A 57,671-nucleotide genomic window follows, 5' to 3' on the forward strand; every position below is an offset into this window, starting at 1 on the left:
CTTGCCCAGGTTGCGGCCCACTTCGAAGAACACGCCGGGCACGTCGTAGCGCTTGAGGATGGCCACGACTTCATCGGTATATGCCTTGTGCGGGCCATCGTCGAAGGTCAGCACCACCGTCTTCGGCGGCAGGTCGCGGCCGAAGATCTCGCGGTCGCTGTCCTTCATCGACATCGGGTACGGCTCGATCACGCCGTAGTCGCGCAGGATCGCTTCGCGGCTGTAGTCCTTGTGCAGGTGCGCGATGTAGTCGTCCCACTTCTCGCGCTTCAGTTCGATGGCACGGGTGCGCTCGAAGCGGCTGAAGATGCGGGTCAGTTCCTGGTTGTAGTTGCGCTCGATCTCGTCCAGCGCCTCCAGGTCTTCGCCGATGCGCTGGTGCAGCTTCACCGCCGGCAACGAGGAATCGGCGCCGATGCGTTCGTGCAGGTCACGCAGCACCTCGCGGAACGCCAGGCGATCGGCATCGAACAGTTCCGGCGCCGACTCGATGTAATCCAGCACCGTGCCCAGGGTAGCGAAGCGCTGCGGGCTGCTACCGCGCAGCAGCGTATCGAACTGCGCGGCAATGGCGCTGCGCTGTTCCAGGCCATCGTGGAACAGCTGCTGGCCGATGCGGGTGGAGGTGGTGCGATCGGCCGCGGACTGCTGTTCCTCATCGGCCAGCAGCACGATGATCCGGCGATAGCCGTCGAGCTGCTTCTGCAATGCGCCCAGCAGCGGTGCTGCGGCCGGGTCGGCGGCAGCGGCAGCCTGTGCGCTCGGCTGGGTGACCGCCGCCGGTGCTTGCGCGTCCTTGTCGCCGCAGCCGGCCACGAGCAGGGTCAGCAGCAGGCTGGGCAGGAACAGACGAAACGACGGCGCACGCGGCATGGCGGACTCGAACAATGGGGAATGGTGTGCCGGCGATTCTAACGCCGCATGCGAAAAGCCCGCCTTGCGGCGGGCCTTTGCTGGGTCGATCGACCCTGGGGAGCAGTCGACCAAGGTCGACGTCTACCTCTTACTTTTTCTTGGCCGGGGCGGTCGCTGCCGTGGCCGGCACCGGATCGCTGCCGTGACGCTTGGTCATCCACCACTGCTGCAGCAGGCCCAGGCCACCGTTGACCACCCAGTACAGGACCAGGCCGGACGGCATGAAGGCCATCATGACGCCGAACACCAGCGGCATGAACTGCATCATCTTCTGCTGCATCGGGTCCATGCCCGGTGCCGGCGTCAGCTTCTGGGTGAACCACATCACCGCCACGTTGATCACCGGCAGGATGAAGTACGGATCGCGTGCGGTCAGGTCCTGGATCCAGCCGAACCAGGGCGCCTGGCGCAGTTCGACCGATTCCACCAGCACCCAGTACAGAGCGAAGAAGATCGGCATCTGGATGAGGATCGGCAGACAGCCGCCCATCGGATTGATCTTTTCCTTCTTGTACAGCTCCATCATCGCGGTCTGGAACTTCTGGCGGTCATCGCCATAGCGTTCCTTCAGCTGTGCGATGCGCGGCTGGAAGCGACGCATCTTGGCGCCACTCTTGTACTGCGTCGCCGACAGCGGGTACAGCACGATCTTCAGCAGCACCACCAGGCCAACGATGGCCCAGCCCCAGTTGCCCACCAGCTTGTGCACCTGGTTGAGCACCCAGAACAGGCCCTGGCCGATCACCGCCATCATCGAGAAGCGGCTGTAGTCGACCACACGGTCCAGACCCGGCACGTCTTCCTTGGCGATCAGGTTGACCAGCTTCGGGCCGACCCACAGGCGGGCCTCGGTGCTGGTGGACTGGCCCGGGGCCACGGTGAAGGCCGGGCCGCGCGCTTCGATCAGGTCACGACCAGCCACCTGCGACAGCACGTAGTGTGCGGTCTGGTCCTTCTGCGGGATCCAGGCGGTGAAGAAGTGGTGCTGCAGCATCGCCAGCCAGCCGCCGGTGATGTTCTGGTTCAGCGCGCCATCGTCCAGGTAATCCTTGAACGCACGACGCTGGTACTTCTTGTCGTTGTCGTACCAGGTGGCACCGTTGAAGCTGAACGAGTCCGGGTTGGTCATGCTCCGCGACAGGATGGTCGGGGTGCGGTCCAGGGTGCGGTAGACGTAGCCGTTCCACGGCGCGGCGCCAGCGTTGCTGACTTCGTCCTTGAAGCGGATCGCATACTCGTTGCGGCCCACGATCAGGGTGCGCTTGATGGTCACGCCGTTGTCGGCGGTCCACACGAAGGGGACCTGCAGTTCGTTCTGGCCATTGGCCAGCACGAAGTCGCGGGTATCACCGACCAGCTTGAAGCCGTCGACGCCCGGCACCGGGGTGTTCTTGTCTTCGCTCGCCCAGCCGCTGATCGCGCTGTACGGATGTGCGGGATCTTCGGTCAGCAGGCGTACCGGCGGGCTGCCTTCGTCCTTGCTCTGCGGGAACTGCAGCAGTTCGGCATCGAGCACGCGGCCACCATCGAGCACCAGGCGCAGCACGTCGGTGGTGATGGTCACGCGCTGTGCGGACGGGGTGGCGCTGGCCTGGGCCTGTACAGCGGCCTGGCCCGGGGCACCGGGAACCTGCGCGCTGGGGATGCTGCCCGGGGTTGCACCCGGAACGCTCTGTGCGGCGGCCGGGGCCGAGCTGGTCGTCGGCGCCGGGGTCGGGGCGGACTTCTCACGGCTCCACTCCATCCACAGCAGCACGGCCACCATCAGCCAGGCAAAGATCAGGAAAACACGGGTCTGGTTCATCAGCAGGCAGGCTCAGCGGGGCCGGGACGCGGTGCCGGCTCGGTGACGGAGGAAATGGCAATGCCATCAGGCGGCGGCATTGTGCCGTCCACGCCCGGCGCGGGCAATGCGCGCAGGCGCCGCAACAGGCGCAGGAAGGCCTGGCGGATATCTTCGTTGCTGGCGTGACGCGCAGCAGTACGAGCCACGACGACGAAGTCGCCTGGCTGTATCTCGGTTCGTGTCTGACGCAAGGCGTCGCGCAGGACGCGCTTGATCCGGTTACGCCCAACGGCGTGAGGATCGACCTTGCGGGAAACCGCCAGACCCAGCCTGGCCGGCCGGTCAGCCGGTAGCCAGTGCAGGGTCATCAGCGGATCGGACACACGGCGGGCGCCGTTGAAGACCGTTGAATATTCGGCACGCGTGCGAACCCGCGCAGAGCGAGGGAATCGCTTGCGCGGGTCTGCAGTATTCACTGTCGAATGGATTGCGTCTGCCGCTGGATGCGGCATGGCAATCAGGCGCTCAGGACTTTGCGGCCCTTGGCGCGGCGACGCGACAGGATCTTGCGGCCGTCAGCGGTCTTCATACGGGCACGGAAGCCGTGGTCGCGCTTACGCTTGAGGTTGCTGGGCTGGAAGGTGCGCTTGGTGGCCATGTGGGCCTCTCGTATGAATGGGACGGAAAGAACCGGAAATTTTAGAGAGGTATCCCCCCTCCCGTCAACCCCTGTCTGCTACGCCAATTCACTGGGCTGTGCAATAGCTGTGGATCTTTTTGTGAATAAGTAGGGGACAAGCATTCCGAAGGCGGGCGCTCGGTGGTAGGCTGAGCCATCCATTTCCCCCCTTTCAGGCCTGTGTTTGGGCGCCTTTTCGCGCCTATGCATCGGCCACCGGACAATTATTGCTGATGGATGCCTGGTCACGTAGTCTCGAGCGACTCGAGGCGGAGTTCCCGCCCGAGGATGTTCACACCTGGTTGAAGCCGCTGCAGGCCGATCTGCGCGCTGACAGCCTGGTGCTGTATGCACCGAATGCCTTCATTGTCGATCAGGTGCGCGAACTGTACCTGCCGCGGATCCGCGAGCTGGTCACCCACTTTGCCGGTTTCGGCGACGTTTTTCTTGAAATCGGCTCGCGCCCGCGTCCCGTGGACGCGCAGATTGCGCCGGTTTCCAGCCATTCGGCGCAGGCGCCGGTGCAGCCGCAGGTCCCGTTCGCCGGCAACCTGGACAACCACTACACCTTCGCCAACTTCGTCGAAGGCCGCAGCAACCAGCTGGGTCTGGCTGCAGCATTCCAGGCGGCGCAGAAGCCGGGCGACCGCGCGCACAATCCGCTGCTGCTGTACGGGGGCACCGGCCTGGGCAAGACCCACCTGATGTTCGCTGCCGGCAACGCGATGCGTCAGGCCAATCCGGGCGCGAAGGTGCTGTACCTGCGTTCGGAGCAGTTCTTCAGCGCGATGATCCGGGCCTTGCAGGAAAAGACCATGGATCAGTTCAAGCGCCAGTTCCAGCAGGTCGACGCGCTGCTGATCGATGACATCCAGTTCTTCGCAGGCAAGGACCGCACCCAGGAAGAGTTCTTCCACACCTTCAACGCGTTGTTCGATGGCAAGCAGCAGATCATCCTGACCTGCGACCGCTATCCGCGTGAAGTCGAAGGCCTGGAAGCGCGCCTGAAGTCGCGGCTTGCCTGGGGCCTGTCGGTCGCGATCGAGCCGCCGGACTTCGAGACCCGCGCCGCGATCGTGCTGGCCAAGGCCCGCGAGCGTGGTGCCGAGATTCCCGATGACGTTGCGTTCCTGATTGCCAAGAAGATGCGCTCCAATGTGCGCGACCTCGAGGGCGCGCTGAATACCCTGACCGCGCGCGCCAATTTCACCGGCCGTGCAATCACCACCGAATTCGCCCAGGAAACCCTGCGCGACCTGCTGCGCGCCCAGCAGCAGGCGATCAGCATTCCAAACATCCAGAAAACCGTTGCCGACTACTACGGGCTGCAGATCAAGGATCTGCTGTCCAAGCGTCGGACCCGGTCGCTGGCCCGTCCGCGCCAGGTTGCCATGGCGCTGACCAAGGAACTGACCGAACACAGCCTGCCTGAGATCGGCGACGCCTTTGCCGGTCGCGATCACACCACGGTGCTGCATGCCTGCCGGCAGATCCGCACCCTGATGGAAGCCGACGGCAAGCTCCGCGAGGACTGGGACAAGCTGATCCGGAAGCTGAGCGAATGATGCACGTACGCCGATGAGGCGTCACCGCATAAAACGGTGCAGAATCCGGTAGCAAGCGCGGGACAGGGTGTGGATAAAAATGCCGTTGGATTTCGCGGAAGATTTATCCACAGCTTTCCCCACCCCTTGGGGGCTGGTAATGCAGAGGGTTTCGAGGCCTGAAACCCTTTTGTTTACAAAGACTTAGCTGTGTTTTCCAGCGATTCTGGCTCTACCAGCACCACCAAGCTTTTGATTTATTCCACATTTTTTTAAAGCATAGGGGCACGGAACCACATGCGTTTCACACTGCAGCGCGAAGCCTTTCTCAAGCCGTTGGCACAGGTCGTCAACGTGGTCGAACGCCGCCAGACCCTTCCGGTTCTGGCCAATTTCCTGGTGCAGGTGCAGAACGGCCAGCTGTCGCTGACCGGTACCGACCTGGAAGTGGAGATGGTGTCGCGGATCGCGGTTGAAGATGCCCAGGACGGCGAAACCACCATTCCCGCCCGCAAGCTGTTCGAGATCATCCGCGCCCTGCCTGATGGCAGCCGGATCACCGTCTCGCAGACCGGTGACAAGATCACCGTGCAGGCAGGACGCAGCCGCTTCACCCTGGCCACCCTGCCCTCCAACGACTTCCCGTCGGTGGACGAAGTGGAAGCCACCGAGCGTGTTGCGATCGGCGAAGCCACCCTGAAGGAGCTGATCGAGCGCACTGCGTTCGCGATGGCCCAGCAGGATGTGCGCTATTACCTCAACGGCCTGCTGTTCGACCTGCGCGGCGATGCCCTGCGCACCGTCGCTACCGATGGTCATCGCCTGGCCCTGTGCGAAACCGATCTGGCCAAGCCCAGCGGTTCCAAGCGCCAGATCATCGTGCCGCGCAAGGGCGTGACCGAACTGCAGCGCCTGCTGGAAAGCGGCGATCGCGAGATCGAGCTGGAAGTCGGCCGCAGCCACGTTCGCGTCAAGCGCGACGATGTCACCTTCACCTCGAAGCTGATCGATGGTCGCTTCCCGGATTACGAGGCAGTGATTCCGATCGGCGCCGACCGCGAAGTGAAGGTCGACCGCGAAGCACTGCGTGCCTCGCTGCAGCGTGCCGCGATCCTGTCCAACGAGAAGTACCGCGGCATCCGCGTCGAAGTCTCGCCGGGCAACCTGAAGATCAGCGCGCACAACCCGGAGCAGGAAGAGGCCCAGGAAGAAATCGAAGCCGACACCACGGTCAGCGACCTGGCCATCGGCTTCAACGTGAACTACCTGCTGGATGCCCTCTCTGCGCTGCGCGACGAAGAAGTGATCATCCAGCTCCGCGACTCCAACTCCTCGGCGCTGGTGCGCGAATCGAGTAGTGAGAAGTCGCGTCATGTGGTGATGCCGCTGCGTCTCTGACAGCTGCGCCGTTCCACGTGGAACACATGGACGCCCGGGAATCCCCGGGCGTTTTTTTTTGTTCCACGTGGAGCATCGGTGCCGAATGCTTCTTGCACCTTCGGGCTTGCGGCTGACGAGACGTTGCAGACGTCCCCGCTCCTGCATGGGATCGTCGCTGTCGGAAGCCAGCCGAGGAGTTCCAGCCTTGCAGGAATGCTGAGACGGCTCGAATGCAAGTAGAGCGCGGTCTTGGATCGAGCGACTTCGCCTGCGTGCTGACTTCTCTGTCCACAGGCCTCATTCGCGGAAATTCGGGGCGTCCCTAGCTTCTAAATCTGGGTATAAATCAAAAGCTTGGTGGTGATGGTAGGACCAGATTTCATGTAGAAGTAGGCTATGTTTTTGATTTAAAACAACTTTATAGGGCTGAAACCCCTTGTATATAGGCCATCAAGCCTGGGGGGGAACCTGTGGACAGTTTTGACGCGAGATAAAAGTGCCTTTTTTATCCACAACTCGCCCACACCTTGTGTATAAGTCATACAGTCCCGCTGTGGATGGCGTGGAACGGATGCATCGAATTTCTTGAAATCTGTGGAACCTGGCAGGGCCGCTGTCAGCAGATTTCAAAGAATTTTCGGAGTACTGACGGTCACCGCGGCGCACCGTCAGGCCTGGTGCGCGTGCAACGGCCGTCGGATTGTTGAAATCTGGGCTCCTTGAGACTTGGCGGGCTGCTGGATTTGAACGATTTCGGCCGCTGTCCGGTCGCCTGTCGCTGGCAGTCACGCCCTCGATCACGTGAAACATGTGTTCTCCGGCACCGCCAGGGCTCACCGATCGCGGGCCGCGTCCAGCCAAGACGGCTGGCTTGACCAATGCAGTAAGCTGGGGGATTCCCCACCCCTCTACCGCCATGTGCGGATGGTCCGTCGCATCCCATGCAGATTCGTCGTCTTGCCCTCCACCAGTTGCGTCGTTTCGATGCGGTGGAGCTGTCGCCCCAGCCAGGGGTGAATCTGCTGACCGGTGACAACGGCGCTGGCAAGACCAGCGTCCTTGAAGCGTTGCATCTGATGGCCTATGGGCGGAGTTTCCGCGGGCGGGTCCGCGATGGATTGGTGCGTCAGGGACATGAAGCCCTGGAAGTCTTCGTGGAATGGGACGAACAACGCGGTGATCTGCCCGCGCAGCGGCGAAAAGCAGGGTTGCGGCATAGTGGGCAGGAGTGGAAGGGCCGTCTGGACGGCGAAGACGTCGCCCAGCTCGGAAACCTGTGCGCCGCCCTGGCGGTGGTCACCTTTGAACCAGGCAGCCATGCCTTGGTGAGTGGTGGTGGTGAACCGCGCCGGCGTTTCCTTGATTGGGGCCTGTTCCACGTGGAACCAGACTTCCTTTCCCTGTGGCGGCGCTACTCGCGGGCCTTGAAGCAGCGCAATGCGCTGCTCAAGCAAGGCGGGCCGTCGCGGATGCTCGATGCCTGGGATCACGAGCTGGCCGAGGCCGGAGAGCCGCTGACCAGTCGTCGGCAGCACTACCTAGAGCGGCTGCAGTCCCGCACGATCGCGTTGGCCGAGGCATTGGCTCCTCAGCTGGGCATTGTGGCCCTGAATCTAAGCCCGGGCTGGCGCCGAAGCGAGATTCCGCTGGCAGATGCACTGCTGCTGGCACGCGAACGCGACCGTCAGGCGGGTTATACCTCGCTGGGCCCGCACCGCGCAGACTGGAGCGTGGCGTTTCACAGCATTCCAGGTCGCGATGCGCTCTCGCGCGGCCAGGCCAAGCTCACCGCCCTCGCCTGTCTGCTGGCTCAGGCAGAGGATTACGCCGAGCAGCGTGGCGAGTGGCCCGTCATTGCGCTGGACGATCTGGCCTCGGAGCTGGATCGCACCCACCAGGCCCGGGTACTGCACCGCCTGTTGGCAGCGCCGGCACAGATCTTCATCACCGCAACGGAAACGCCTGCGGCACTGGAGACTCTGAGCAACGTCACCCGGTTCCACGTGGAACATGCACAGATCGTGGCTGTGCCATAGTGGGCACGGCAAGGCCGCTCAGCCCCGGCTGGTATAATTCAGGCTGCTATCCCTTCATTCTCGGCACATCGCTCAAAGCGGTGTCCGACCTGCGGAGCCTACGGCAAGCGCAATGACCGACGAACAGAACACCCCGGCAAACAACGGCAACTACGACGCCAACAGCATTACGGCCCTGGAAGGCCTGGAGGCTGTCCGCAAGCGCCCAGGCATGTACATCGGCGATGTCCATGACGGCACCGGCCTGCATCACATGGTGTTCGAGGTCGTCGACAACTCGATCGACGAAGCCCTCGCCGGCCATGCCGATCACGTGTCGGTGACGATCCATGCCGATGGCTCGGTAGGCGTGTCCGACAACGGTCGTGGCATCCCGACGGGCAAGCACGAGCAGATGAGCAAAAAGCTCGACCGCGACGTGTCTGCAGCCGAAGTCGTGATGACGGTCCTGCACGCAGGCGGTAAGTTCGACGACAACAGCTACAAGGTTTCCGGCGGCCTGCATGGCGTGGGCGTCAGCGTGGTCAACGCGCTGTCGCAGAAACTGGTCCTGGATATCTACCAGGGCGGTTTCCACTACCAGCAGGAATATGCCGACGGCGCGGCACTGCACCCGCTGAAGCAGGTCGGGCCCAGCACCAAGCGCGGCACCACCCTGCGCTTCTGGCCCTCGGTAAAGGCTTTCCACGACAACGTGGAATTCCACTACGACATCCTGGCCCGTCGCCTGCGCGAACTGTCCTTCCTCAATTCCGGCGTCAAGATCGTGCTGGTTGACGAGCGTGGTGATGGCCGCCGCGACGACTTCCACTACGAGGGCGGCATCCGCAGCTTCGTGGAGCATCTGGCGCAGCTGAAGACGCCGCTGCATCCGAACGTGATCTCGGTAAGCGGCGAATCCAACGGCATCACCGTGGAAGTGGCGTTGCAGTGGACCGACTCCTACCAGGAGACGATGTACTGCTTCACCAACAACATTCCGCAGAAGGATGGCGGTACCCACCTGGCCGGCTTCCGTGGCGCGTTGACCCGCGTGCTCAACAACTACATCGAGCAGAACGGCATCGCCAAGCAGGCCAAGATCAACCTGACCGGCGATGACATGCGCGAAGGCATGATCGCGGTGCTGTCGGTCAAGGTGCCGGATCCGAGCTTCTCCAGCCAGACCAAGGAAAAGCTGGTCAGTTCAGATGTGCGCCCGGCCGTGGAAAGCGCATTCGGCCAGCGCCTGGAAGAGTTCCTGCAGGAAAACCCGAACGAAGCCAAGGCCATCGCCGGCAAGATCGTCGACGCTGCCCGTGCCCGCGAAGCGGCGCGCAAGGCGCGCGACCTGACCCGCCGCAAGGGTGCACTGGATATCGCCGGCCTGCCGGGCAAGCTGGCCGACTGCCAGGAAAAGGATCCGGCGCTGTCCGAACTGTTCATCGTCGAGGGTGACTCGGCAGGTGGTTCGGCCAAGCAGGGCCGCAACCGCAAGAACCAGGCGGTGCTGCCGCTGCGCGGCAAGATCCTCAACGTGGAACGTGCACGCTTCGACCGCATGCTGGCGTCCGACCAGGTGGGTACGCTGATCACTGCGCTGGGCACTGGCATCGGTCGCGACGAGTACAACCCGGACAAGCTGCGTTACCACAAGATCATCATCATGACCGACGCCGACGTCGACGGCGCGCACATCCGCACCCTGCTGCTGACGTTCTTCTACCGTCAGATGCCGGAGCTGATCGAGCGCGGTTATGTCTATATCGGCCTGCCGCCGCTGTACAAGATCAAGCAGGGCAAGCAGGAGCTGTACCTGAAGGACGATCCGGCGCTGGACAGCTATCTGGCCAGCAGCGCGGTGGAGAACGCTGGGCTGGTGCCGGCCGCCGGCGAGCCGCCGATCGATGGAGTGGCGTTGGAAAAGCTGCTGCTCGCCTACGCTGCCGCACAGGACACGATCAACCGCAATACCCACCGCTACGATCGCAACCTGCTCGAAGCACTGGTCGACTTCATGCCGCTGGAGCTGGAAAACCTGCGCAATGCAGGTCCTGGCGAAGGCCTGGAAGCGCTGGCCAAGCACCTCAACCAGGGCAACCTCGGCAGTGCCCGCTTCACCTTGGAACTGCAGGAACCCAACGAGCAGCGTCCGGCTGCAGTGCTGGTCACGCGCAGCCATATGGGCGAACAGCACATCCAGGTCCTGCCGCTGTCCGCGCTGGAGAGCGGCGAACTGCGTGGCATCCACCAGGCAGCGCAGCTGCTGCACGGTCTGGTCCGCGAAGGCGCGGTCATCAGCCGTGGCGCCAAGTCGATCGAGATCGACTCGTTCGCGCAGGCCCGCAACTGGCTGCTGGACGAAGCCAAGCGCGGCCGTCAGATCCAGCGATTCAAGGGTCTGGGTGAAATGAATCCGGAACAGCTGTGGGATACCACTGTGAATCCCGATACCCGTCGCCTGCTGCAGGTGCGTATCGAAGATGCAGTCGCCGCTGACCAGATCTTCAGCACCCTGATGGGTGATGTGGTCGAACCGCGTCGTGACTTCATCGAAGACAACGCGTTGAAGGTCGCCAACCTGGATATCTGACACAATCGGATCGTGGCCGGCGCACGGGGAGGTGCGCCGGCTTTTGTCCCTTGATCGCAGGTAATCGATGTCCGCTTCCGCCCCGGTTTCCGCTCCGCCGCCGGTCCCGCCGGCAACTGCTACCGCCCGCGCCTCCTCGCCGTTGGCGGGTTTCTTCATCGACCTGGGCATTGCGACAGTCGCCTTGTTCGGTCTGAGTGTCATCTGCGGAGCGGTGTGGGGGCTCTACCGCAGCCTGCAGATCAGCGCGGCCAATGCACAAGGTGCTACCGCCGGCGTTACCGCCTCTGTTGGCCAACCCGGTGCGTTGGGGCAGATCCTGATGGCACTGATAGCCACGGGGGGCGCAGCTCTGCTGCTCTACTTCTGGCGACGCCCTGCCAATGCCACCGAACGCCAACTGTCGCGCCAGGCACTGCAGCGACCTTCCACCTGGGGCTGGACCCTGTTGGTCGCCGCACTGATCGTGTTGGGCAGCAATGGCATCGCCTTCTTGGCCAAGCAGATGGGCATCGAGCCGGTACCCACCAACCTGGAATTGATGCAGAACGCAATCGCGCGTTTCCCTGTGTTCCTGGCGCTGTTTGCGATCGTGCTGGCGCCGGCCTACGAAGAACTACTATTCCGTCGCGTCCTGTTCGGGCGCCTCTGGCAGGCTGGGCGGCCCTGGCTTGGCATCGTTCTCAGCAGCCTGGCGTTTGCTCTGGTCCATGAAGTGCCCGGAGTCAGCAAGAACTCCCTGCTCGGCACTGCACAGCTGTGGCTGGTCTATGGCGGCATGGGTGCTGCATTCTGCTGGCTGTACCGCCGCACTGGCACCTTGTGGGCGGCGATCACCGCACATGCACTGAACAATGCCGTGGCGCTTGCAGCCCTGGTGTTTTTCGGGGCAACGTAAGGCTCTGTCCGCTTGACGAAAGATTAAGCAGACCCGTTACACACTGGGCTTCTGAACACGGGGGTGGGTCCATGAAACAACTGCTGTTGGCCATCGTCATCACCACTCTGGTCAGCGCCTGCGCGACCACCACCTCGCCCACCGGCCGTCGGCAGATGGTGGGCGGCGTGTCGCAGGCACAGCTGGACCAGCTGGGTGCGCAGGCATTCGCTGAGACCAAGCAGAAAGAGAAGATCAGCAGCGACGGCCGCCAGAACGGCTACGTGCAATGCGTGGTCAATGCGCTCGTCGCACAGCTGCCGCCTCAGTACCGTGGCGTACGGTGGGAGACGGCGGTGTTCGTCGACAAGGAACCCAACGCCTTTGCTCTGCCCGGCGGCAAGGTCGGGGTCAACACCGGCATCTTCAGTGTCGCCAAGAACCAGGATCAGCTGGCGGCGGTGATCGGCCATGAAATAGGCCACGTGATCGCCCGCCACCACGAAGAGCGCATCACCCGGCAGATGGGCGCGCAGACCGGATTGGCGGTGCTCGGGGCGCTGGCCGGCGCGTATGGCGGCGAAGGCGCGGCCAGCACGGTCAACCAGCTCGGCGGGATGGGGGCGCAGACCGCGTTCCTGTTGCCCGGCTCACGCACGCAGGAGAGCGAGGCTGACGTGATCGGTCAGCGGTTGATGGCCGAGGCCGGATTCAACCCCGCCCAAGCCGTCGATCTGTGGCAGAACATGATGGCCGCCAGTGGAGGTCGCAGCCCGCAATGGCTGTCTACCCATCCTGATCCAGCCAATCGGATCAGGGAGTTGCAACGCGATGTGCCGGCGCTCGGCCCCGTCTACCAGCAGGCCCAGGCGGCTGGACGCCGGCCAAAGTGTGGCTGAGTGCGCAAATTCATGCTGTATTGCAGCACATAAAACGATTTCTCACGCCATCTGTTTCTGATACGTTTGGCGGCTCAGATTTTTCTGACAGTCCGACTTTGCCGCTACCGGCGGTTCGATCGAGGTGAACGATGATTTTCCGTAACCACAAAGCTGTGCTTTCCGTCCTCATCGCCACTGCCCTGACCGGCGCCGTGGTCACTGACGCGTTCGCGCAGTCCTCGCGTTCGTCCGAGCGTGGCAACCGCGGCGGCAAGCAGGCCAAGGCCGAAGTGCTGTTCCCGAACGCGACCCGCCAGGAACCGGCAGCGAAGTCGTCGGCCAAGCTGGGCAGCAAGCTGCAGAAGATGATTGACAGCTACAACAAGGAAAAGTTCCCGGAGACCCGCACGCTGGCCGACGAGATCCTGGCCGCCGAGGGCGCCAACGAGTACGACAAGTCGCTGGCCGCGCAGCTCGCCTCCCAGGCCGCTTACCAGACCGACGACACCGCAGCCGCCATCGCCTACCTGAAGCAGGTGCTGCAGTTCAACGGCCTGGACAACAACGGCCACTTCCAGTCCATGCTGATGCTGGGCCAGCTGCAGATCCAGGAAGACAAGACCGCTGAAGGTCTGGCGACCCTGGACAAGTACTTCGCCGAGAGCAAGTCGACCAAGCCGGAAGAGCTGATCATCAAGGGCCAGGCGCTGTACCAGCTGGAGCGCTACCAGGAAGCGATCCCGGTGCTGAAGCAGGCCATCGCCGGCGCTGCCGAGCCGAAGGACAACTGGAACCAGCTGCTGATGGCCGCCCTGTCCGAAGCCGGCCAGACCGGTGAGGCCGTGCAGGCCGCCGAAGCACTGGCGGCCAAGAACCCGAATGACAAGAAAGCGCAACTGAACCTGGCCAACATGTACATGCAGGCCGACCAGATGCCGAAGGCCGCCGCGGTGATGGACAAGCTGCGCAGCAGCGGTCAGCTCACCGAAGAGCGCGAGTACAAGCAGCTGTACTCGATCTATGCCAACACCGAGAACAAGGAAAAGGACGTCATCGCGGTCATCAACGAGGGGTTGCAGAAGGGCATCCTGAAGCCGGATTACCAGGTCTACCTGGCACTGGCCCAGTCCTACTACTACTCCGACCAGGTGCCGCAGGCGATCGACGCGTGGCAGAAGGCCGCCCCGCTCTCCAAGGACGGTGAGACCTACCTGAATCTGGCACGTGTTTTGCACAGTGAAGGTCGTGTCCCGGAGGCCAAGAAGGCCGCCCAGCAGGCGCTGGAGAAGGGCGTGAAGAACCAGGCTGATGCCAAGAAAATCATCAACCTGAAGTAAGTAGGAATAACGCCTGAACGCCTGCCCAGTTGATGCGCAAGCGCTCAGGATTGGTATAAGCTTGGAGGTTCCTGCGGTGTCATGCACCGCTGATCAGGGATCCCGCCCCCGGGATTCCGGCCCCACTATTGAGCTCTTGGCGCATGACGGAACAACTAGTCGTTCACCGGTACGAACAACCCGATGACTCGGGGCTGAGCTGGCCTCGCATCGTCGGTATCGCGTTTGTAATCGCCCTGCATCTGGCGGCCTTCATGATGCTCCTGATTCCCGCCGTGGCTCCCAAGGCCGTGACGGAGAAGGAGCGCAACGTCATGGTGACCATCGTCGACGCACCGCCGCCGCCGCCGCCACCGCCGCCGCCGCCGCCGCCGCAGGACACTCCGCCGCCGCCGGTGAAGAATCTGTCGCCGCCGAAGCCGTCGCCCGTCCCGCCGCCGCCGCAGGCGCCGGTCGTCGACGTGCCGGAACCGCGCGCGAACGATATCGTCACCCCGCCGTCGCCGCCGTCGCCGCCGGCACCGCCGACCTCGATCGAGGCCAGCGTGGACATCTCGTCGAAGGCCATGAATCCGCCGCGCTATCCGCCGGCCGCCTTCCGCGCTGGTATCCAGGGCGAAGTGATCCTGATCATTGATGTCGATGCCCAGGGCAACGTCACCAATGTCACGGTGGAAAAGTCCAGCCGTAACCGCGATCTGGACCGTGCTGCGATGGAAGCTGCCCGCAAGTGGCGTTTCAACGCCGCCGAAGCTGGCGGTAAGAAGGCTGCTGGCCGCGTCCGCGTCCCGGTCAACTTTGCGCTGAACTGATGCGCCCGGGTGGCCGCTTGGCCACCCTCGCCTCCAGTTCGATTGTTTAGCTTAGCTACACCCTTTATCACCACACACAACAAAGGTAAGCGTCATGCTGCAGGAAATTTTCATCGCCGCTGCTGCCGGGGGCAATCCGTCCAACGCCCTGTCGCAGATGGGCTTCGAGCATCTGATCCACGAAATGACCACCAAGCCGGGTGATTTCGCGGTTTCCTGGGTCGTGCTGCTGACCCTGGTCGTCATGTCCGCCATGTCCTGGTACTGGACCGTCATCAACATCTTCCGTGCTACCCGCCTGAAGAGCGCCGCTGATCGCGTCGTCAGCCTGTTCTGGGATACCCCGAACGCGCAGGACGCCATCCGTGCAATGGAAGAGCAGCCGGCTTCGGAGCCGTTCTCGAAGATCGCTCTGGACGCTGCCCAGGCTGCTGCGCACCACCAGCGTGCTGAAGGCGGCGCTGTCGGCGGCGTGGGTGAGAACCTGAGCCGTTCGGAGTTCGTCGACCGCGCTCTGCGCCAGGCCGTGACCCGCGAAAGCAACAAGCTGCAGTCGGGCATGACCCTGCTGGCTACCGTCGGTGCAACCGCTCCGTTCGTCGGTCTGCTGGGTACCGTGTGGGGCATCTACGGCGCGCTGATCAAGATCGGTGCCACCGGCTCCGCTTCGATCGACGCCGTTGCCGGCCCGGTGGGTGAAGCACTGATCATGACCGCCATCGGTCTGTTCGTCGCGATCCCGGCCGTGTTCGCCTTCAACTTCTTCAGCAAGATCAACAGCGCGACCATCAGCAAGTTCGATACCTTCGCGCACGACCTGCACGACTTCTTCGCCACCGGTTCGCGCGTCCGCTAATTGCGACGCGCTGTACCCGCGAGAACGTAGTCACCAAGATCTAGACGGAGCCCGTTATGGCTTTCAGTAGTGGTAACAGCGGCGGCCCCATGGCCGACATCAACGTTACGCCCCTCGTGGACGTGATGCTGGTGCTGCTGATCATCTTCATCATCACGGCGCCGCTGATGTCCCACAAGGTCAAGGTGGATCTGCCGGAGGCCAACCTGGTCCAGAAGCCGGACGACACCAACGACCGCAAGGGTCCCATCACCCTGGCAGTCAAGGAAGACGGTTCGATCTACTGGAACGACGAAGAGATCAACAAGCAGACTCTCGAGTCGCGCTTGGCGACCGCCGCCCAGCAGACCCCGCAGCCGCCGTTGAACCTGCGTGGTGACCGCACCACCAAGATGCGTGTCATCAACGAGATGACCAAGATCGCGCAGGAACAGGGCATGCTGGACGTCGGCTTCGTGGCGACCAAAGAGAAGGGGCAATAAGCCATGGCATTCAGTAGTGGTGGTGGCAAAGGCCCCATGGCAGACATCAACGTCACGCCCCTCGTGGACGTGATGCTGGTGCTGCTGATCATCTTCATCGTCACCGCGCCGATCATGACGTACCCGATCGCCGTGGACCTGCCGCAGCGCGTGCTCAACCCACCGCCGCAGCTGGTCGAACCGCCGCCGCCGATCGAGTTGAAGATCGACGCCAGCAACCAGGTCTCGTGGAACAACAGCCCGATCAACGCAAGCGAACTGCAGCAGCGGATGGAGCAGGAGGTCCAGCGTGACCCGACCAACCAGCCGGAACTGCGGATCGATGCCAGCCCGGATTCCGAGTACGACGTGATGGCCAAGGTTCTGGCCGCCGCGAAGAATGCTCAGATGAAGAAGATCGGCTTCGTGCAGCAGTAAATCGCTACACCGCAATACATCAGTCATGACGCGACTGCAGACGCCCCTGGAAACAGGGGCGTCTTTTTTTGTGCGCGGTGGTCTGCCGGCCCTACGTCGCCGCTGTTGGTAGGTGTCGACCTTGGTCGACACGTAGATCCACGCCATGCGTGGATGCGTCTTGCCGGGAACGCGTCCGGGAACAAATGCCGCTGACCGGTGCGTGTCCCCGCTATGATCGGCGGATGCTCGCCCTCTTCGATTCCGTGCGCCATTGGCTTGATGGCATCGCCCACCTGGGAACGATCCTGGCAGTGGCCTACCTGCTGTACCTGCTCGCCCTGACCGGCTGGATCATGCTGCAGAAGCGCGAGCCGGTGGCCACGCTGAGCTGGATCCTGTCGCTGGCGCTGCTGCCCTACCTCGGCCTCTTCATCTACTACCTGCTGGGGCCGCAGAAGGTGAAGCGGCAGCGGCTGCGGCGCGGTCGCGCGCGCTCGGGCATGGAGCACTACAGCGATGTCTGCCCGCCCGATGCCGACTGCACCGAGCTGGCCAAGATCGCGCAGGCGACGACGGGTCTGGCGCCAAGCACCGCCACCGAAGTGACCTGGCTGGTCGACGGCGCGGCCACCTACGCCGCGCTGCTTGAGGCGGTGGCGCAGGCGCGTGACCACGTGCACCTGGAGTACTACATCTTCAATCCCGACCACGCCGGCACCGCGTTGCGGGACGCCTTGGTGGAACGGGCCAGCACCGGAGTACAGGTACGGCTGCTGCTGGACGCGGTGGGCTCCTCCACTGTGCACCGGCGCTTCCTGCAGCCGCTGCTGGATGCCGGCGCGGAAGTGGTCTGGTTCCATCCGCGGCAGCTGCTGAAGCCGTTCAAGCGACCTTGGTTGAACCTGCGTACGCACCGCAAGCTGGTGATCGTCGATGGCCGGCTGGCGTTCACTGGCGGCATCAACATCACCGACGACGAAGACGAAAGCCGCAACCCGAATGCCTACCGCGATCTGCACATGCGTCTGCGCGGGCACGTGGTGCGCAGCCTGCAGCTGGTGTTTGCCGAGGACTGGCTGTACGCCAGTGGCCAGGACCACTCGCGGTTCGATATCGCCCGGCTGTGGCCGAGCGACATGGCCCTGCGCGGCGACGGCGCGATCAACGCCCAGGTGCTGGTCTCCGGCCCGGATTCGGGATGGGAGACGATCCACAGACTGCATGTGGCCGCCATCCAGGAAGCACGTGAGCGGGTCTGGCTGGTGACGCCTTACTTCGTACCTGGCGAGGCGGCGCGGATGGCGCTGACGTCGGCGGCGCTAGGTGGGCTGGACGTGCGCTTGCTGGTGCCGAAGATGAGCGACTCCTGGTTCGTCACCCAGGCCGCGCGCTCGTACTTCGACGAACTGCTGCATGCGGGAGTGAAGATCTACGAGTACGGTCCGCGCATGCTGCATACCAAGGCGTTCATCGCCGACGACGATGTCTGCATCGTCGGCAGCGCCAACTTCGACCACCGCAGCTTCCGCCTGAACTTCGAGCTGTCGATGATGGTCAGCGATCGTGGCCGGGTAGCGGAACTGTCCCTGTTGCTGCAGTCCGAGTTCGAGCGTGCCACCCGCGTGCACGACCAGGCAGGACGCTCGCTGTGGCTGCATCGGTTGCCCGAGGCCTTCGCGCGATTGGCCTCGCCGCTGCTGTGAGGCAGCGCTACACTGCGGCGGTGGCCCGGGGAGACTGACAATGTACTGGCTGTACCTGCTGCTGGCGCTGGGCTGCTTCGCCTTTGCCCTGAAAACACCAAACATGGGGCTGATGTCACTGGCCCTGCTGGGCGCCCTCGCCTTCCTGCTGGCGTGGGTGCGCGGTCGCTACGTGGCACGCTTTGGCGACCTTCAGCGTGATCCGGCGACACTGGTGGACAGCGATGAACTGCGGCGTCTGCGCGAACAGGCCAAGGTGACTTCGACCGATGGCAGCGATCCTCCCTCCCACTCCCCGTAGTCCCGTTCCATGACCCAGCTCAGCGTCAACGTCAACAAGATCGCCGTCCTGCGCAACTCGCGTGGCGGTGCCGAACCGGACGTGGTGCGTGCCGCCCAGGCCTGCCTGGACGCGGGCGCGCATGGCATCACCGTGCACCCGCGGCCGGACCGCCGCCACATCACCGCCGAGGACGTGCTGGCACTGTCGGCGCTGACCCGCGCGCGGGGTGTCGAATTCAACATCGAAGGCAACCCGTTCGCGCCGCCGCGTGAGGGCTACCCCGGGCTGCTGCCGCTGTGCGCGCAGACGCGCCCGGCGCAGGCCACGCTGGTTCCCGATGGCGATGGCCAGATCACCTCCGATCATGGTTTCGACTTCGAGCGCGACGCGCAGCGACTGCGCCCGCTGGTGGCCGAGCTGAAGGCGATGGGCTGCCGGGTGAGCCTGTTCGTGGATGCCGGCAACCCGCTGCTGGAACAGGCGGCCGAGGTCGGCGCCGACCGCATCGAGCTGTACACCGGTCCCTATGCCGAGGCCCATGCTGCCGGCGACGCCCGGGCCATGCTGGAACTGTTCGCCACCGCCGCGCGCCGTGCACAGGCCGTCGGCCTGGGTGTGAATGCCGGACACGACCTGTCGCAGGACAACCTGCGTGACTTCCTGGCCGATGTGCCCGACGTGCTGGAGGTCTCGATCGGCCACGCCCTGATCGGCGAAGCCCTGTACGACGGCCTGGATGCCACGGTGAAGGGCTATCTGGCACTGCTGTAGCAGTGCGTGGCGCTGGCCGCGACATCCCCGATCGCCTGACGTGCATGGGACTTCCCCTGCAGATTGAAGCCGGAGGACGTGCGGCAGGTCCCCGTATTCCGGCCTGGCATGTGCCCCTGTAACCGATCTTCCCATCGCAGCTGCTGAGACACCCGTGGCCCATGCTGGCCTGCCGCGGCGATGGCGCGCGCCCGCTCCCAAGCCACGCAACCTTGTGGACAAGTCTGGGGTCAACGTGCGGTCCCATGCGCCTCCGCGCCTACAGCTACGTGAATCCTGGCCGCTTGCGCCGCCTGTGGTTAGCAATAATACTAATATCCCGTAACGGCCGGAGGGCAACATGCAGCATCCCCCTCGCAACGCCCAGGCCGCCATCAAGGGCCGGGGTTCCACGTCCCATCTTGCGGGGCGTTTTGAAAGCACTGTCAGCGAAGCGGTGGACGACGGCTGGGCGATGGACGAGAGCGAAGAATTCCTCGCCCCGCGGCTGCGCACCGAAGTACGCGCCGAGACCGCTCGCAGCATCATCAGCCGCAACAACTCCCCGGACGTCGGCTTCAGCCAGTCGGTGAATCCGTATCGCGGCTGCGAGCACGGCTGCTCGTACTGCTTCGCACGCCCCTCGCATGCCTATCTGAACCTGTCGCCTGGGCTCGACTTCGAGACCAAGCTGTTCGCCAAGACCAACGCACCGCAGCTGCTGCGCAAGGAACTGTCGAAGCCGGGCTACGTGCCGCAACCGATCGCGCTGGGCATCAACACCGACGCGTACCAGCCGATCGAACGCAAGTTCAAGCTGACCCGTCAGCTGATCGAGGTGATGCTGGAGACGAAGCATCCGTTCTCGCTGATCACCAAGAACGCGCTGGTCGAGCGCGACATCGATCTGCTCGCACCGCTGGCAGCGGAGAACCTGGTCAGCGTGCATTTCTCGGTGACATCGTTGGATCCGCACCTGTCGGCAAAACTGGAGCCGCGTGCCTCGGCACCCCATGCGCGCCTGCGTGCGATGAAGCGCCTGCACGAGGCCGGTATCCCGGTCGGTGTGATGGTGGCGCCGGTGATTCCGTGGATCAACGACAGCGAACTGGAAGCCGTGCTGGAGGCTGCGCATGATGCCGGCGCCAGTACCGCCGGTTACGTGCTGCTGCGCTTGCCGCTGGAAGTGGCACCGTTGTTCCGCGATTGGCTCGATACCCATCATCCGGATCGTGCCGCGCACGTGATGAGCACCATCCAGCAGCTGCGCGGCGGCAAGGACTACGACAGCCAGTTCGGCACGCGTATGCGCGGCCAGGGCGTGTATGCGGAGCTGTTGAGCAACCGCTTCAAGCTGGCGCGCAAGCGCCTGGGCTTCAACGCGCAGAACAGCCACTGGCCGAAGCTGGATTGCAGCCGGTTCGAGAAGCCGTTGCCGCCGAAGGTGGATACGCCGCAGGGCAGTCTGTTCTAGGCAGCGGCGATCACAGCGCGGTGCAACTGGTCAGCCGCCACCAAACAACTTCTGCGCACTCTGGAACAGGATCCAGCTGGTCGCGATGAACTTGTCGCCACCCTGTGGCCGATTACCACGATGGGTATGAGTAAACGCCGTCGGCGCGATCAACAGACTGCCGGTGCGCGGCGCGATCCTCCGCCCCTGGAACAGGAACTCGGTTTCGCCTTCGTCGAAGTCGTCGTTGAGGTACAGCGTCCACAGCACATGCCGGTGCAGGGTCTCGGCCTGCGCGTCCTTCGGGTACAGCTCGCAGTGCCAGTACGGGTAACCGCCCTCGCCCGCTGCGTACCACTGCAGGTTGATCGCGCCCGGGCGCAGGCAGGTGCGCGCCAGATCCGCGAGCTGCTCCGGCGCCATGTCGGGAAAATCCTCGGCCGACAGGCGTCGCGGCTGGCCGTTGCTGTCCTGGATCTGCAACATCAGCGGCGCGATCAATGCCTGTGGATAACGGCGTAGATAAGTCTGCAGACCGGCAAAAACTGCCTGCTGCAGCTGCTGGTCCACATCCTGCCATCCGTCCAGGCCGCTGATCCGCAGATCCTTGCTGTGCTTGAGTTCCGGGAACACGCCGCTGCCCACTGCACCGGGTTTCAGGCCCTGGCTTGCACGCATGCGGGCGACGATCGCAGCGCACACGTCGCTGGGGACGGCGTTGTGGATGACCTCGATGAAATCGACAGGGCCCGGCTCGTGCATGCGTGCATTCCTTCGACGGCAAGGGCTTGATGGTGCCGTTTGCAGCCGCTGCTGTCACCCTGCGGTCATGTCATCAATCTGCCATGACCGCTGTAGGGATGGCCGCTGTCAGACGCTCTTCGCGTCATGCTCCTGGTGATAACGCACGGCCTCGGCGACCTCTTCGCGCGAACCGAGGAACACCGGCACACGCTGGTGCAGCTGGTCGGGTTGCAGGTCGGTGATGCGCTCGCGACCGGTCCACGCCGCACCGCCCGCCTGTTCCACCAGCAGCCCCATCGGGTTGGCTTCGTACATCAGGCGCAGCTTGCCGGCCTTGCCCGGTTCCTTCTTGTCCCACGGGTAGATGAAGATGCCGCCGCGGGTCAGGATGCGATGCACGTCGGCGACCATGCTGGCGATCCAGCGCATGTTGAAGTTCTTGCCGCGCGGGCCGTCCTTGCCGGCCAGCAGATCTTCCACATAGGCCTGCATCGGCGCTTCCCAGTGCCGCTTGTTGGACATGTTGATGGCGAACTCCTGGGTGGCCGCCGGAATCTGCATGTTCTCGGTGGTCAGCAGGAACTCGCCGGTTTCGCGGTCGAGGGTGAAGGCGTGGGTACCGTGGCCGACGGTCAGCACCAGCTGCGTGCTGGGCCCGTAGATGCAGTAGCCGGCGGCGATCTGCTTGCTGCCCGGCTGCAGGAAGGCGTCATCGCCAGGCAGTTCGACGTTGGTCGGGCAACGCAGCACCGAGAAGATGGTGCCGACGGAGACGTTGACGTCGATGTTGGAGCTGCCATCGAGGGGATCGAACAGCAGCAGGAAATCGCCGCGCGGGTAGATGTCAGGCACCGGTTGGCTGTGGTCCATTTCCTCCGATGCGCAGGCAGCCAGGTGACCGCCCCAGGCGTTGGCTTCCAGCAGGATCTCGTTGCTGATGACATCCAGCTTCTTCTGCGCTTCGCCCTGCACGTTGCCGGTGCCGGCCTCGCCGAGCACGCCACCGAGGGCGCCCTTGCTGACGGCGATGGAGATGCTGGTGCAGGCGCGGGCGACGACCGCGATCAGCTGGCGCAGGTCGGCGTTGATGCGGCCGGCGTGCTGCTGCTGGATCAGGAAGCGGGTCAACGAGGTACGGGACATGGGCGGGCAGGTCTCGGCAACGGGGAAACGCCTATTGTCGCTGGTCTGACTTGCGCGTGGGTGAGCGGGGAAGGCGTAATCGTTTCCAGATGCGTTGCGCTGTGTGGCGCCTCCTCTTCATGGAGGCGCAGCGAGAGGGGCACCGTGGCCAGGACACGCCGTAAACCCATCCCTAGGGGCTCGATCGGCGCATCCATGCGCCTCACGGTCCTGGCAACGGTGCCCCTCTCACTGCGCTTCAGGGTTGGCTGCGCGCGCGGAGGGTGTGGCAAGCCAGGAGCAAAAACAAAGGCGCCTTGCGGCGCCTTTGTTTTCAAAACCACTGGAGTGTTGCTTCAGCCCTTGGCGACGGTGGCCACGGCCTTGGCGACGTATTCCAAGTTGTTCTGGTTCAGCGCGGCCACGCAGATGCGGCCGGTGCCGACGGCGTAGATGCCGAACTCGTCGCGCAGGCGCTCGACCTGTTCGCGGCTCAGGCCGGAGTACGAGAACATGCCCGCCTGTTCGTTGATGAAGCCGAACTGCGGGGCGCCGGCGGCGGCCAGCTTCTCGACCAGGCCCTGGCGCAGGGCGTGGATGCGCTCGCGCATCTCGGTCAGTTCCTGCTCCCACATCGCGCGCAGTTCCGGGTTGGTCAGCACACCGGCAACCAGTGCAGCACCGTGGGTGGACGGGCTGGAGTAGATCGTGCGGATCACGCGCTTGACCTGCGACTGCACGGCCTTGGCGTCAGCGGCGGTCGGCGCCACCATCGACAGCGCACCCACGCGCTCGCCATACAGCGAGAACGACTTGGAGTACGAGTTGGCGACGATGAAGCTGTCGATGCCGGCCTCGGCGATGATGCGCACCGCGGCGCCGTCCTGCTCGATGCCCTTGTCGAAGCCTTGGTAGGCCATGTCGATGAAGGGGAACAGCTGGCGGTCCTTCAGCAGCTGCGCGACCTGCTTCCACTGGCTGACGGTGAGGTCGGCACCGGTGGGGTTGTGGCAGCAGGCGTGCAGCAGCACCACGGTGCCCGCTTCCAGCTTGCCCAGGTCGGCCAGCAGGCCGTCAAAGTTGACGCCATGGGTGGTCGGGTCGAAGTAGGTGTAATCCACCACCTCGAAACCCGCGGCGCTGAACACCGCGCGGTGGTTTTCCCAGCTCGGGTTGCTCAGCGCGACGGTGGCGTGCGGCAGCAGCTTCTTCAGCACGTCGGCGCCGACGCGCAGCGCACCGCTGCCACCGACGGTCTGTGCGGTGGTGACGCGGCCGGCGGCCAGCAGCGGCGAATCCTTGCCGAACACCAGCTCACGGGTAGCCTGGGTGTACGCCGGCAGGCCATCGATCGGCAGGTAGCCGCGCGGTTTGGCTTCGTTGGCGAGCTGCTGCTCGATCTGCTTGACGGCGCGCAGCAGCGGAATGCGGCCGCTCTCGTCGTAGTAGATGCCCACACCCAGGTTGACCTTGGTCGGGCGGCTGTCGGCGTTGTACGCCTCGGTCAGGCCCAGGATCGGGTCGCCTGGGACCAGTTCCACGTTTGCAAAGAAGGACACGGCGGTACTCGTTCGGTAGACGGAAAGGGGGAGGAATTGCGCCACGCGGCTTGCGGCTTTTCGGCCGGAAACAGCCCATCGTAACAAAGCCTGCCGGGGCTGGCCGCCGCCATCGTCATCCGCCTGCCCGTACCATGGCGTGCGTTGCCGCTCGATCCATCAACCTGAATCATGAATTCCGCCGCACGACGTCATTGCCTGCCGCTGTCCGCCCTGCTGCTGTCGCCTTTTTCGGTGGCGGCCGCGCCCTCGCCCACCTCACTGCCGGCGGTGCAGGTGCAGGCCGCGCGGGTGCCGGGCGTGGATCCCTTCGCCCTGCCCGCCAGCCTGGATACGGTGTGGATCGATGCCGACCGTAGCGGCCCCAACGCGCAGCTGTCCGAGGCGCTGGGCGGGGTGCCGGGCCTGCTGGCCAGGGACCGGCAGAACTTCGCACAGGACACCCAGCTGTCGATCCGTGGCTTCGGCGCCCGTTCGACCTTCGGCGTGCGCGGGGTGCGGGTGCTGATTGATGGGGTGCCGGCGACCATGCCCGATGGCCAGGGCCAGCTGTCGCACGCCAGCCTGCTCGGTGCCGAGCGCATCGAGGTGCTGCGTGGGCCGTTCTCGGCCCTGTACGGCAACTCGTCCGGGGGCGTGCTGCAGGTGTGGAGCGCGCAGGGCCAGGCCGGTGACCCCTGGCGGCTGCGGGTGAATGCCGGTGCCGACAACACGCTCAGCGTCGGCGCGCAGCTGCGCGGGGCGGGCAAGGGCATCGACTACAACGTGGCCGCCAACCATTTCAGCACCGATGGTTGGCGTGACCACAGCCGTGCGCGCCGCGAATCGTTGAACGCGCGCCTCGGCACCGAGCTCGCTGGCGGCCGCCTGGAACTGCTGCTCAACGCGCTGCACGCGCCGAACGCGCAGGACCCGCTGGGCCTGACCCGCGCGCAGGTGGCGGCCGACCCGCGTCAGGCGACGGCGGTGGCCCACCAGTACAACACCCGCAAATCGGTGCGCCAGCAGCAGGCCGGCCTGCGTTGGACGCGGGAAGCCGGCGCGCAGCGCTGGCAGCTGATGGGCTATGCCGGGCAGCGCGCGGTGAGCCAGTACCTGCCGATTCCGCCGGGACCGCAGGCCAACCCATTGCACGCCGGTGGCGTGATCGACCTGGATGGCGGCTACGGCGGCCTGGACGCGCGCTGGGGCTGGAACGGCGATCTGTGGGGGCGCCCGCTGGATCTGGTGGTGGGCGTGAATGCCGATCGCCAGCGCCAGCACCGCACTGGCTACGAGAACTTCATCGGCAGCACCGTGGGCGTACGCGGTCGCCTGCGTCGCGACCAGATCGACATCGTGCAGAACGTGGACCAGTTCGCGCAGGCGTGGTGGCAATGGAGCCCGCGCTGGTCGCTGCTGGCCGGAGTCCGCCACAGCACAGTGCGCTTCGAATCGGATGATCGCTACATCGTCGGGTGCAACCCGGACGACAGCGGCCGCCGCCGCTACCAGGCCACCACGCCGGTGGCGGGTGTCAGCTTCGAGGCAAGCCCGCAGTGGCGCCTGCACGCGGCCGTGGGCCGTGGTTTTGAAACCCCGACGTTCAACGAACTGGGCTACCGCGCCGACGGCCAGGCCGGGCTGGCGCTGGATCTGGCGGCCGCCCGCAGCCGCAGCCTGGAAGTGGGCAGCAAGTGGCATGCGCAGGATGGAAGGCAGCTCGATGTGAGCGTGTTCCGTGCAGATACCGACGATGAGCTGGCCGTTTCCAGCAACACCAACGGTCGCAGCACCTACCGCAACATCGGCCACACCCGCCGCCAGGGTGTGGAGCTGCAGTACCGGCAGCCGCTGGCCGAGCAGCTGGAGCTGCAGCTGGCCTGGACCTGGCTGCAGGCGCAGGTGCGCTCGCCCTACCTGGCCTGTGCGGCCAGCAACTGCGCCGTGCCCGACACCGTGGTTGCCGCCGGCAGCCGCCTGCCCGGCGTGCCCCGGCAGCAGGCGCATGCCCGCCTGCAATGGTCGCCGGGGGACTGGCAGTGGGCGCTGGAAGCTGCGGCCAGCAGCGACGTGGTGGTGAACGACATCGCCACCGAGCGCGCGCCGGGATACGCGCTGCTGAACCTGGAAGCCGGCCGCAGCTGGACGCTGCAGTCCGGTGACCTGCGCGCATTCGCGCGTATCGACAACGTGCTGGACCAGCGCTATATCGGCTCGGTGATCGTCAATGACGGCAACGGCCGGTTCTTTGAGCCCGGGCCGGACCGCCGCGCCAGCGTCGGCCTGCAGTGGTCATGGCGCTGAAGCGGTAGTGCCGGCTACTGGCCGGCATCGCTCCGTGCAGGACTTCAGGAGGTTGCCGACCAGCGGCCGGCACTTCCCGTCAATCGGTGGCCTTGGCCGGCGTGGCGATCAATCCGGGGCCTTGGCTGGCACGAACGGTGAGGTCGGGTCGCTGGCCGGGAAGGTCTCTTCCAGCGCCTCGTCCTGGTTGTCGCTGGCGTGCTGCTTGCGCTCGCGCCGCTTCAGCGGGCTTTCTTGGCCACCGCGGTTGCGATCGCCACAGTCCTTGCGGTCCTGTGCGGCCTGCTCAGGCCGGCGGACGACGGGCAATGCACCCTCGTCGGGTGTCGACATGCCGGCGCCGCGGTCCTCGGCATCGGCCAGATCGTGCTTGCCGCGCTGCTCGCCCGGCTCGGGGGTGTGGTTCTCACGCAGGGGGTCACGGGTGGTGGTCATGGGGCGTTCCTCCGGTAGGCCTCCACTACAGCGCGGACGAGGTAAAGCCGCTGCGAACCTGGCGTCATGAACATCTTTGTCACGACTGGATAACGGCACCGCGCGTATTCCTGCCCACCCGCCCTGCTGCAGGAGCCGGCCATGCCCCGTCTTGAACGCCCCGCCCCGTCCGTGTTCAACGCCCTGCTGGATCCGTTGGGCCAGCGCAGCGCGCAGCGCCGGACCCGCCGTGTCGAGGATCCGCAGGCGGTGGCGCAGGATTATCTGCAGTACATGCTGAGCGACTACGAAGAACGCCGCGCACAGGGGCATCGCAACTGGCGCGACCTGTGCCCGGTGTATGCCTTCGCGCTGACCACGCACGCCGCCGACTGGCCGCGTGGCGGTGGCGCCGATACCTGTGGCGAACTGGCCGAGCACTGGGACCAGATGCGCGGACAGTCGCGCCTGAACTGGGCCCAGGCGCAGCCGGTGGTGGAAGATGCCTGGCGCGCGCTGGACCACATCCCTGCCGCCGCGGTGAGGCCGCTGCTGCAGTAGTGCCGGCCGCTGGATGATGCGTGGGATGCCGGCAAGCGGCCGGCACTACCCGCACGGCGTGCACGTTGCCGACACGAGCGTTTCACGGTGGCCGGCTGAAGCTGGCTATCCCTGCTGAAACCCAGGTGCGCATCATGGCCCGCCCGATCTGGACCGGTACGCTTTCCTTCGGCCTGCTCAACGTACCGGTCTCGTTGATGTCCGGTGAGCGCAAGGTCGACCTGCACTTCCGCATGCTGGACTCGCGCGACCGCAAACCGATCCGCTTCGAACGGGTCAACGCCGATACCGGCGAAGAAGTGCCGTGGAAGGACATCGTCAAAGCCTTCGAGTACGACAAGGGCAGCTACGTTGTGCTGGAGGAAGACGATATCCGTTCGGCGGCGCCGGAGAGCCATGAAACGGTGGAGGTGGAGACCTTCGTCGACGCCACGCAGATCGATCCACGCTACTACGAAAAACCCTATCTGCTGGTGCCCGGGAAAAAGGCCGAGAAAGGTTACGTGCTGCTGCGGGAAACGCTGCGCAGCACTGGCAAGGTCGGTATCGCACGGGTGGTGGTGCGCACGCGCGAGTACCTGTGCGCGGTGATGCCCAATGACGACGCACTGGTGCTGATGATCCTGCGTTATCCACAGGAACTGGTCGAGCCTGACGACTACAAGCTGCCCAGTGGAAAGCTCGCCGATTACCGCATCACCAGCAAGGAAACGGCGATGGCCGAGCAGCTGATCGAGTCGATGTCCGGCGACTGGGATCCTGCGCAGTACCACGACGAATTCCGCGAGCGCCTGCAGCTGGTGCTGAACAAGCGCATCAAGTCCAAGGGTGGCACCACCAAGGTGGAGGACGAGCCGGCACCGCGCGAGGACGCGAGCACCAACGTGGTGGACTTCATGGCATTGCTGCAGAAGAGCCTGGATGCCAACAAGCGCACGCCGGCAAAGAAGGCAGCAGCGCGCAAGGCACCGGCCAGGAAGACAGCGGCGAAGAAGGCACCGGCAAAAAAGGCCCCTGCGAAGAAGGCTGCAAAGAAGACCGCCGCGCGACGCAAGGCAGGTTGAGCCATGTCGTTGCATCAGTACCGGCGCAAGCGTCGACTGGGCGGAGGCAGCGGGCAGACGCCCGAGCCGGATGAAGCGCCCGCACGGGGTAACCCGAAGCAACGGCCGATCTTCGTGGTTCAACTGCACCACGCCAGCAGCCGACACTACGATTTCCGCCTGGAAATGGATGGCGTGCTGAAGAGCTGGGCGGTGCCGAAGGGGCCGTCGCTGCGGGTGGGTGAGAAGCGCCTGGCGGTGGAGGTGGAAGACCACCCACTGTCCTATGCCGGCTTCGAAGGTGATATTCCGGAAGGACACTACGGCGCCGGGCATGTTGATGTATTCGACCACGGCAGCTGGGCCTGCGAAGGCGATCCGCTGCAGGCACTGGCGGCCGGCAAGATCGACTTCGTGCTGCATGGGCAGCGTCTGGCCGGTGGCTGGAAGCTGGTGCGCACGGCGCTGAAGGGCCGCCAGGTGCAGTGGCTGCTGATCAAGCGCGACGACGAGCAGGCGCGGGATGCCGAAGCGGATGATCTGCTGCACGCGCCGGCAACCAAATCTGCGAAGGCGGCCCGCGCCTCGACGAAGAAGGCGCCTCCAGCGCCGCGTACCGCACACCCACGCAAGGCCGATGCACGCTGGCATGCGCGCGCGCTGAAGCTGGACGGCGCGCGTGACAAGGACTACCCGCGTCAGTTCAAACCACAGCTCACCGATCATCGCGACAGCGCACCGGACGGCGAGCGCTGGCTGCACGAGATCAAGTGGGATGGGTACCGGCTGCTGGCCGATCTGCACGAGGGCGAGGTGAAACTGCGCTCGCGCAATGGCCTGGACTGGACGGCGGATTTTCCCGAGGTGGTGCAGGCCGTACAGGCGCTGCCGGTAAGCGATGCGCGCCTGGATGGGGAACTGGTGGTGCTGGATGACAACGGCCGCAGCGACTTCGCCGCGCTGCAGCGGGTCATCGACGGCAGCTCGAAACAACCATTGCGCTACATCGTGTTCGATCTGCCGGGCGTGGCCGGGGTCGATATCAGCCGCGCGCCGCTGCTGGAACGCAAGGCACTGCTGAAAGAACTGATCGGCGATGCAGTTGGCACGCTGGCCTTCAGCGAACACGTCGTCGACCACGGCCCGGAGGTGTTCGACGCCAGCGGCAAGGCGGGCTTCGAAGGCATCGTCAGCAAGCAGATCGACGCGCCCTATGTGAACACCCGCGCACGCAGTTGGGTGAAGGTGAAGCACGAGGACACCGATGAATTCCTGATCATCGGCCACACCGCACCGAAGGGATCACGGGTGGGATTCGGTTCGCTGCTGCTGGCCACGCCGGACAAGGGCGGCCTGCGCTATGTCGGTCGGGTCGGTACCGGCTTCGACGATGAGAGTCTGCGCGCGCTGTCGGCCACGCTGGCGCCGCTGGCGGCGAAAGCAGCGGTGCTGGAGCTGCCGGCGCACGTGCCGTTCCGTGCGGCCAGCGTGCACTGGGTGAGGCCGGTGACGGTGGCCGAGGTCGCGTTCCGCGGCTGGGGCAAGGAAGGGTTGCTGCGCCAGGCCAGCTTCAAGCGACTGCGCAGTGACAAGAAGAAGGAGGACCTGGCGATGAGCGCAGCACCGGCCGATGATGGCGACGACGTGGCCATCACCCATCCCGAGCGCGTGGTATTTGCGAAGAAGAAGCTCAGCAAGGGTGACGTTGCCGACTACTACCGGCAGATGGCGCGCTGGATCCTGCCGGAAATCAGTGGACGGCCGCTGTCGCTGCTGCGCTGTCCCGATGGCGTGGGCAAGGCCTGTTTCTTCCAGAAGCACCACGGCCAGGGCCTGGGCGACGCCGTGCATGCAGTGCCGCTGCAGCAGAAGAGCGGGCGCGAGGACTACGTCTATATCGATGACGAACGCGGGCTGCTGCAATTGGTGCAGATGAACACCCTGGAGCTGCATCCCTGGGGGGCGACGGTGGCCGACCCCGAGCATCCCGACCGGCTGGTGTTCGATCTTGATCCGGGTGAGGGCGTGAGCTGGGCCGACGTGAAGCGCGGCGCGCGTGATGTGCGCGATCGATTGCAGGAGACCGGGCTGCAGAGCTTCGTGCGGTTGTCGGGCGGCAAGGGCGTGCATGTGGTGGTGCCACTGCAACCTGCGGCCGACTGGGAGGACGCGAAAGCGTTCTGCGAAGCCTTCGCGCAGGCGATGGCCGAACAGGCGCCGGACCGCTATGTGGCGACAATGAGCAAGGCCAAGCGCAGCGGCGTGATCTTCATCGACTGGCTGCGCAATACACGCGGTGCGACAAGCGTGTGTTCGTGGTCGCTGCGTGCGCGCGAGAGCGCGGGCGTGGCGGTGCCGCTGCGCTGGGAGGAACTGGCGCGGGTGAGTGCTGCCGACGCGTTTTCGATGGACAAGGCGTTGGCACGGGCGAAGCGATTGAAAGCGGATCCGTGGCAGGGCATCGAACGGGTGAAGCAGACGCTGCCGACGTTGCAGCGGTAGTGCCGGCCGCTGGCCGGCAACTGCAGGATTGTCGAGGTTGCCGGCCAGCGGCCGGCACTACCGGTATCCGCTCAGCGCGGATCGCGCGATGCGCGACGACCGAACCACCAGCCGACCAGCAACTGCACCGGCAGCGAAACCAGCAGGCCGATGACGAACCACTGTGGGAAATCGCCCCCCATCACCCACAGGCCATAGCCCGCGCCAAGCACCAGCAACGACCAGATCGAAGTGCCATGCGCGCGCGGCCAGCACGGTGCGTAGTAGGTGGCAAAGGCAATGGCGGCGATGCCGCCGAGCACGGTGAATGCCAGGTCCCAGCCGAGCTGCGCCTCGCTTCCCGGCGTCAGGCCCAGCAGCGACGGCAGCCAGCCGGCGCCACTGCTGACCAGGGCCAGCGCGAGCAGCGCGCCGATCAGGGCGAGCAACGAGAGAAAGATGGTCTTGAGCGTGCCGGGCATGCGCGCATTGTACGGCCGCCAGGCTGCCCGGCGCTGCGGGTGGATCGGCATGGCCGCCGTGCCCGTGGGAGAGGGAAACGGACACGGCGGCCATGCACAGGGGGTCAGGCAGCGAAGTCGATCACCACGCGGCCTTCGATGGTGCCCGCGTGCATGCGCGCGAACACATCGTTGACGTTCTCCAGGCGGTCGGTGCTGACCGTGGCGGCGACCTTGCCTTCGGCGGCGAACTGCAGCGATTCCTGCAGGTCCAGGCGGGTGCCGACGATCGAACCGCGCACGGTGACGCCGTTGAGCACCATGCCGAAGATGTCCAGCGGGAAGTTGCCCGGTGGCAGGCCGTTGAGCGAGACCGTGCCGCCGCGCCGCACCATCCCCAGTGCCTGTTCAAACGCCTTGGGCGAAACCGCGGTGACCAGCGCACCATGCGCGCCGCCGATCTCCTTCTTCAGGAACGCGGCCGGATCGGTGGTGCGCGCGTTGACGGTGACCTGCGCGCCCAGGCGCTTGGCCAGCGCCAGCTTGGCGTCGTCCACGTCCACCGCTGCAACGTTCAGGCCCATCGCGCGGGCGTACTGCACGGCCATGTGGCCGAGGCCGCCGATGCCGGAGATCGCCACCCAGTCACCGGGCTTGGTGTCGGTGACCTTCAGGCCCTTGTACACGGTGACGCCCGCGCACAGCACTGGCGCGATCTCCACGAAGCCCACTTCCTTCGGAAGCAGGCCGACATAGTTGGCATCGGCCAGTGCGTACTCGGCGAAGCCGCCGTTGACCGAGTAGCCGGTATTGCGCTGCGTTTCGCACAGCGTTTCCCAGCCGCCCAGGCAGTGTTCGCAATGGCCACACGCCGAGTACAACCAGGGGATGCCGACCCTGTCACCTTCCTTGATGTGCCCTACCCCGCCTCCCACGGCCACGACGTGCCCCACGCCCTCGTGGCCGGGGATGAACGGCGGGTTCGGTCTCACCGGCCAGTCGCCCTCGGCGGCGTGCAGGTCGGTGTGGCAGACGCCACAGGCCTCGATCTTGACCAGCACCTCGCCCGCCCCCGGGCGCGGTACCACGACTTCTTCGATGACCAGCGGCTTGCCGAACTCACGGACAACGGCGGCCTTCATGGTTCTATTCATGCGTGCTTCTCCGTAGTGCGCTTGCAGACAGGATGGCGCCGGCCCCATGCCCGCGCCTTGATCCCGATCAATCCTCAGAAGAAGCCGAGCTTCTTCGGTGCGTAGCTGACCAGCAGGTTCTTGGTCTGCTGGTAGTGGTCGAGCATCATCCGGTGGTTCTCGCGGCCGATACCCGACTGCTTGTAGCCGCCGAACGCGGCGTGTGCCGGGTAGGCGTGATAGCAGTTGGTCCATACCCGCCCGGCCTGGATCGCGCGGCCCACCCGGTACAGGCGCGCGGCATCGCGGCTCCAGACGCCGGCCCCCAGCCCGTACAGCGTGTCGTTGGCGATCTGCAGCGCTTCTTCTTCGGTCTTGAAGGTGGTCACCGACACCACCGGCCCGAAGATTTCCTCCTGGAACACGCGCATGCCGTTGTGGCCCTTGAACACGGTGGGCTGCACATAGAAGCCGCCGGCCAGGTCGCCGCCAAGCGCGGCCTTGTCGCCACCAATCAGCACTTCGGCGCCTTCCTCGCGACCGATGGCGATGTAGGACAGGATCTTCTCCAGCTGCTCGCCCGATGCCTGCGCACCCACCATGGTGTTCGGGTCCAGCGGATTGCCCTGCCGGATCGCCGCCACGCGTTCCAGCACGCGTTCCATGAAGCGTTCGTAGATCGATTCCTGCACCAGCGCGCGCGACGGACAGGTGCAGACCTCGCCCTGGTTGAAGGCGAACATGACGAAGCCTTCAACCGCCTTGTCGAGGAAATCATCGTCCTCGGCCATCACGTCGGCGAAGAACAGGTTCGGCGATTTACCGCCCAGTTCCAGCGTCACCGGAATCAGGTTCTGGCTGGCGTACTGCATGATCAGGCGGCCGGTGGAGGTTTCCCCGGTGAAGGCGATCTTGGCGATGCGCGGGCTGCTGGCCAGCGGCTTGCCCGCCTCCAGGCCGAAGCCGTTGACCACGTTGAGCACGCCCGGCGGCAGCAGGTCGCCGATCACTTCCATCAGCACCAGGATCGATGCCGGGGTCTGCTCGGCCGGCTTGAGCACCACGCAGTTGCCGGCGGCCAGTGCCGGCGCCAGCTTCCAGGCCGCCATCAACAGCGGGAAGTTCCACGGAATGATCTGCCCGACCACGCCCAGCGGTTCGTGGAAATGGTAGGCCACGGTGTCGTCGTCGATCTGCGACAGGCTGCCTTCCTGCGCGCGCAGGCAACCGGCGAAGTAGCGGAAGTGGTCGGCCATCAGCGGCACGTCGGCGTTGAGCGTCTCGCGGATCGGCTTGCCGTTGTCCCAGGTCTCGGCGTGGGCCAGCAGTTCCAGGTTCTGCTCGATGCGATCGGCGATGCGGTTGAGCAGCAGCGCACGGTGTGCGGCTGATGTGCGGCCCCAGGCGTCCTTGGCGGCGTGCGCGGCATCGAGTGCGGCGTCGATGTCCTCGGCGTTGGAGCGGGCCACTTCAGTGAACACCTGGCCGTTCACCGGCGAGATGTTGTCGAAGTACTGGCCGCTGCGCGGGGCGATCCATTCGCCACCGATGTAGTTGCCATAGCGCGGCTTGAACAGGGAGCGCGGATCGGTGGCATGCGGGCGGGCGGACGGTACGGCGTTCATGGCGGCTCCTGTGATGGGCGTGGTGCATGCACAGGCGCAAGGACGATGCCAACCCTGGCCTGCTGCGCTGCATCACGCCTTCATCGCCCGGCCATCGGTCCTCGTGTCGCGCAGGCTGCGGCAGTGCAGCAGGTGCGGCCGTTGCAGGCCGACGCGGGGTGTGCTGTTAATCGGGACAGGTCCCGCAACAACTGTCGCAATGTGCGACACAGGAGGCTGTCGGTGTCCCCGCTTGCTCCCGATCCCCGCCTGGGCAGTGCCCGGCGCAGTTTCTTCGAGCGCGGCGCTGCTCCGGTTGGCGCGGTGCCCGAGGCGATCCTGCATTCCTGGCAGCGCTGCCAGCGGCACGGTCTGCTGGTGGATGCGCAGCCGAGCGCCGAGCCGCTGACCGACCACCGCCTGCGCGAACTGCGCCAGCGCCGCGAGCGCCTGTGGCGACTGGCGCGCCCGGAGCTGGATGGATTGGCGGCGGAAATGACCCACAGCGGCAGCATCGTGCTGCTGACCGATGAGGACGGCTGGATCCTCGACGCCGAAGGCAGCACCGGTTTCCTCGACAAGGCCGGTCGTGTCGCGCTGATGCCGGGCATGCGCTGGGACGAAGGCACGGTCGGCACCAACGCGATCGGCACCGCGCTGGTGGACGGACGCGCGCTGCAGGTGCGTGGCGGCGAACACTACTTCGCGCCGCACGGCATCCTCACCTGTTCAGCGGTGCCGATCCTCGATCCCTATGGGCAGTGCCTGGGTGTGCTCGACGTATCCGGTGATGCGCGGTTGCCGCACCTGCATGCACTGGCACTGGTGCGGCAGGCGGTGGCACAGATCGAGCATCGCGGTTTTGCCGATGGCCTGGCCGACTGCGAGCTGCTGCGCCTGCATCATCAACCCGCGCTGCTCGGCAGTGCGCGCGAAGGCGTGCTCGGCTTCCGCGGCGGACGCTTGATCGCGGCCAATCGTGCCGGGCTGGCGCTGTTCGGGCTCGATCGGCAGGACATCGGCCGCACGCCCTATGAGGCGCTGTTTGAACAACCGCTGTCGCGGCTGGCCGATGACGGCGTGCTGCTTGATCGCCAGGGTCGTCGTTTGTACGGCGTGCGCGAAGCACGTGCGTCGCGACGCAGTGTGGCCACGCCGGTGGCGACCGCGCCGTTGCCGGCCCGCGCGCAGGGGCCGCTGTTCGATAGCGCGCAGCAACAGCAGCTGGCGACAGCCGGGCGTGTGCTGCAGGCCGCGTTGCCCGTGCTGCTGCAGGGCGAGACCGGCACCGGCAAGGAAGTCTTCGCGCGCGAACTGCACGCACGCAGCGTGCGTGCCGGAAAGCCCTTCGTCGCGGTGAACTGCGCGGCGTTGCCGGAAGGCCTGATCGAAGCAGAACTGTTCGGCTACGAGGACGGTGCCTTCACCGGTGCGCGCCGCCAGGGCAGCCCAGGCCTGCTGCGGCAGGCCGAGGGCGGCACGCTGTTCCTCGATGAGATCGGCGACATGCCGCTGGCGCTGCAACCGCGTCTGCTGCGCGTGCTGCAGGAACGCGAGCTGTCACCGCTGGGTGGCGGCAAGCCGGTGAAACTGGATTTCGCGCTGGTCTGCGCCAGCCACTGCGAACTGCCACAGGCGGTGGACGCAGGCCGCTTCCGTGCGGATCTGTATTACCGCATCGCCGACCACGTGGTCACCCTGGCGCCGTTGCGGCAACACCCTGATCGCGGTGCCGTGGTGGATGCCTTGTGGCAGCAACTGGGGCGCGGCCACGAGTTGTCTGCGCCGACGCGCGCGGCACTGTTGGCCCATACCTGGCCCGGCAACCTGCGCCAGCTGAGTGCCTGCCTGCGCACGCTGGCCGCCCTGGCTGAGCCCGGTCAACCGGTGCATCCGCAGCTGCTGCCAGCTGACGTGCGTGCTGGCACGGTGCCCGCGCCAGCACTGCCTGCCAGCGGTGCGCTGGAGGAGATCGCCGAGGCGGCCATGCGCCAGGCGCTGGCCGAGTGCCAGGGCAACGTCAGCGCGGCCGCCAAGCGGCTGGGGATCAACCGCAGCACCCTGTATCGGCGGCTGGGTACGCCACGCGCCTGAGGGGATCTGGTAGCGCCGGGTCTGTGCCCGGCCCCACCAGGGGCGAAGGAATCAGCTGGCCAGCACTGCGGCTTCGCGCGCCAGGCGCTCGACGCTGTCCCAGTCGCGGGTCTGCATCAGCGCGGCGGTGGTCAGCCAGGAGCCGCCCACGCACAGCACGTTGGGCAGGTGCAGGAACTGGCTGGCGGTCTGCGCACTGATGCCGCCGGTCGGACAGAAGCGCACATCAGCGAACGGGCCGTGCCACGCCGACAGCATCGCGGCACCCCCGGCCTGTACCGCGGGGAAGAACTTGAAGGTATCCAGGCCATGTTCCAGGCCGACGATCAGCTCCGAACCGGTGGCCACGCCCGGCAGGTAGGGCAGATCGGCATCGCGTGCGGCGGCGTACAGCCGTGGCGTCGCCCCGGGCGATACCGCGAAGCGGCCGCCGACTTCCTTCACGTCCTGCATCTGTGCAGCATCGAGCACGGTGCCGGCACCGATCACCGCATCCGGTACGGCTTCGACCATTGCCTTGATGGCTTCCAGCGCACGGGGCGTGCGCAGGGTCACCTCGATCACCGGCAGGCCACCACGGAACAGCGCCTGCGCGACCTGCACCGCATCGTCGATGTCATCGGGGGTGAACACCGGAATCACCGGTGCCAGTTTCAGTACCGCACGAACGCGTGGATCAGCGCCGGACATCGAATCGCTCCTCGCCCATCAGGGCCAACACATCAGCTTCGCTGACGGGATTGAAATCGCCGGGAATGGAGTGCTTCAGGCCCCCGGCGGCCAGGCCGAAGCGCACGGTGGCGTCGGCATCGAAGGCGGACAGGATGCCATGCAGGATGCCTGCCGCGAAGGCATCACCGCCGCCGATGCGGTCGACGATGCCCTGCAGCTGGCGCACCGGTGCCTGTGCACGGGTGCCATCGCGGCCCAGCAGCAACGCGCCCAGCGCATGGTGGTCCACGCTCAGCGTCTGCCGCTGGGTGCAGGCCAGCCACTGCAGCTGCGGGAATGCGTCGAATGCCGCTGCTGCTGCTGCTTCCACGCGCGCGACCACGTCGGCCTGTTCGAAGCGCTGGCCGAGGATGACTTCGATATCGCGGTAATCGGCAAAGACGATATCGGCCTGCGCGAACAGTTCGTGCAGGATCACCTGCGCGTCGCCACCCCACCGCTGCCACAGCTTCGGCCGGAAGTTGCCGTCGAAGGACACGCGCACGCCCTGCGCACGGGCGGCGCGCGCTGCGGCCAGCGTGGCCTGCGCCACGTCCGGGCCCAGTGCCGGGCTGACCCCGGACAGGTGCAGCCACTGCGCGCCCTGCAGCAGCGTCGGCCAGTGGTAGTCGGCGGCAGTGCTGTTGGCGAATGCGGAATCGGCACGGTCATAGACCACTTCGCTGGCCCGTTGCACCGCGCCGGTGGTCAGGAAATACAGGCCCATGCGGCCGTCGGCATCTTCGCGCACGCCGCGCGTATCGACGCCATGCCGGCGCAGTTCGGCCAATGCATGCGCGCCCAGCGCGTTGCCGGCGACGGTGCTGACCATGGCCACGTCATGTCCAAAACGGGACAGCGAGACAGCCACGTTCGCCTCGGCACCGCCGACGTGCACCTGCAACTGCGGCGACTGCAGCAGCAGCTCGCGACCGGGCGCACCCAGGCGCAGCAGCAGTTCCCCGAAACACACGATACGACCCATTTCTGCTCCTTCACGCGTGCCGCCCGCATGTGACACTGACGGCGTGGTAGTGGACCACGCGTGGGGCGTGGAATTGGCTAGCGGTGTCATTTCAATCCCGCCCGGCCTTGCCCTAAGCCTACCAAACTGTTGGAAGCATTGTCCTGCAAGCGTCTTGGAGACATTTCAGATCTGTTGCGGTGCAAGATGCCGGATCGGGAACGTGCTGTTAACGTCCGGCCTGACCAGCGGTGTCATAACGCTGAAACAGCCGCGATACCAGACCTTTGGGAGAGGGGAAAGGCATGCATTCTCGGAACCATGAAAAAAAGACACCGGTTACCTTGCTCGCGTTGGCCGTAGCGCTGGCCCTGGCAGGCAACGCCAGCGCGCAGCAGCAGAGCGCCAACCCGAACGCCACCGACCTGGATACGGTCACCGTCACCGGCTACCGCGCCAGCGTGGAGAAGGCGCTGGACATCAAGCGTGGCGAAGCCGGCGTGGTCGATGCCATCGTTGCCGAGGACATCGGCAAGTTCCCCGACCTGAACCTGGCCGAGTCGCTGCAGCGCATCCCGGGCGTGGTCATCACCCGCGAGGCCGGCGAAGGCCGCAACATCTCGGTGCGTGGCCTGGGCCCGGAATTCACCCGCGTGCGCATCAACGGCATGGAAGCACTGACAACTGTCGGTGCCGGTGACCAGAGCGGCGGCACCAACCGTGGCCGTGGCTTCGACTTCAACGTGTTCGCCTCGGACCTGTTCTCGCAGCTGCTGGTGCGCAAGACCGCCTCGGCCGACGTCGAGGAGGGCTCACTGGGCGCCACTGTCGATCTGCGCACCGCGCGTCCGTTCGACTACGACGGCTTCACCTTCGCCGCCAGTGGCCAGGCCAGCTACAACGCGATGGCCGAGAAGGCCGACCCGCGCATCGCCGCGCTGGTCTCCAACACTTTCGCCGATGGCACCTTCGGCGCACTGCTGTCGGTTGCCTATTCCGAGCGCCAGGCGCTGGAGGAAGGTTCCAACACCGGCCGCTGGGCCAACGGCCCGAGCAACGGCAACTTCGCCGCGTCCTCGCCGTTCGCCGCCGCGCGTGGCGCCAACGTGTTCCATCCGCGCTTCCCGCGCTACGTGCAGATGGAACACGAACAGAAGCGACTCGGCGTAACCGGTTCGCTGCAGTGGAAGCCGAACGACGCCACCGAGATCTCGCTGGATGCGCTCTACTCGAAGATCGATGCGACGCGCGACGAGCACTACATCGAAGCGATCTCCTTCAGCCGTGGCGCCAATGCGAGCGCGCGCCTGTCGGGCAAGCCGACCACCATCGTCAAGAATGGTGAGATCCGCGACAGCGCACTGCTCTACGGCGAATTCGACAACGTCGACATCCGCACCGAGAACCGCCACGACGAGTGGAGCACCGAGTTCAAGCAGATCGCGTTGAACGGCCAGCACCGCTTCGGCGATGACTTCACCCTGTCCGGCAAGCTCGGCATCTCGCGCTCCAAGCACGAGAACCCGGTGCAGACCACCGTCATCATGGACAAGTACGACGTCAAGGGTTACAGCTACGACTACCGCGGCAACAGCCGTGCGCCCGTGCTCAACTACGGCATCGACCCGACCAATCCCAACGGCTGGGAACTGGCCGAGATCCGCCTGCGTCCGCAGTATGTGGACAACGACTTCGACACCGGCCAGATCGACTTCAATTGGAACATCAGCCCGGGCTTCCGACTGAAGGGCGGCGTGCTGGCCAAGGACTACACGTTCAAGACCGTCGAACTGCGCCGCGCCAGCGAACTGGCCGTGCCCAACTTCGCCGGCGGCAGCAAGATCGTGCCGGTGAACCTGACCGAGCAGGCTGGACTGAAGGGCATCAGCGGCAGTCCGTCGAACTGGGTCGTGCCGGACCTGGATGCGATCGCCGAACAGCTGGACATCTACAGCAACAGCGGCACCTTCGCCGTCGCCCCGCGTGCCAACAACGTGCGCAGCGTTGAAGAGAAGGACCGTGGCGCCTACCTGATGGGTGAGTTCTCCACCGAACTGGGCTCGCTGCCGCTGTCGGGCAACTTCGGCGTGCGCTACGTGCGCACCAAGCAGTCGTCCACCGGGCAGTCGACGCTGGCCAACGGCACCGTCGAAACCACGGTCAGCCGCACCTACGACGACACCCTGCCCTCGTTCAACCTGGTGGCTGAAGTCACCCCGGACTTCCTGATCCGCCTGGGTGCGGCCAAGGTGATGAGCCGTCCGGGGCTGGGCAGCCTGACGCCGGGCGCGACGGTGGCGGTGGCCGGTGGCGCACGCACCATCTCCAGTGGCAACCCGGTGCTGGATCCGATCCGTGCGACCAATGTCGACCTCGGCTTCGAGTGGTACTTCGCCGAAGGCGCAATGGCGGGCATCGGCCTGTTCTACAAGGACATCGAGAGCTTCGTGCAGACCACCCGCGAAGTGCGTCCGTACAGCGACAGCGGCCTGCCGGCCTCGCTGCTGGTCGGCACCGGCGCCTCGGCCAGCGATGACTTCACCTACAGCAAGCCGGTCAACACCCCGGGCGGCGAACTGCACGGCGCGGAGGCCAACTACACCCAGCCCTTCACCTTCCTGCCAGGCAAGTGGGCGAACCTGGGCGTGCAGTTGAACTACACCTGGGTGGAATCGAAGATCCAGTACATCAACGCGGCCGGGCAACCGGTGATGAAGACCGACCTGACCGGCCTGTCGAAGTCGTCGTGGAATGCCACGCTGTTCTATGAAGGCGAGAAATTCGCGGGGCGCATCTCGGCCACCAACCGCGATGACTACCTGACCCAGGCACCAGGCCAGGAAACCGGCTTCAACCTCGACGGCTACCACGGCATGACCGGTACCACGGTGTTCGATGCGTCCATCCGCTACAAGATCAGCGACCAGCTGGAACTGAGCCTGGAAGGCATCAACCTGACCAACGAGGCGTCCGACGAGTGGGTGTACTCGCCGCTGACCGGTCGCCTGCCGCTGCAGTACACCGAGACCGGCCGCCAGTACCTGCTGGGGCTGCGCTACAAGTTCTGAGCAACGCCGACGGCGTGCCACCCGGCACGCCGTCGTTCGCCATGATCGCTGCTGCGCCGCAAGGTGCCGTCGCGGCGTGGCCTTGCTACGGTCCGGCGGCCCTCGCCGGCCGTCGCCCGTTGAAAGGAAACGCCTGATGCCGCACCGCTCGACCCTGTCCCGCTGCCTGCTGCTCGCAGCGGCCCTGGCTGCCGGCCCCGCGATGGCCGCCACCGATGCGCCCACGCTGCTGTTCCACGTCGATGCCGGCAAGGATCTTGAGGCCGTGGTGGCGCACGGGGAAGCGGTGCCGAACTTCCGCGACAAGGTCGACATCGTCGACGACGGAGCGCGCGGCAAGGCGATCCAGTGGCAGGACGACGGCGTGCTGGCCTGGGATGCGCCCGGCAACATCCTCGCCCAGCGCGGCACCCTCGCCTTCGACTGGCGCGCGCGCTACGCGGTGGGCGAAGCACCGTTCGTGATCTTCCGCGTCGGCTATGCCGACCACAGCAGCTGGGACATGGCCTGGCTGCGCATCGACTGGAACGGGCACGGCTTCGATGCGTTCGTCACCGATGCCAACCTCGCCCGCACGCGCGTGTCGTTCCGCATGGACACGCCGCCACGCGCGGACCAATGGTTGCACCTGGCCTTCGCCTGGGATGAAGACCAGGGCGTGCGCCTGTTCGTCGATGGCCGCGAGGTGGCGCGTGTGCAGGCCAGCGGTGACTACGATGCAGCGCTGGACCAGCTTGGCCTGGCCGGACGGGTGATGGCGCCCTACCAGGTGCAGAGCCGCTACAACTTCCTGCGCGGCAGCGATTTCCAGCACATCCGCGTGTATGACCGCATGCTTGATGCTGCGGCGGTCAGTGCGCTCGCGCGTGGCAAGGCCGTCACCAGCGCCGTTGCCAGCGCCAGCGATGACCGCGCCTGGCGCCATCGCTTCGGCTGGGACGGCGCACCGCCACCGGCATTGACCGCAGCCAGCACGCGTATCCGCAAGATCGAATTTGCCGATACCCGCGATATGAAGGCATGGATGTGGAAGGCCACCGACGGCATCGCCGAAACCACCTGGCCGGGGGTCTACAACCGCTCGCGGCTGCCAGGCCGCAACGACTACTTCCAGTTGCCGGACTGGAACACCTATGTGGAAAGCGGACAGCACCTGGACCTGACCGTGCCGGCCGGCGAGACCGTTAACCGCGTGGAGATCCGCGGTGCGGCGTTCGGCACGCTGGCCCATGGCCGCGATGCGGCGCACGCCACGCAGGTGCTGGCAACGCGTCCCCAGGGCGTGGTGCGCAGCGTCGACGACATACCGGCGCAGACCGGGGGCGTGCTGCGTTTCAGCAACGTTGAACAGGAAACGCCGATCCAGGAAATCTGGGCGTATGACGTGAGCGAAGGCGCCGAGCCTGATGGCACAGTCAAGCAGACCTATGTCATCGACAGCCAGGCGCTACCCGACTACACCAACCTGGACACCTTGCGCCGCTACATCGACGGCCGCTACCCGCTCGCCGAACGCAGCACGGTGATGGCGCTGCCGAAGGGCGCAGGCTCGCGACGTCGCAGCGCCGACACGCTGCCGGCCCAGCCGGAACCGATCGTGCACGTGCTGATTCCCTCCGGCGTGGGCGATGCGCCGGCCAACCAGCCGTTGATCCGCAGCTGGGCCTACAGCTGGGAGAACATGCATGACGGCCTGGACGGCGTGGCCATCGACATCCCCGCGCTGGACCTGCCGACCACGCACGACGGCCTGATCCCGCTGAACATCCGCATCAAGGATCCGATCTGGCCGGCGCGCGACATGATCGATGTTTCCGTCTCGGTGCAACCGGGCAAGAAACGCACGTTGTGGCTGGACCTGCGCGACCGCATCCTCACCGCCGACAGCCTGTGGATGAGCATCGCCTCGGCCGCGTCCGGCTTCGACGCCAAGGCACTCGACGGTGCGCAGGTGCAGCTGGTGTTCAAGCCACGCGCCGAGGCGATCAAGGAGCATGTGGCCGACCGCTTCAACCAGGTGCGCGACAACTGGGGCTTCCTGGTGGAGGAACACACCACCTCCAAGCGCCAGCGCCTGTACGCGCGCGTATACGCGGACCTGAGCGACCTGCTGCGGGTCGACCCGGACCACGAACTGGGCCGGTTGTACTGGAACTACATCAGCTACAACAGCCAGGGCCGACCACCCTACATCGCGCCGGACGTGCCCAAGGGCGTACCGGCGTGGGCGTTCCACCAGGTGCAGGACCTGGCCCAGGTGCGGCGGTTCGTCGACTGGTGGATCGATCAGCGCCAGGCGGCCTACGGCGATTTCGGTGGCGGCATCTCCGACGATTCCGACCTGACCCAGCAATGGCCGGGACTGGCCCTGATGGGCGTGCAGCCGGACCGCTTGAATGCGTCGCTGACCGCGCTGTCGGATGCGGTGTACCGCAATGGCATGTTCAGCAATGGCTTGAGCACCATCGAGACCGACGAGCTGCATGCCTACGAGGAAGGCATCAACACCAACAGCGCGATGCTCTACCTCAACTGGGGCGATCCGCTGACCCTGGAACGACTGATGGAAACGGTGAAGGCGTTCGACGAGCGCATCATCCTGCGCAACCCGCAGGGCCATCTGCTGTTTTCCAGCAACTGGTTCGGTGGCAACATGGTCTATCGCGAACCGAACTGGCAATGGCAGAAGCCATACTCGTTCCCGGTGCTGCATCCGGCCTTCCTGCTGGGCCAGTACAACGCCGACCCGACCGGGCGCCGGCTGGTGATCGGCCTGGCGGACGGCTATCTGGCCCATGCCGGCAGCGACGACAAGGGCCGCTTCACCCTGCCCAACGAGATCAACTGGGCGACGGGTAAAACCCGTGGCGGCGAGCTCAACAACGGCTCCGGCAGCGGCGACACCATGCACACGTTCTGGGCGGCATGGCGCTGGACCGGCGATGCGAAGTACCTGCAGGCGCTGGACTACCGCGTGCAGCGCGGCGGGCCCGGCGCGCTGGCCAACCTCGGCGAGAACTACGTGGAGGCGCTCGGCCGGCAGCAGGACTGGTACCCGCTGCTGACCGCCGAGGCCGATGCCGGGAAGACCGGCTTCGCCAGCCTGATGGCATGGCAGGCCAGCGGGGAACGGAAGTACATCGATGCACTGCATGCGGATGGTCTGCAGGCCAAGGTCCAACGTGCGTACATGAACACCGAAGGCCATTGGTGGTCCGACCGGGTGGAAGCGCCGAGCGAGTTCCTGCAGCGTGCGCGGCTGGGCGGCATCGCCCTGAAGCGCAACCAGAGCTGGCCCGGGCACACCGTCAGCTGGCGCTTCGATCGTGAGGGTGCCGCCGAACAGGTGGCGCTGCTGGTGCATGCGCCCTCGCGCGAGCGCTTCACGGTCACCAGCCATAACCTCGGTTCGCGCGTGATCGCCGCTGACATGACCGGTTGGAACGTGGGCAGCGGTACCTGGCGCGTGCGCAGTGGCGTGGATGCCAACGGCTATGGTCGCATCGACGGTACGCCGCGCGAGCGCGTGGTGCAGCTGGAAACGAGTGCTTCGGTACCGATGCAGTTCCAACCCGGTCGCACCGAAGTATTCGAGTTCGAGCGCGTGTCTGCGGGGACGCCGGTGGAAACGCGCCCGGATCTGGGCGTGGGCCGTGGTGATGTGCGGATGGACGGGGGCCAGGTACACGTGACGGTGCATGGCCTTGGGCACGTGGCCAGTGGCATGGGCGTGGCGGTGCTGGAAGATGCGCGCGGCCGCGAGATCGCACGCACCGAAGTGCCGGCGATGGCTGCACCGACTGACCTGTTGCCGAAGACGACGGCGGTGTCGTTGCCGTTGCCTGCCGGTGATCGAAGTGGCCTGCGCGTGCGTGTTGCACTGGCCGACGGCGGAGAGGAAGTCACGCGGCTCAACAATGTGACCGACGTGCCGCGATGAATTCCGCGTTCCGCCGGGCATGGCCCGGCGCTACCGATGAATCGGTTGCGCACAAGCCCTGGTAGCGCCGGGCCATGCCCGACGGAATGCGATCAGGACGCTTCGGTCTCCATCACCTTCACCCGGCGCTGGTACCAGCCGTCATCCAGCGGATCGAACACCGCGCTGCGCTCCATCACACCCTGGTACACGTGTACCGACACGGCTATGTCCTGATCGCTGGCATTGCGCAGCGTGTGGTACTCGTGCGGCGGGATCAGGCTGCCGGCGCTGCCGCGGTGCCCGTACAGCGTGTCCTGCGCGGCGAAGCGGTGACGCTCGCCACGTTGTTCCAGCAGCGCATACGGGGTCACAATCAACTCGCCCTGCCAGACCCCCTCCACGCACCACATCGCATCGTGGTCGTGCAGTGGCGTGCCCTGCCCCGGGCCCCAGCACATCGCAATGACGCTGTAGCCCAGCGTAGGGCTGCGGTGCAGTTCACGGCGTGCGTAATGGCCATCCACCGGGCGACGTACGCAGGGAGGCAGTTCGATCAGCGGATCGATGATGGCCTCGCGCAGCACCCGCTGCAGTGCATCGGTGATCGCCTTCGGATCAACCAGGCAGACGGCGCCGTCGATCCCTGCAATCAAGCGCTCGCGGCCGGCGAACGGCGGTGGCGTGAACATCGCTTCCATGAACCGACTCTAGCCGAGGCGGGTTAACAGAATGTTTGCATCGCGGTGTCATCACTGCGTGCCGCGCTGCACGAACGGCACTTTTGCATAGAGCGCGCGCTCTCCTGCGCGTGGATCGTCAACCATGCGGCTGTGACGATCGAACACCATCGTCTGCCGATGCGGCAATGAATACGGGGCCCATTCCGACATTCCCGTGTGATTCGGATCACCGGAACGCGCAAACGCAATCAGGGCATCGCTCATCGTCGCCGCCAGTGCAATGGCTTCTTCACCGCCGCCGGTGCGGGCACCGGGCAGGCCGGCGTTGGCGAACACCAGCGGAATATCCAGCGTGTGGAACGCGCGCAGACGTCCCTCTTCCACCGGTGACGGCCAATCGAGCTGGTAGGCCCAGGTCGGTGCGGCACCGGTTGTCTGCCGGGCGCGCGCCTCCAGTTCTTCCACTGCACCACGCCATGAACGACCGGCCGTGGTGGCGGCGAAGAACACCTCTGATGGCGTGTAGTGCGGATACAGGCGTCGATATTCTGCGATCACCACCGAAGGTAAAAGATCGACGAACTGCTGCTTCTCCAGTTGCGCCGGCAGGCTCTCCCAGGTCAGCGTGAAGTTGGCCGGGTCGTTGCCAAGGAACGCGCGCGTCTCGTCGCGGGTGTTGCCGATCACCATCGGAATCGACGCCGACTGCATAGGTGCCTGTGGCCAGAACGGATGCACCGGCAGCACCACCTCATCCAGCACCGGGCCGAAATACAGCGCGCTGCTTTCCACCCGCGAAGGATCGCGTGCGCGGGTGGCGGCCAGCAGGTCGGCCGTCGGCAGGCGCAGCAGTGCCTGCAGGTCGCGCGCGCCCACGGCGTCCATCGCAATCGAAGCGCGTTGCGCCGCCGCACGTGGACCGGCCGCGGTGACCTGCTGCCCGCTCATCGTCCACGCGCGCTGGAACAGGCCCTTTGCCGCGGGCATCGCCATCAGCGTGGCGATCTTGGCGCCGCCACCGGACTGCCCGAACACGGTGATGTTGCCGGCATCGCCACCGAACACCGCTGCGTGCTCACGCACCCATTGCAGCGCCTGCACCAGGTCGAGCTGGCCGACGTTGCCGGAGGCCGCATAGCGCGGGTCGCCCAACGCGCCCAGGTACAGGTAACCGAAGGTGTTCAGGCGATGATTGACGGTGACCACCACCACGTCGCCGCGTCGGCACAACGCGCTGCCGTCGTACAGCGGGTCGCTGCCGGAACCGTTGTTGAAGCCGCCACCATGCAGGTAGACCAGGATCGGCCGCTTGCCGCCGTCGCCGAGCGCTGGTGTCCATACGTTGAGGAACAGGCAATCTTCGCTGCCCGGACCATCCGCCCCCGTCTGTGGTGCAGATGCGGCGTATTCCAGGGCGTCGGCGATACCCCGCCAGCCTGTCTCGCGGCGCGGCGGCTGGAAACGGTAGGCCGCAGTTTCGGAGCCATATCGCAGGCCGCGGAACACGTGAACCCCCTGCTCGCGCTGGCCGCGCACGCGGCCGCCACGGACGCGCGCAACGATCTGTATGTCAGCACGTGGTCCAGGCATCGCGGATACAGGAAGCGCCGCGAGAGTGGCCGTGGCCAGCGCCCAGCGTGCACTGTCGAGCAGGAAACGGCGGCGCTGCAGGTTGGCATCCGCTTGGTTCAATGTGCCGCCTCCGTTGCCTGCAGCCAGCGTTGTGCCAGCAGCGGCCATACGGCCAGCGTTGAATCAGGTGGCATGCGCATGCCGAAGCCATGGCCGCCGTGGGCGAACAGGTGCAGTTCGTGCTCGACGCCTGCCTTGGCCAGCGCCTGCGCCATCACTTCGCTGTTGTGCACGCTGACCACGCGGTCGTCGTTGGCGTGGATCAGCAGCGTCGGCGGCATGTCCGCGCGTACGTGCTGCTGCATCGAATACTGCGCCGCCAGCGCCGCATCGGCCTGCCCGCCCAGCAGACGTCCGCGTGAGCCGCTGTGTGCATGCGGACCCATGTCGATCACCGGATACATCAGCACCGCGCGGGCGGGACGCGCGCTGAGGCGGTCGATGGCATCGCGCGGCGGGTAGGCGGGCGCATCGAAGCTGGTGGCCAGCCGTGCGGCGACGTGGCCACCGGCGGAGAAACCCATCACCGACACGCTGTCGGCACCTAGCTTGCGCCTCACGGCCTGGTCGCGCACCACGCGCAGAGCACGCTGTGCGTCCGCCAGCGCCGCCTGGCGGTCGCGGCCGGCCTGCGGCAGGCGGTAGCGCAGCACGAACAGGGTGTAGCCGGCACGGTCCACCCACTCCGGCACCAGCGCGCTGTCCTCCTTGTCGATCACCACGCGCTGGTAGCCGCCACCGGGAATCACCAGCAGCGCGCGGCCGTTGCCGTGGGCCGGTGTGTGCACCAGCAGGTAGGGCGCATCGACCTGGTCGATGAAGCGATCGGGATGGGCCGGATCATCGCTGCGCTCGACCACGCGCGCCGGCCGCGCAGTACCGGTCTCGCCGGGCACCTGTCCGGCCGGCCACAGGGGTATCTGTTCACCAGCCAGCTCTTTGCCCAGCCGCTCGCCCGCGCGCAGCGGCGCATCGACGGCGGACGCAGTGATGGCCAACAGCAGGCCGGTCAGCAACAACAGGACACGTGAAAAACGCATGGTGGACAGGGCTCCAACGGGGAGGCAACAGAGTGGCCGAGGTCACCGGCAAGCGCTCGTGATGCGCTGCGGCTTGCACGATGACACCGGTTTACCATATACACCTCCTGCAGACGCTGTCGATGGGCAGTGCAACAACGCCAGAGGGAGACCGTTCTTGAGCAACGAACACGGCATACATGGGCAGACGCCGCCGCCGGACGATACGGCCGCGATCGCCCACGCCTTCACCACCGCGCGCCGCGCCGGCCAGGCCCTGCCCGGCTTCCCGGGCCTTGTCCCGCCTGACCTGGTGGCTGCCTACCAGGTGCAGGATCTGGCCATCGCCAGCTGGGATGACCACGTGGTCGGCTGGAAGGTCGGCTACATCGCCGCCGAGCGCCGCGATGCATCCGGCGACGACCGTCTGCTGGGCCCGGTTTTCTCGCGTCAGCTGAAAAATGCTACCGGTGGAACAGTGAACATCCCGGTGTTCGTCGGCGGCTTCGGCGCGGTCGAGGCGGAGTACGTGCTGGAGCTGTTGGAGGACGCTCCGGCCGCGCAGCTGCACTGGTCACCCGAGCAGGCCGAAGCGCTGCCGGCGCGCCTGTACATCGGCGTGGAAGTGGCCAGCAGCCCGCTGGCGACGATCAACCAACTCGGCCCACGCGTGGTGGTGTCCGACTTCGGCAACAACAATGGCCTGGTGCTGGGGCCGGAGATCGCCGACTGGACCGCCCGCGACGAGACCGACCTGCGCGCCGAAACCCTGATCGAGGGCGAGGTGGTCGGCACCGGCGGAGCGACCCGCCTGCCCGGTGGCCTGCGCGCGGCGTACGCGTTCGCGCTGTCCCGTTCGGCACTGCGCGGCCGGCCGTTGCGGCGCGGCGACCTGATCGCCACCGGCAACGCCACCGGCATCCATGACATCACCGTGGGACAGACGGCGCTGGTGCGGTTTGCCGGCATCGGCGAGATTGCCTGCAGGGCCGTGCCGGCCGGGTAACCGCCGCACGATCCGGTGAACACGCGCGGGAGGGCGCAGATGATCACACGACGACACTTCCTGGCCGGTGGCGCTGCTGCGCTGGCCACCCCGATGCTCGCGGCCTGTGGCCGTGGGCCCGCAGATGCCATCGACGGTGGCCAGCTGCTGACCGCCACCGACGTGCATGTGGCCGACTACCCCACCGTGACCGCGGTGAAGTGGATCGGCGAAACGCTGCAGCGCGAAAGCAACGGTCGCCTGTGCCTGCGGCAATACCATTCCGGCCAGCTGGGTCGCGAATCGGAAGCGATCGACATGGCCCGTTTCGGTGCCATCGACATCACCCGCGTGTATGCCGGTGCGTTGAACAACGCATTTCCGCTGACCCAGGCACTGTGCCTGCCGTACGTGTTCGAGTCGGTGGCGCACCAGCGCGCCGCACTCGATGGCGGCATCGCCGAGGCGGTGCTGCGTGGTTTCGAGAGTCGCGACCTGGTCGGCCTGGCGATCTATGATTCCGGCGCGCGCTGCTTCTACAACACCAAGCATCCCATCGTGCAGCCCAGTGATCTGCACGGGCTGAAACTGCGCGTGGCGTCCTCGGACATCTTCATCCAGCTGATGCGCCTGCTCGGCGCCAACCCGACGCCGATGTCGCTGGGCGACACGTTCTCCGGCATGGAGACGCACATGATCGACGGCGCCGAGAACAACATGCGCAGCTTCCATTCCAGCCGCCACTTCGAAGCCGCGCACTACTGGTCGCAGAGCGATCACTCGTATGCGCCGGACGTGCTGTTGATGTCGCGCGCCAGCTTCGAGCGCCTGCAGCCGGCTGATCGCCAGCTGCTGCTGGAGACCGCACGCGCCTCGGTGAAGGTGATGCGCGCGCAATGGGATGCCTCCGAAGATGCCGCGCGCCGCGCGGTGCTGGCCTCTGGCGTGAAAGCCAACGAGGTGGACCTTCCCGCGTTCCGCGCCGCCGCCCAGCCGCTGCTGCAGCAGTACCTGCAGCAACCCGAGCTGGCCGCGCTGGTCGCCCGCATCCGCGCTGCCGCCTGAGGACACTGCCATGACCGAGACGACGATTGCCGCCGCCGGCCCCGGCCAGCGCCTGCTGGACCGCATCGCCGACATCGCCATCTACTTCGCCGTGGCCGCGCTGCTGGGCCTGGTAGTGGTGCAGGGCTGGCAGGTGTTCGCCCGCTATGTGATCAACGATTCGCCCAGCTGGACCGAGCCGGTGACCCTGCTGCTGCTGGCCACAGCCATGAGCCTGGGCGCGGCCTGCGGCGTGCACACCAATCGCCACTTCGGCTTCTTCCTGCTGCACGCCTACATGGGCGCCGGCCTGCGCCGGGCGGTGGATGTGTTCACCCAGCTGGTGGTGGCCGTGCTGGGTGGCTTCATCGCGTTCTGGTCGGCCGACCTGCTGCTCGATGGCATGGACATCAAGACCGCCGGCGCCAACCTGCCGCAGAGCATCAACTACCTGCCGCTGGCCGTGGGCGGTGCGCTGATGCTGTTGTTCGCACTGAACCGTGCGTGGAAGGCGCTGCAGGTCACGGCAGCCGATGCCGACGCCGTCGACGCTGAAGGAGATCGTTGATCCATGGGCATCACCATCCTGTTCTCTGTTTTCGCCGCGCTGCTGCTGCTGGGCGTGCCGGTGGCCTACGCGTTGGCTGCTGCTGCGCTGGCCACCCTGCTCTACCTGGACATACCCAGCATCGTGCTGGTCCAGCAGATCTCCGCCGGTACCGGTTCGGCCTCGCTGATCGCCATTCCACTGTTCATCTTCGCCGGCGAGATCATGATGCGCGGCGGCATCTCCGAACGCCTCATCGCGCTGGCTTCGTCGCTGGTGGGGCGCATGCGTGGTGGACTCGGCCAGGTGTCGATCCTGTCCTCGCTGTTCTTCGGTGGTGTGTCCGGCTCGGCCATCGCCGATGTTTCGGCCGTGGGTGGCACGATGATTCCGCAGATGGTCAAGCGCGGCTACGACCGCGACTTCGCGGTGAACGTCAGCATCACCGCCGCGCTGGTGGCGCTGCTGGTGCCGCCATCGCACAACCTGATCCTGTTCTCGGCCGCTGCCGGTGGTGGCCTGTCGATCGCTGACCTGTTCGCCGCAGGCATCGTGCCGGCGCTGCTGATGACCCTGGCATTGATGATCACCGGCTATGTGGTCGCGCGTCGCCGTGGCTATGGCGTGGAAGTGTTCCCGGGCTGGCGCGCGGTGCTGCTGCGCATCGTCTCCGCCCTGCCCGGCCTGGGCTTGGTGGCGCTGATCTTTGTGGGTATCCGCGCCGGTATCTTCACCGCGGTGGAGAGCGCGGCCATCGCCGTCGTCTACGCCCTGCTGGTCACCACCGTGCTGTACCGGCAGCTGCGCTGGCGCGAGTTCTTCGACACCGTCATCCATGCCGCGCGCAGCACCGGCGTGATCCTGTTCGTGATCGCCACTGCGGCGGTGTTCGGCTGGCTGCTGGCCTACCTGCAGGTGCCGGCGGCGGCGGTGGACTTCCTGCAGTCGTTCGCGCACAGCCAGTTCATGGTGCTGCTGATGATCGTGGTGATGCTGTTGCTGCTGGGTACCTTCATGGACCTGGCGCCGATGATCCTGATCTGCACGCCGATCTTCCTGCCGGTGGCCAAGGCCTATGGCATCGACCCGATCCACTTCGGCCTGGTACTGGTGCTGACCGGTGGCCTCGGCCTGGTCACCCCGCCGGTGGGCTCGGTGCTGTTCATCGGCACCGCCATCGGCAAGATCAGCGTCGGCCAGAGCATGCGCACGATCTGGCCGTTCTGGTTTGCCGCGCTGGGCGTGCTGCTGGTCGTCACCTTCTTCCCGTCGCTGTCGCTGTGGCTGCCCGCCGCACTGCGCGCCTGATGAGCGGAGGCGCTCCCATGACACAGACGCTGCACAGCGCTGCTGCAGGCGCCCTGCTCGGCCTGCTGCTGGCCGCGTTGCCCGCATTGGCTGCCGATCCCGCGCCCGCGCAGTGGAAGCGCGGCATCGAGCACCAACGCCAGGCTGACCTCGGCAACGGCACCTTCCTCAACCCGGTGCTGGCCGGTGACAGGCCCGATCCGTCGGTACTGAAGGACGGCGAGGATTACTACCTCACGCTCTCTTCGTTCGACGCCTACCCCGGCCTGCCGATCTGGCACTCGCGCGACCTGGTGAACTGGCAGCCGCTCGGCCACGCGATAACGCAGAACGTGGGCGCGATCTGGGCGCCGGACATCGTCAAGCACCAGGGCCGCTACTTCATCTACTTCCCGGCGCGCACCGGTGAGCGCCGCAGCAACTTCGTGGTCTGGGCCGATGACATCACCGGCCCCTGGAGCGCGCCGATCGACATCGGCCTGGGCGGCTACATCGACCCCGGCCACGCGGTGGGTGAAGACGGCAAGCGCTACCTGTTCCTCAGCGGTGGCGACTACGTGCAGCTGGCCGATGACGGCCTGAGCGTGGCGGGCACGCCGAAGCACGTGTACGACGGCTGGCGCTACCCGGAAAGCTGGGACGTGGAGGCCTACGCCCAGGAAGGGCCGAAGATCCACTTCCGCGATGGCTGGTATTACATGACCACCGCGGTGGGCGGCACCGCCGGCCCGCCGACCGGGCACATGGTGATCACCGCGCGCTCGCGCTCGATCCACGGCCCGTGGGTGAATGCGCCGAACAACCCGATCATGCGCACGCAGTCGGCCGCCGAACCGTGGTGGTCGCGGGGTCACGCCACGGTGATCGAAGGCACCGACGGCCGCTGGTGGATGATGTACCACGGCTATGAGAACGGCTTCTGGACGCTGGGTCGGCAGGCGCTGCTGGAGCCGATCGAGTGGACCGCCGATGGCTGGTTCGTGGCCAAGGGCGGTGACCTCGGGCAGCCGCTGCGCAAGCCATCGGGCAGCGCGCTGACGCCGCATGGCATGGCCCTGTCCGATGATTTCAACGGCCGTGCGCTCGGCTCGCAGTGGGCGTTCTTCAACCCGGCCGTGGATGAATACCGGCGCCTGCGCTTCAGTGGCGACGGGCTGGTGCTGCAGGGCAAGGGCAGCACGCCGCGCGATGCCTCGCCGCTGACCACCATCGCCGGCGACCCGGCCTACCAGTTGGAGGTGCAGATGGAGATCGCCCCCGGCGCGGTGGGCGGTGCCCTGCTGTTCTACAGCGACCGCCTGTACGTGGGCGTGGGCAGCAATGGCGAGCAGTTCGTCATGCACCGCTACGGCGAGGAGCGCCCCATCCGGCTGGCGGCCAGTGCCAAGGGCGGCCGGCTCTGGCTGCGGGTGACCAACAACCGCCACATCGTCACTATCCACTCCAGCGCCGATGGCCAGAGCTGGCAGAAGTATCCGGTTCAGATGGAAGTGTCCGGTTACCATCACAATGTGGCCGGCAAGTTCCTGGCACTGAAACCGGCGCTGTATGCGGCCGGCAACGGTGCGGTAACCTTCCGCAGCTTCCGCTATCGCGCGCTGGACTGAGCGCGCGCTGGAATCCCCAGGCTTATCGGGTTCACTACATGTCAGTGCGCAACAAGAACGATGCCGCTACGCCGGCATTGGCAAAGGGCAAGGCAGCCACGATCAATGACATCGCGCGACTGTCGGGTGTATCCAAGAAAACGGTTTCAAGGATCATCAACAACTCGCCGCTGGTGCGCAAGGACACGCGCGACAAGGTGGAAGCGTTGATGCGCGAGGTCGGTTACACCCCCGACCCGCTGGCCCGTGGCCTGGCCTTCCGCCGCTCGTTCCTGATCGGCATGGTCTACGACAACCCCACCGCGCAGTACATCGTGGACATGCAGTACGGCGCGCTGGATGCGCTGCGTGGCTCCAGCTTCGAACTGGTGGTGCACCCCTGCGACAGCCGCAGCCCGGGTTACATCGACGGCGTGCGCCGCTTCGCCCAGCAGCAGAAGCTGCATGGGGTGATCCTGGTGCCGCGTGCGTCCGAAGACCAGGCGCTGGCGGACATGCTGGACGAGATCGGCTGCCGCTTCACCCGCGTGGCGGCGCTGCCGCTGGATGAAACCTCGCAGATGGTGGTCACCCACGACCGCGATGGTGCTGCCGAAGCGGCCGACTACCTGCTTTCGCTTGGCCACCGCGATATCGCCCTGGTGACCGGCCCGAGTGCCTACCGCTCGGCGCACGAGCGCACCGCCGGCTTCATCGAGGCGCTGTCGCAGCGTGGCATCGAGCTGCCGAAGGATCGCATCATCGAGGCCGGCTACACCTTCGAATCGGGTGTGGCCGCCGCCGAGAAACTGCTGCTGGGCAAGCGCCGGCCGACCGCGATCTTCACCGGCAACGATGAAATGGCCGCCGGTGTCTACAAGGTCGCGCTGCGCGCCGGCATCAACATTCCGCGCCAGCTGTCCATCGTCGGCTACGACGACAGCCCGCTGGCCTCGCGCCTGTGGCCGTCGCTGACCTCGGTGCGCCGGCATACCCGCGACACCGGCCGCACTGCCGCGGCGATGCTGATCCAGCCAGATGGCCAGCCTGCGCTGCAGATCGCCAGCGTGCGTCCGCACCTGATCGTGCGCGATTCCTGCCAACCGCCGGAGGACTGATTCCGAAGGAATCAGTCCTGTAGGTCGCCAGCTTGCTTGCGACACCTTTCAAGAGGTCCCACCCCGCCGAAGCCGCCTGACCGGTATCGTGCGGCGCAAAATGACACCGGTTTCCCGTCTGGCTAGAATCGACCGTGAACCGTGCCGGGGCCGAACCATCGGCCCGCCCCCTGCTCTGGAGAAGCCATGTACTGCAAGACCCATTACGCCACCCATCCCGATGCCATCAAGGGCGCCAGCAACGATCAGCTGCGCGAGCTGTACCTGCTCGATGGCCTGTTCAACGCCGATGCGGTGACCCTGAAGTACACCCACTACGAGCGCTTCGTGCTGGGCGGCGCCGCGCCGGTCAACGGCCCGCTGGCCCTGCCCGCGCAGACCGAACCGGCCTCCGCCGCCGGCCATCCGTTCCTGGAGCGCCGAGAGCTGGGCATCATCAACGTCGGCAGCGGCACCGGTACGGTCACCGTCGATGGCACCGTGTACACGCTGGGGCCGAAGGATGGCCTGTACGTGGCGATGGGCAGCAAGGACGTTGTCTTCGCTTCGCAGGATGCCGCCAACCCGGCGCAGTTCTACCTGGCCTCGACCCCGGCCCATGCGCGCTTTGAAACCAAGCAGCTGTCGATCAAGGACGCGGTTGCACTCGATCGCGGCGCGCTGGAAACCAGCAACGAGCGCACCATCTACCAGTACATCGTGCCGGCCACCTGCCAGTCCTCGCAGCTGCTGCTGGGTCTGACCGTGCTCAAGCCGGGCAGCGTGTGGAACACCATGCCGCCGCACCTGCACGACCGCCGCAGCGAGGTCTACTTCTACTTCGACCTGGGCGACAGCGACCGCGTCTACCACTTCATGGGCGAGCCGGACGCACAGCGCCACATCGTCATCCAGAACAACGAAGCGGTGGTGTCGCCGCCGTGGTCGATCCACATGGGTGCCGGCACCAGCAACTACGCCTTCATCTGGGCGATGGGTGGCGAGAACCTGGATTACACCGACATGCACGTGCTGGACATCTGCCAGCTCAAGTAAGCACTGACAGGCCACCGCGCACGCTGTGCGGTGGTCGCTTGCCTGCATCACGCACGCCTCTACCAAGGAACGCATACGCAATGACCAATCCCTTCAGCCTGGAAGGAAAAGTCGCTCTGGTAACCGGTGGCAATACCGGCCTGGGCCAGGGCATCGCGGTGGCATTGGCTGCCGCCGGCGCCGATGTCGCCGTGGCCGGCATCGCTCCGCCCACCGAAACCATCGAGAAGATCACCGCGCTGGGCCGCAGCTGCCTGGCTATCGAAGCCAACCTGATCAGCATCGAGCCGGTTGAGCGCGTGGTGCGCGAAACCATCGAGGGCCTCGGCAGGCTGGACATCCTGGTCAACAACGCCGGCCTGATCCGCCGTGCCGATGCAGTGGACTTCAGCGAGCAGGACTGGGACGACGTGATGAACGTCAATATCAAGTCCGCCTTCTTCATCTCGCAGGCTGCCGGCCGCCACTTCATCGCCCAGGGTAGCGGCAAGATCATCAACATCGCCTCGATGCTGTCGTTCCAGGGCGGCGTCCGCGTGCCGTCGTACACCGCCAGCAAGAGTGGCATCGCCGGCATCACCCGCTTGCTGGCCAACGAGTGGGCCGGCAAGGGCGTGAACATCAACGCGATCGCGCCGGGCTACATGGCTACCGACAACACTGCCGCGCTGCGCGCCGATGCAGACCGCAACAAGGCGATCCTCGAGCGCATTCCGGCTGGCCGCTGGGGCAACCCGGAAGATCTGGCGGGAGCGGCCGTGTTCCTGGCTTCGTCGGCGTCGGATTACATCAACGGTGCGGTGCTGCCGGTTGATGGCGGCTGGCTGGCGCGGTAACGCGCACGGATCTGTAGAGCCGAGCCCATGCTCGGCTGTCGCGCAGCGCGCGACCTCGTGCACTCTGATCGAAAAGCAGCCGAGCATGGCTCGGCACTACCAGGGCCCGGCCATGTGGAAGCTGTTGTGGCTGCTGTTGCTGTCGAGCACCGCCGCGCATGCGGCGCCGGTGCGGGTGTTCATTGCCGGTGATTCCACCGCTGCCGAATACGGGCCCGAACGCGCGCCGCAGGCCGGCTGGGGCCAGATGCTGCAGAGCTATCTGGACCCGGCGCGTTTCGAAGTGCACAACCACGCAAAGGGCGGACGCAGCACGCGCAGCTTCATCGACGAAGGGCGCCTGGATGCGATTGCCGCCGAACTACGTCGTGGCGATGTGTTGCTGATCCAGTTCGGCCACAACGACGCGAAGTTCGAAGATCCCACGCGCTACACCGACCCGGACAGCGACTATCCACAACTGCTGATGCGTTACGTGCAGGTGGCGCGTGACAAGGGCGCCACGCCGGTGCTGGTCACGCCGGTGGCGCGGTTGCTGTACGACTTCGGTTCACTGCTGGATACGCACGCGCGCTACACGCTGGCGATGCAGCGGCTGGCTGCACGCGAACACGTCGCGCTGATCGACCTCAACGACCGCAGCATGCGCTGGATTCGCGCGCTGGGCGAGCAGGGCGCGCGCCCGTACTTCCTGTTCGTGCCGGAGCAATACAAGGCCGATGGCACGCACTTCAGCACGGCCGGCGCCACTGCGGTGGCGTGCCTGGTGCTGCGCGAAGCGGTGCAGGTGTTGCCGACGCTGCAGCCGGCACTGGTGCGTGACATCGACTGCGATGTGACGGGAACAGGGCAGGGCGCCGATCCTGCACTGCCCTCGCAGGTGGTGCACGAAGACACGCTGGCGCGCGCGCAACCGGGCCCGCACGGCGGCGCCGGGCCGACCACGGCGTATCCGTTCTTCGCCGATGC

Annotated in this window: 47 protein-coding genes (2 of these 47 only partly in view); 31 read left to right on the forward strand and 16 right to left on the reverse strand. The window is 65.9% G+C overall.

What is annotated here, in order from left to right:
• The 4 genes from QOL57_RS19530 to rpmH all read right to left on the reverse strand — a co-directional run.
• Positions 1-873 carry the 5' portion of a polysaccharide deacetylase family protein gene (locus tag QOL57_RS19530; RefSeq protein WP_089242048.1) on the reverse strand. The gene continues 1,797 nt to the left of window position 1, outside the view, so the window shows 873 of its 2,670 coding nt (coding positions 1-873); its start codon is at positions 871-873; its stop codon lies beyond the left edge, outside the window.
• Positions 874-1,003: 130 nt separating this feature from the next.
• Positions 1,004-2,719, reverse strand: coding sequence for a membrane protein insertase YidC (gene yidC / locus QOL57_RS19535; protein WP_089241919.1), 1,716 nt, complete (start codon positions 2,717-2,719; stop codon positions 1,004-1,006).
• Entirely contained in the window at positions 2,719-3,213 is a 495-nt protein-coding gene (rnpA, locus tag QOL57_RS19540; protein ID WP_089241917.1) for a ribonuclease P protein component, read from the reverse strand. Before rnpA ends, yidC begins: the two co-directional genes overlap by 1 nt.
• Positions 3,214-3,218: 5 nt before the next feature.
• Entirely contained in the window at positions 3,219-3,359 is a 141-nt protein-coding gene (gene rpmH, locus QOL57_RS19545) for a 50S ribosomal protein L34 (RefSeq protein WP_006404565.1), read from the reverse strand.
• 254 nt (positions 3,360-3,613) lie between these two features.
• On the opposite strand from rpmH, the gene dnaA reads away from it, so the two are divergent.
• From dnaA to QOL57_RS19620, 15 genes are all read left to right on the forward strand, one after another.
• Positions 3,614-4,945, forward strand: a complete 1,332-nt coding sequence (gene dnaA, locus QOL57_RS19550; RefSeq protein ID WP_089241915.1) for a chromosomal replication initiator protein DnaA — start codon at positions 3,614-3,616, stop codon at positions 4,943-4,945.
• A gap of 276 nt (positions 4,946-5,221) precedes the next feature.
• The gene (gene dnaN / locus QOL57_RS19555) at positions 5,222-6,322 is read left to right on the forward strand and encodes a DNA polymerase III subunit beta (RefSeq protein ID WP_005411731.1); all 1,101 of its coding nucleotides are present in this window, start codon (positions 5,222-5,224) and stop codon (positions 6,320-6,322) included.
• A 923-nt stretch (positions 6,323-7,245) separates the two neighbouring features.
• Positions 7,246-8,340: a DNA replication/repair protein RecF gene (gene recF / locus QOL57_RS19560; protein WP_089241913.1), complete on the forward strand. Its 1,095-nt coding sequence runs from the start codon at positions 7,246-7,248 to the stop codon at positions 8,338-8,340.
• A 112-nt stretch (positions 8,341-8,452) separates the two neighbouring features.
• Positions 8,453-10,912, forward strand: coding sequence for a DNA topoisomerase (ATP-hydrolyzing) subunit B (gene gyrB, locus QOL57_RS19565; protein WP_089241911.1), 2,460 nt, complete (start codon positions 8,453-8,455; stop codon positions 10,910-10,912).
• Between the two features lie 67 nt (positions 10,913-10,979).
• Positions 10,980-11,810, forward strand: coding sequence for a CPBP family intramembrane glutamic endopeptidase (locus tag QOL57_RS19570; protein ID WP_089241909.1), 831 nt, complete (start codon positions 10,980-10,982; stop codon positions 11,808-11,810).
• A gap of 71 nt (positions 11,811-11,881) precedes the next feature.
• The gene (locus tag QOL57_RS19575; protein WP_025875555.1) at positions 11,882-12,688 is read left to right on the forward strand and encodes a M48 family metallopeptidase; all 807 of its coding nucleotides are present in this window, start codon (positions 11,882-11,884) and stop codon (positions 12,686-12,688) included.
• 131 nt (positions 12,689-12,819) lie between these two features.
• Positions 12,820-14,007, forward strand: a complete 1,188-nt coding sequence (locus QOL57_RS19580) for a tetratricopeptide repeat protein (protein WP_089241907.1) — start codon at positions 12,820-12,822, stop codon at positions 14,005-14,007.
• Positions 14,008-14,261: 254 nt separating this feature from the next.
• Positions 14,262-14,819, forward strand: coding sequence for an energy transducer TonB (locus QOL57_RS19585; RefSeq protein ID WP_176429902.1), 558 nt, complete (start codon positions 14,262-14,264; stop codon positions 14,817-14,819).
• Between the two features lie 94 nt (positions 14,820-14,913).
• Positions 14,914-15,675, forward strand: a complete 762-nt coding sequence (gene exbB, locus QOL57_RS19590) for a TonB-system energizer ExbB (RefSeq protein WP_025875552.1) — start codon at positions 14,914-14,916, stop codon at positions 15,673-15,675.
• Positions 15,676-15,731: 56 nt separating this feature from the next.
• Positions 15,732-16,157 carry a biopolymer transporter ExbD gene (locus QOL57_RS19595; RefSeq protein ID WP_012509603.1) on the forward strand — a complete coding sequence of 142 codons (426 nt, stop codon included), beginning with the start codon at positions 15,732-15,734 and terminating at the stop codon, positions 16,155-16,157.
• A gap of 3 nt (positions 16,158-16,160) precedes the next feature.
• Positions 16,161-16,574: a biopolymer transporter ExbD gene (locus tag QOL57_RS19600; RefSeq protein WP_004132666.1), complete on the forward strand. Its 414-nt coding sequence runs from the start codon at positions 16,161-16,163 to the stop codon at positions 16,572-16,574.
• Positions 16,575-16,798: 224 nt separating this feature from the next.
• Positions 16,799-18,259, forward strand: coding sequence for a cardiolipin synthase (gene cls, locus QOL57_RS19605; protein WP_089241903.1), 1,461 nt, complete (start codon positions 16,799-16,801; stop codon positions 18,257-18,259).
• A gap of 40 nt (positions 18,260-18,299) precedes the next feature.
• The gene (locus QOL57_RS19610) at positions 18,300-18,560 is read left to right on the forward strand and encodes a hypothetical protein (protein WP_089241901.1); all 261 of its coding nucleotides are present in this window, start codon (positions 18,300-18,302) and stop codon (positions 18,558-18,560) included.
• A 9-nt stretch (positions 18,561-18,569) separates the two neighbouring features.
• Entirely contained in the window at positions 18,570-19,313 is a 744-nt protein-coding gene (locus QOL57_RS19615) for a pyridoxine 5'-phosphate synthase (RefSeq protein ID WP_089241899.1), read from the forward strand.
• A 340-nt stretch (positions 19,314-19,653) separates the two neighbouring features.
• Positions 19,654-20,766, forward strand: a complete 1,113-nt coding sequence (locus tag QOL57_RS19620) for a PA0069 family radical SAM protein (protein ID WP_089241897.1) — start codon at positions 19,654-19,656, stop codon at positions 20,764-20,766.
• Between the two features lie 30 nt (positions 20,767-20,796).
• Here QOL57_RS19620 and QOL57_RS19625 read toward each other — a convergent pair whose 3' ends face one another.
• The 3 genes from QOL57_RS19625 to QOL57_RS19635 form a co-directional block, all read right to left on the reverse strand.
• Positions 20,797-21,507, reverse strand: a complete 711-nt coding sequence (locus QOL57_RS19625; RefSeq protein WP_089241895.1) for a 2OG-Fe(II) oxygenase — start codon at positions 21,505-21,507, stop codon at positions 20,797-20,799.
• Between the two features lie 108 nt (positions 21,508-21,615).
• Positions 21,616-22,632 carry a class 1 fructose-bisphosphatase gene (locus tag QOL57_RS19630; RefSeq protein WP_089241893.1) on the reverse strand — a complete coding sequence of 339 codons (1,017 nt, stop codon included), beginning with the start codon at positions 22,630-22,632 and terminating at the stop codon, positions 21,616-21,618.
• Between the two features lie 335 nt (positions 22,633-22,967).
• The gene (locus tag QOL57_RS19635; RefSeq protein WP_025875527.1) at positions 22,968-24,170 is read right to left on the reverse strand and encodes an amino acid aminotransferase; all 1,203 of its coding nucleotides are present in this window, start codon (positions 24,168-24,170) and stop codon (positions 22,968-22,970) included.
• Positions 24,171-24,341: 171 nt separating this feature from the next.
• On the opposite strand from QOL57_RS19635, the gene QOL57_RS19640 reads away from it, so the two are divergent.
• Positions 24,342-26,456 (forward strand): TonB-dependent receptor, encoded by a 2,115-nt coding sequence (locus QOL57_RS19640; RefSeq protein ID WP_089241891.1) that lies wholly within the window; start codon positions 24,342-24,344, stop codon positions 26,454-26,456.
• Between the two features lie 108 nt (positions 26,457-26,564).
• Here the strand turns inward: QOL57_RS19640 and QOL57_RS19645 are convergent, their stop codons facing one another.
• Positions 26,565-26,891, reverse strand: a complete 327-nt coding sequence (locus tag QOL57_RS19645; RefSeq protein ID WP_089241889.1) for a hypothetical protein — start codon at positions 26,889-26,891, stop codon at positions 26,565-26,567.
• 141 nt (positions 26,892-27,032) lie between these two features.
• Here QOL57_RS19645 and QOL57_RS19650 point away from each other — a divergent pair, with 141 nt between their 5' ends.
• The 3 genes from QOL57_RS19650 to ligD all read left to right on the forward strand — a co-directional run bounded on the left by QOL57_RS19650 (position 27,033) and on the right by ligD (position 30,976).
• On the forward strand, positions 27,033-27,431 hold the full coding sequence (locus QOL57_RS19650; protein WP_089241887.1) for a hypothetical protein: 399 nt from the start codon (positions 27,033-27,035) through the stop codon (positions 27,429-27,431).
• Positions 27,432-27,565: 134 nt separating this feature from the next.
• Positions 27,566-28,495 carry a Ku protein gene (locus tag QOL57_RS19655; protein WP_089242046.1) on the forward strand — a complete coding sequence of 310 codons (930 nt, stop codon included), beginning with the start codon at positions 27,566-27,568 and terminating at the stop codon, positions 28,493-28,495.
• A 3-nt stretch (positions 28,496-28,498) separates the two neighbouring features.
• On the forward strand, positions 28,499-30,976 hold the full coding sequence (gene ligD, locus QOL57_RS19660; protein ID WP_089241885.1) for a DNA ligase D: 2,478 nt from the start codon (positions 28,499-28,501) through the stop codon (positions 30,974-30,976).
• Between the two features lie 71 nt (positions 30,977-31,047).
• Here ligD and QOL57_RS19665 read toward each other — a convergent pair whose 3' ends face one another.
• The 3 genes from QOL57_RS19665 to adh form a co-directional block, all read right to left on the reverse strand.
• Positions 31,048-31,437 (reverse strand): hypothetical protein, encoded by a 390-nt coding sequence (locus QOL57_RS19665; RefSeq protein ID WP_089242044.1) that lies wholly within the window; start codon positions 31,435-31,437, stop codon positions 31,048-31,050.
• A 104-nt stretch (positions 31,438-31,541) separates the two neighbouring features.
• A complete protein-coding gene (gene adhP / locus QOL57_RS19670) occupies positions 31,542-32,570 on the reverse strand; it encodes an alcohol dehydrogenase AdhP (protein WP_089241883.1) in 1,029 nt (342 codons plus the stop codon).
• Positions 32,571-32,644: 74 nt separating this feature from the next.
• The gene (gene adh / locus QOL57_RS19675; RefSeq protein WP_089241881.1) at positions 32,645-34,174 is read right to left on the reverse strand and encodes an aldehyde dehydrogenase; all 1,530 of its coding nucleotides are present in this window, start codon (positions 34,172-34,174) and stop codon (positions 32,645-32,647) included.
• 222 nt (positions 34,175-34,396) lie between these two features.
• Between adh and QOL57_RS19680 the strand changes: the two genes are divergently transcribed.
• A complete protein-coding gene (locus tag QOL57_RS19680) occupies positions 34,397-36,247 on the forward strand; it encodes a sigma-54-dependent Fis family transcriptional regulator (RefSeq protein ID WP_244900860.1) in 1,851 nt (616 codons plus the stop codon).
• A gap of 51 nt (positions 36,248-36,298) precedes the next feature.
• Here QOL57_RS19680 and eda read toward each other — a convergent pair whose 3' ends face one another.
• Together eda and QOL57_RS19690 are read right to left on the reverse strand one after the other, a co-directional pair.
• Positions 36,299-36,937 (reverse strand): bifunctional 4-hydroxy-2-oxoglutarate aldolase/2-dehydro-3-deoxy-phosphogluconate aldolase, encoded by a 639-nt coding sequence (gene eda, locus QOL57_RS19685; protein WP_089241877.1) that lies wholly within the window; start codon positions 36,935-36,937, stop codon positions 36,299-36,301.
• On the reverse strand, positions 36,924-37,943 hold the full coding sequence (locus tag QOL57_RS19690; RefSeq protein WP_089241875.1) for a sugar kinase: 1,020 nt from the start codon (positions 37,941-37,943) through the stop codon (positions 36,924-36,926). Before QOL57_RS19690 ends, eda begins: the two co-directional genes overlap by 14 nt.
• Before the next feature lie 284 nt (positions 37,944-38,227).
• On the opposite strand from QOL57_RS19690, the gene QOL57_RS19695 reads away from it, so the two are divergent.
• Together QOL57_RS19695 and QOL57_RS19700 are read left to right on the forward strand one after the other, a co-directional pair.
• The gene (locus QOL57_RS19695) at positions 38,228-40,990 is read left to right on the forward strand and encodes a TonB-dependent receptor (RefSeq protein WP_089241873.1); all 2,763 of its coding nucleotides are present in this window, start codon (positions 38,228-38,230) and stop codon (positions 40,988-40,990) included.
• A gap of 136 nt (positions 40,991-41,126) precedes the next feature.
• Positions 41,127-44,930, forward strand: coding sequence for a LamG-like jellyroll fold domain-containing protein (locus QOL57_RS19700; RefSeq protein WP_089241871.1), 3,804 nt, complete (start codon positions 41,127-41,129; stop codon positions 44,928-44,930).
• 92 nt (positions 44,931-45,022) lie between these two features.
• Here QOL57_RS19700 and QOL57_RS19705 read toward each other — a convergent pair whose 3' ends face one another.
• Genes QOL57_RS19705 through QOL57_RS19715 form a run of 3 tightly spaced genes read right to left on the reverse strand, consistent with a single transcriptional unit; the run spans position 45,023 to position 48,264 of the window.
• Complete coding sequence (locus QOL57_RS19705) at positions 45,023-45,610, reverse strand: cysteine dioxygenase family protein (RefSeq protein WP_089241869.1); 588 nt, start codon at positions 45,608-45,610, stop codon at positions 45,023-45,025.
• A gap of 51 nt (positions 45,611-45,661) precedes the next feature.
• Complete coding sequence (locus tag QOL57_RS19710; protein ID WP_244900858.1) at positions 45,662-47,284, reverse strand: carboxylesterase family protein; 1,623 nt, start codon at positions 47,282-47,284, stop codon at positions 45,662-45,664.
• Complete coding sequence (locus tag QOL57_RS19715) at positions 47,281-48,264, reverse strand: alpha/beta hydrolase (protein ID WP_089241865.1); 984 nt, start codon at positions 48,262-48,264, stop codon at positions 47,281-47,283. Before QOL57_RS19715 ends, QOL57_RS19710 begins: the two co-directional genes overlap by 4 nt.
• Before the next feature lie 175 nt (positions 48,265-48,439).
• Here QOL57_RS19715 and QOL57_RS19720 point away from each other — a divergent pair, with 175 nt between their 5' ends.
• The 9 genes from QOL57_RS19720 to QOL57_RS19760 all read left to right on the forward strand — a co-directional run.
• A complete protein-coding gene (locus QOL57_RS19720; RefSeq protein ID WP_176429901.1) occupies positions 48,440-49,249 on the forward strand; it encodes a 2-keto-4-pentenoate hydratase in 810 nt (269 codons plus the stop codon).
• 39 nt (positions 49,250-49,288) lie between these two features.
• Entirely contained in the window at positions 49,289-50,293 is a 1,005-nt protein-coding gene (locus QOL57_RS19725; RefSeq protein ID WP_089241861.1) for a TRAP transporter substrate-binding protein, read from the forward strand.
• Between the two features lie 10 nt (positions 50,294-50,303).
• Positions 50,304-50,840 carry a TRAP transporter small permease gene (locus QOL57_RS19730; RefSeq protein ID WP_089241859.1) on the forward strand — a complete coding sequence of 179 codons (537 nt, stop codon included), beginning with the start codon at positions 50,304-50,306 and terminating at the stop codon, positions 50,838-50,840.
• A gap of 3 nt (positions 50,841-50,843) precedes the next feature.
• Positions 50,844-52,127 carry a TRAP transporter large permease gene (locus QOL57_RS19735; protein WP_089241857.1) on the forward strand — a complete coding sequence of 428 codons (1,284 nt, stop codon included), beginning with the start codon at positions 50,844-50,846 and terminating at the stop codon, positions 52,125-52,127.
• Between the two features lie 17 nt (positions 52,128-52,144).
• Entirely contained in the window at positions 52,145-53,734 is a 1,590-nt protein-coding gene (locus QOL57_RS19740; RefSeq protein WP_089241855.1) for a family 43 glycosylhydrolase, read from the forward strand.
• A 38-nt stretch (positions 53,735-53,772) separates the two neighbouring features.
• Positions 53,773-54,831, forward strand: a complete 1,059-nt coding sequence (locus tag QOL57_RS19745) for a LacI family DNA-binding transcriptional regulator (protein WP_089241853.1) — start codon at positions 53,773-53,775, stop codon at positions 54,829-54,831.
• A gap of 186 nt (positions 54,832-55,017) precedes the next feature.
• Positions 55,018-55,866: a 5-dehydro-4-deoxy-D-glucuronate isomerase gene (gene kduI / locus QOL57_RS19750; protein ID WP_089241851.1), complete on the forward strand. Its 849-nt coding sequence runs from the start codon at positions 55,018-55,020 to the stop codon at positions 55,864-55,866.
• A gap of 80 nt (positions 55,867-55,946) precedes the next feature.
• On the forward strand, positions 55,947-56,702 hold the full coding sequence (gene kduD / locus QOL57_RS19755; RefSeq protein WP_089241849.1) for a 2-dehydro-3-deoxy-D-gluconate 5-dehydrogenase KduD: 756 nt from the start codon (positions 55,947-55,949) through the stop codon (positions 56,700-56,702).
• 112 nt (positions 56,703-56,814) lie between these two features.
• Positions 56,815-57,671: the 5' portion of a GDSL-type esterase/lipase family protein gene (locus QOL57_RS19760; protein ID WP_089242042.1), read on the forward strand. It continues 241 nt past the right edge of the window; the window shows 857 of its 1,098 coding nt (coding positions 1-857); the start codon lies at positions 56,815-56,817; its stop codon lies off the right edge, out of view.

This window comes from Stenotrophomonas sp. yr243 (assembly GCF_900184195.1).
GTDB classification, from domain to species: domain Bacteria; phylum Pseudomonadota; class Gammaproteobacteria; order Xanthomonadales; family Xanthomonadaceae; genus Stenotrophomonas; species Stenotrophomonas lactitubi.

Excerpts from the sequence above, each read along its gene's own strand:
- yidC (WP_089241919.1), bottom strand. The coding sequence starts at position 2,719 with ATGAACCAGACCCGTGTTTTCCTGATCTTTGCCTGGCTGATGGTGGCC.
- rnpA (WP_089241917.1), bottom strand. The coding sequence starts at position 3,213 with ATGCCGCATCCAGCGGCAGACGCAATCCATTCGACAGTGAATACTGCA.
- rpmH (WP_006404565.1), bottom strand. The coding sequence starts at position 3,359 with ATGGCCACCAAGCGCACCTTCCAGCCCAGCAACCTCAAGCGTAAGCGC.
- dnaA (WP_089241915.1), top strand. The coding sequence starts at position 3,614 with ATGGATGCCTGGTCACGTAGTCTCGAGCGACTCGAGGCGGAGTTCCCG.
- dnaN (WP_005411731.1), top strand. The coding sequence starts at position 5,222 with ATGCGTTTCACACTGCAGCGCGAAGCCTTTCTCAAGCCGTTGGCACAG.
- recF (WP_089241913.1), top strand. The coding sequence starts at position 7,246 with ATGCAGATTCGTCGTCTTGCCCTCCACCAGTTGCGTCGTTTCGATGCG.
- gyrB (WP_089241911.1), top strand. The coding sequence starts at position 8,453 with ATGACCGACGAACAGAACACCCCGGCAAACAACGGCAACTACGACGCC.
- QOL57_RS19570 (WP_089241909.1), top strand. The coding sequence starts at position 10,980 with ATGTCCGCTTCCGCCCCGGTTTCCGCTCCGCCGCCGGTCCCGCCGGCA.
- QOL57_RS19575 (WP_025875555.1), top strand. The coding sequence starts at position 11,882 with ATGAAACAACTGCTGTTGGCCATCGTCATCACCACTCTGGTCAGCGCC.
- QOL57_RS19580 (WP_089241907.1), top strand. The coding sequence starts at position 12,820 with ATGATTTTCCGTAACCACAAAGCTGTGCTTTCCGTCCTCATCGCCACT.
- QOL57_RS19585 (WP_176429902.1), top strand. The coding sequence starts at position 14,262 with ATGATGCTCCTGATTCCCGCCGTGGCTCCCAAGGCCGTGACGGAGAAG.
- exbB (WP_025875552.1), top strand. The coding sequence starts at position 14,914 with ATGCTGCAGGAAATTTTCATCGCCGCTGCTGCCGGGGGCAATCCGTCC.
- QOL57_RS19595 (WP_012509603.1), top strand. The coding sequence starts at position 15,732 with ATGGCTTTCAGTAGTGGTAACAGCGGCGGCCCCATGGCCGACATCAAC.
- QOL57_RS19600 (WP_004132666.1), top strand. The coding sequence starts at position 16,161 with ATGGCATTCAGTAGTGGTGGTGGCAAAGGCCCCATGGCAGACATCAAC.
- cls (WP_089241903.1), top strand. The coding sequence starts at position 16,799 with ATGCTCGCCCTCTTCGATTCCGTGCGCCATTGGCTTGATGGCATCGCC.
- QOL57_RS19610 (WP_089241901.1), top strand. The coding sequence starts at position 18,300 with ATGTACTGGCTGTACCTGCTGCTGGCGCTGGGCTGCTTCGCCTTTGCC.
- QOL57_RS19615 (WP_089241899.1), top strand. The coding sequence starts at position 18,570 with ATGACCCAGCTCAGCGTCAACGTCAACAAGATCGCCGTCCTGCGCAAC.
- QOL57_RS19620 (WP_089241897.1), top strand. The coding sequence starts at position 19,654 with ATGCAGCATCCCCCTCGCAACGCCCAGGCCGCCATCAAGGGCCGGGGT.
- QOL57_RS19625 (WP_089241895.1), bottom strand. The coding sequence starts at position 21,507 with ATGCACGAGCCGGGCCCTGTCGATTTCATCGAGGTCATCCACAACGCC.
- QOL57_RS19630 (WP_089241893.1), bottom strand. The coding sequence starts at position 22,632 with ATGTCCCGTACCTCGTTGACCCGCTTCCTGATCCAGCAGCAGCACGCC.
- QOL57_RS19640 (WP_089241891.1), top strand. The coding sequence starts at position 24,342 with ATGAATTCCGCCGCACGACGTCATTGCCTGCCGCTGTCCGCCCTGCTG.
- QOL57_RS19645 (WP_089241889.1), bottom strand. The coding sequence starts at position 26,891 with ATGACCACCACCCGTGACCCCCTGCGTGAGAACCACACCCCCGAGCCG.
- QOL57_RS19650 (WP_089241887.1), top strand. The coding sequence starts at position 27,033 with ATGCCCCGTCTTGAACGCCCCGCCCCGTCCGTGTTCAACGCCCTGCTG.
- QOL57_RS19655 (WP_089242046.1), top strand. The coding sequence starts at position 27,566 with ATGGCCCGCCCGATCTGGACCGGTACGCTTTCCTTCGGCCTGCTCAAC.
- ligD (WP_089241885.1), top strand. The coding sequence starts at position 28,499 with ATGTCGTTGCATCAGTACCGGCGCAAGCGTCGACTGGGCGGAGGCAGC.
- QOL57_RS19665 (WP_089242044.1), bottom strand. The coding sequence starts at position 31,437 with ATGCCCGGCACGCTCAAGACCATCTTTCTCTCGTTGCTCGCCCTGATC.
- adhP (WP_089241883.1), bottom strand. The coding sequence starts at position 32,570 with ATGAATAGAACCATGAAGGCCGCCGTTGTCCGTGAGTTCGGCAAGCCG.
- adh (WP_089241881.1), bottom strand. The coding sequence starts at position 34,174 with ATGAACGCCGTACCGTCCGCCCGCCCGCATGCCACCGATCCGCGCTCC.
- eda (WP_089241877.1), bottom strand. The coding sequence starts at position 36,937 with ATGTCCGGCGCTGATCCACGCGTTCGTGCGGTACTGAAACTGGCACCG.
- QOL57_RS19690 (WP_089241875.1), bottom strand. The coding sequence starts at position 37,943 with ATGGGTCGTATCGTGTGTTTCGGGGAACTGCTGCTGCGCCTGGGTGCG.
- QOL57_RS19695 (WP_089241873.1), top strand. The coding sequence starts at position 38,228 with ATGCATTCTCGGAACCATGAAAAAAAGACACCGGTTACCTTGCTCGCG.
- QOL57_RS19700 (WP_089241871.1), top strand. The coding sequence starts at position 41,127 with ATGCCGCACCGCTCGACCCTGTCCCGCTGCCTGCTGCTCGCAGCGGCC.
- QOL57_RS19705 (WP_089241869.1), bottom strand. The coding sequence starts at position 45,610 with ATGGAAGCGATGTTCACGCCACCGCCGTTCGCCGGCCGCGAGCGCTTG.
- QOL57_RS19715 (WP_089241865.1), bottom strand. The coding sequence starts at position 48,264 with ATGCGTTTTTCACGTGTCCTGTTGTTGCTGACCGGCCTGCTGTTGGCC.
- QOL57_RS19725 (WP_089241861.1), top strand. The coding sequence starts at position 49,289 with ATGATCACACGACGACACTTCCTGGCCGGTGGCGCTGCTGCGCTGGCC.
- QOL57_RS19730 (WP_089241859.1), top strand. The coding sequence starts at position 50,304 with ATGACCGAGACGACGATTGCCGCCGCCGGCCCCGGCCAGCGCCTGCTG.
- QOL57_RS19735 (WP_089241857.1), top strand. The coding sequence starts at position 50,844 with ATGGGCATCACCATCCTGTTCTCTGTTTTCGCCGCGCTGCTGCTGCTG.
- QOL57_RS19740 (WP_089241855.1), top strand. The coding sequence starts at position 52,145 with ATGACACAGACGCTGCACAGCGCTGCTGCAGGCGCCCTGCTCGGCCTG.
- QOL57_RS19745 (WP_089241853.1), top strand. The coding sequence starts at position 53,773 with ATGTCAGTGCGCAACAAGAACGATGCCGCTACGCCGGCATTGGCAAAG.
- kduI (WP_089241851.1), top strand. The coding sequence starts at position 55,018 with ATGTACTGCAAGACCCATTACGCCACCCATCCCGATGCCATCAAGGGC.
- kduD (WP_089241849.1), top strand. The coding sequence starts at position 55,947 with ATGACCAATCCCTTCAGCCTGGAAGGAAAAGTCGCTCTGGTAACCGGT.